The organism is uncultured Shewanella sp. (genome assembly GCF_947501225.1).
Taxonomy (GTDB): domain Bacteria; phylum Pseudomonadota; class Gammaproteobacteria; order Enterobacterales; family Shewanellaceae; genus Shewanella.
In genome coordinates, this window is record NZ_CANMUW010000013.1 from 57,672 (window position 1) to 115,342 (window position 57,671).

The following is a 57,671-nucleotide window of genomic DNA, read 5'->3' on the forward strand; positions in this document are numbered from 1 at the left end:
TCAAGCTCAAACGCCACATCTTCAATGATAACCGAGGTTCCTTTAGGACGTTCACCCGCAACGATAGGGAACAGCCCCTTACGCATAGCCCAGTACTCACCATATACCTCAGCGTCGCTGGTAAAGCTGATCGGACGCAGGAAATCAAACCCTTCAAGCTTAGTCGTCACATCCCGGGTATATAGATCCAAAACATCGGCATCGTCGGCACGGGACTCGATCAACAAGATAGCAGAGTGAGGTGGCAACTCAGATAGCCAGTCAGGCATGCCGGGTTTACCGGTAACAGCCTTGATGGATGGCCAGTCGAGTAGTTCGGCCGCCGCGACGCTCTCGCCATTGATCAATGGAATGGCGCGAGCCGCGTCCTCCATGTTGTGGAAAACGGCCAGGGCCGAAGCCTTAAACTTAGCTTCGTTGACCGTGTGGTAGGTCACCTCGTCGATGAAGGCCAGGGTACCTTCCATACCGACCATAAGGTGATTGATGATATCAAAAGGATCGCTGAAATCGACTAAGGCATTGATGCCGTAACCTGTGGTGTTTTTGATGGAGTACTTCTTACGAATTCTGTCTGCAAGCTTGAGGTTATGACGGGTCTTATGAGCCAGTTGATACACCTCCTCAAGCAGGTTTGCATGGGACTTGGCGAATGCAACCTTAGACTTTTTACACCCCGTATCAAGCTCGGTACCATCGGCGAACAGCAACTTGGCCGACGCTATGGTCTGATAACTGTTTTGCGCGGTACCACAACACATGCCCGAGGCGTTGTTAGCCACCATTCCACCCACCATGGCCGACCCAATCGTCGCCGGATCCGGACCGATTTTTCGGTTGAGCGGCGCTAATGCGGCGTTGGCGTCGGCACCTATGACGGCAGAACCGAGGGTGATCTTTCTGGCATCCTCGCTGACTTCAATCTTTCTGAAACCATCATGGCCCAAAATAAGCAAAATACCTTCACCGATAGCCTGACCGGCCAGGCTGGTACCTGCTGCGCGAAATGTCACAGGTGCATTATGTTCACGGGCAACGGCTAGCGTGTGTTTAACTTCGTCCATGTTCTCGGCATGAACAACGACTTCCGGAACAATTCTGAAATAGCTGGCGTCGGTTGACCAGGCGAAGCGGCGAACATATTCATCCGTTACAGGCTTTTCACCCAACTTCTTACGTAAATCACTTACTACAGCTTTATAATTTATCGACATTGGAGATATCTCTCTACTCGCTATGATTAAGCTCAATCAGAGCCGGGATGTGCGGCTCTGACTGTTCGGGTATCACTTTCTAGAAACCACCCCAAAGGAAGGCTATGGTGCCCGCAATCATGGCGTAGGCTAGTGCTACCGGCATCGTCTTACGGATAATTTCTGACTCTCTTCCCGCCATCCCCACTACGGTTGCGGCGGCAACGACGTTCATTACACACATCATGTTTCCGGCGTTAGCACCAATCCCCTGCAAACCCAGTACCATGGCGTGGTTCATGCCTATGTTGTCGGCAACGCTATACTGCAGACCGGAGAACATCATGTTGGAGAAGGTGGCCGAGCCCGACAGGAAGGCTCCGAAGATCCCTACAATCGGCGATACCCAGGCCCAGACGGCTCCCATAGAGGCGGCCATAGTATCGGCCAGAGCCACAGGCATAGATGTCAGGCCCGCAGCGTTTTCCCCTGAGTTAAGGAAGATCTTCACCATAGGCACAGATGCACCCAGTGAGATGATAGTCGGCACCATAGAGCGGCATGATACCGTCACAGATTCTTTGATTGCCGCAGGCTTCATCTTGAACAGAAAGAAGCCCAGGATACAGACGGCAACGAAGAATGCGCCGGGAGCATAGAAAGTGGCAAATCCCGCCTTAAGCTCAGTTCCAAGCAGCCCGGTCCAACTAATGTTAAAGCTAACCAACCAGGCTTTGAGAGGAGCTACTACACGTGACAATACCAGCAGTGCAGCCATGACCAGATATGGGGTCCATGCCGCAACCTGAGAAAACTGTGTTTTCCCCTCGACCTTACCGGCCCTGTGGGATGGAGCATCTGCAAAGTCATTCCAGGGCTGCTCAGGCAGCAGGTAACCCTTCTTAGCAACCGGAATAACCATTGCCATACCGACCAGTGCGCCGATAACCGATGGGAACTCAGGACCGGCAAAGTAGTTGATCATCCAGGCCGGAACGGTAAATGCGAGACCCGCGAACAGGGCAAATTTCCAGATGGCAAAGCCTTCGGCGAATGATTTGTTACGACCGAAGAAGCCGGTCAGCAAGGAGACGATAACCAAGGGGATCAGGGTACCGGTGACCATATCTATGGTGATCATATGCATGGCAATAAACTGAGCATAGTCTGCGAAACTACCGCCGTGCTCGGCAATCTGTGCAGCGGCCATATTAACGCCGCCAGAGGTCAGTCCCTGCTCCATACCAAACAGTACAGGCAGACCGATGGCACCGAATGATACAGAGGCAGAATCCGCAATAAGGGCAACAACCGCGGCAGCAATAGGTGGAATTCCCAATAACACCAACAGTGGCGCGCCGATGGCAGCCGGTGTACCGAAGCCGGCACTACCTTCGATGAATGAGCCGAATAACCAACAGATGATGATGACCTGCACACGGGCATCGGCACTGATGTTGGTGAAACCTGCACGAATGGTATCCATCGCACCGGAGTATTTTAGTGTATTAAGCAGGAATACGGCACCGAAGATGATGCTCAATGGTGTCAAGGCCGCAAGCAGGCCTTCGACGACAGACGCCGCCAAGAAAGTGCTATCCATCTGCCAGATAAACACGGCGGCCAGGCCGGTTAAGATAGCAGAGATGGGCATGGCCCGTGATGCAGGCATCTTCAGTAATACTAGAAATAGCATTACGCTGATCACCGGCGTTAAACTTGCGAGTAGTTGAATAAAGGTCATGCTTGCCTCTTATTATCCTGTTTTGTTACTTAGCGTTATTTTCAGATACTAGTGGAACTGTTGACTCGTTGGTCTCATGTTCGCCTGAAGCAAGAGCCCGCGAGGGCTGGTACCCGACAAACATATTTTTAACCTGCGGCTAATGATATGGTTTCATGAGGGCGTTTTTTATCCGTGTTTGCACCTAACACCACTAAGGGTTTACACGTAGTTCCCCCCTTATCCCTGTATTCCGGCTTGCTGATTTTTGGCAGGCGACTCGGACAACAGGCACTTTTACCCCATTAATACAGTTACTTATAGACACACCATTTTAGAGCGAGGCAAGGTGTTTCTTGCTCTAATTGTAGACAGCCGGCAATATGATGCAGATCAATTTTGGAGCGATTAACTGTGAAATCTGTTACCGACAGGTAACAAGAGAAGGCGAGAGCCCTGCAAACAGCCGCAAAATAATCCATCCGGATAGCCGTTATCAGGGTTATACAGCTTCCATTTTTGTATTATTTGATAAAAAGGGCTACATATTCTAAATGTTGATCATCGTGAGTGCGTGGTTGCTGCGCCGTTACTAACGGCGCAGTTATTTAGCCTAACTTTGATTTACTCCCCCTAAACAAGGGGGATTTGTTGCGACTTGGTGGTTGATTAACTGTTAATATAACCGCCGCTTTGCGGGTGCAGCGTTTGCGGCTGTGGTGTTCCCGGATATTGAGGAGTAGTTAACAGCGATGAATATTAACCATAAGTTACAGCTAATCACTGTGCTTCCACTCATTCTATCTCTGATACTGGTGGTGTTTGTCACTCAAATGCAGTATCGGGAACTCTCCCAACAGGTGGTCGACGTTTATCGGCAGAGTATTATCGATCACCGCAAAGAGGAGTTGAAAAACTACCTGGCGATCGCCAACGTAGCCATCAAACATTTCAAGCAGAGTCAGGGAAACCAACAAACCCAGCAAACCCAGCAAACCCAGCAAACCCAGCAGGAAGTTAAATCTATGCTGGCCGATATGCGCTTCGGTAAGAACGGATACTTCTTCGCCTACGATCTCGACGGCAATAGCCTGGTCTTACCCGAGCAGGAGTGGCGGGTCGGCAAAAACTGGCTGAATCTGACCGACGATAACGGCGTCCATTTTATCCAGGAGTTGATCTCAGGAGCGAGAAAAGGCGGCGGTTACCTCACCTATCTGTTTCACCAGCCCTCCAATGAGGGGCAGCCGGGACAAAAACTCGCCTACGCCGAGGTGTTGGGACAGTGGGAATGGATGTTTGGAACCGGCGTCTATATCGATGATATCGATGAGGAGGCGGCGCTGTTGAGTGCCTCTATGAGTCATCATATCCGCAACACCTCCTTCATGACTCTGGTGATCGGTACCCTGGCGGTCAGTGCCGTATTTATCGGCGGCATCTTTATGCGTGTGGGTGAGAAACGACTCGCGAATGCCAAGCTCAGGACCCTCAACGAACGGATCTACCAAACTCAGGAGGAGGAGTGCAAACGGGTTTCCAGAGAGCTGCACGACGGAGTCAGTCAGACGATTGCCGCGGCCCTGTTTGCCATGGAAACCGCCCAGCTGAAAAAGGAGTACGGCGAAGATTCCGGCCCGGAGCTGGAGAAGGCGATAACTATGACGCGACAGATCATGCTCGACATACGTAATATCTCACATCAACTACACCCTAGCATACTCGCTGACTATGGCCTCGGGGCGGCGCTGAAGGAGTTGGGGAGTGAGTTTTCTTTACGTACCGGTATCAAAGTAAAGGTCAAACTACTATCGGTACGCAAGCTACTCTCGACCGAGCTCAGTTGCGCGCTTTATCGCATAGTGCAGGAATCCTTAACCAATATTGAACGTCATTCGGGCGCAAAGAATGTGCTGATTTCGCAAACCCTCACCCCGGGATGGCTGACCCTGGAAGTTCATGATGATGGGCAGGGGTTTAACTATGAATGCTACGAGAAAAAATCGACCCCGTTTGAGGGAATAGGCCTGAGAAATATGAAGGAAAGACTGAGTTTTTATAATGGTGAGCTAAAAGTGGAGTCAGCGATTGGCAAGGGGGTAACCCTGATAGCGCGTATTCCCCAGAGCGAGTTGCGTTATCAGGCTGATAGCACCACAGAGGGGGCATTATGATTCGGGTACTTTTGGTAGACGATCATCCCCTGTTTCGTGAAGGGTTGCGGCATCGTTTGAACCTTGACGGTGATATCGAGGTGCAAGCCGAAGCCGATAATGGCCTTCAGGCTCTGGAGATCCTCAAGGATACTGAGTTCGATCTTGTACTGATGGATATTAATATGCCGCAGATGGATGGCATGTATCTGCTGGAGCTGATTAAGGAACAGGAGATCGCGTGCAAGGTGGTGATGCTGAGCATGCATGACAACAAGGAGTATATTGTGGCGGCAATGCGCCATGGTGCAGATGGCTATATTCTCAAGGATGTCCCCGGTAAGGAGCTGATCGAAGCGATAAAAAAGGTGGCTGCCGGTAAGCGCTATTTCAGTGCCGAGGTGATAGACACCCTGTCACAGGAGCTGGCCAGTGGCAAACAGGCTCTTGTAACCCAACGGGAGCAGTTGGTATTACGCTTGATTTCGCTGGGCATGAACAATAAGCGCATCGCACAGGAGATGAATGTCAGCGTGCGCACGGTCGAAACCCACAAGCGTAATATCAAACAGAAACTCGATATTGACTGTACAGCCGGGCTGGTCCGTTATGCCATTGATCATGGCTTAGATCGATAGCACCATTCACGATGCGTTATCTGGGCGTTAAAAAAATACCCGAAGCAGGGGTCATGCTCCGGGTATAATCATGGCTGAATTGCCATGTTGTGGGAATGAGTTTTGGGTGTATCCCCCCGTATTTATGGTCAGAGGGGCAAGGCCAACCATCCCACAGGATGACCCTGAAACTGACTCTCCTCAGCAGAGAGGATGACAGTCAATTGGAACGTTTTTCTCCCGGTCTCAAACCAGGAAGAGCGAGAAGATCGGGGCGCCAAGCACCATAGCGATACCGGTAAAGATCATCGTCAGGCTGGCAACCACTCCCTCCTCCTGACCGAACTCACTGGCTTTTGCCGCTCCCGCGCCGTGAGCCGCCGCGCCCAATGCTGCACCTATGGCTAAAGGGGAGTTAATTTTCGCCAGCTTAAACAGAGGTTCACACAGCAGCATACCGATGATTCCGGTAAGCAGTACCAACATGGCGGTCAACTCAGGGATCCCGCCGAATGCAGATGTGGCTTCCATAGCAAATGGCGTCGATACCGAGCGCACTAAGGTACTTTGAGACAGCTCTGGCGGCAGCGAGAATATCCGGGTCAGCGCCCATGAGGACAACAGCCCCAGCAGCAGCCCGGTCACCACACCAAAGCCAATCGTTATGGGATATTTTAAAATTAACTGCCGCTCTCTATATATAGGCACAGAGAATGCGATGGTTGCCGGGGCCAACAGGGCCACCAGCCAATGGGTATATTCGAAATAGGCCGGCAGAGGGATATTCAGGATTATCACAAACAGAACAATGACCAGTGGCACCATAAAGATAGGCGCCAACCACCACACCCGCTTTTTCAGATACAGTTGTTTAATCAAGAAGTAACAACAGAGGGTAAAGCCTAAGCTGAGCACAGCTAACATCGACTGAGACATCTATGCCTCCCCCATCGCTTTTTCAGCGTCTAACCGCCTGATATTCATCTGAGTCTCAAACCTGAACACCCTATCGACCACAAAGCCGGTACCGAGTAACACACAGACACTGCCGAGAACCAATGTGAGTATCAAGGGGGCCGAGTATTGCTCAAACAGGCTCTCATACTTAATGATTGAGATAACCGGCGGAATAAAAAACAGCAGCAGCTCGCCGGTTAACCATCCGGCACCTAATTTTACCGCCTTCTCAGGCACCAGCTTCAGCCCCATCAACAACAGCAGAATAGCGAGCCCCAGCACACTCCCCGGTATTGGCAAGCCTAGATAAGCAGATAGCAGGTCCATCGCCCAGGCCAGTAAGCAAAATAGCCCGATCTGGAGCATCAGCTGAAGCCCGCCACTACACTTTTTAATACTGTCTGCTGTCAACAAAGTAAAACCTAAACCTGAAATTCATTCTGTAGACTCAGTTTACTCTTGCCAAAAAGATAAAAAAAATGAATATTAAGAATAGAAAAGATAACCAAAGGTAATACAAATGGATCTCAGAGTGATCAGCTACTTCATCGACATCGTCGATAGTGGTGGCTTTGCCAGGGCTTCGGAAAAGATCCATATCACTCAGCCCGCACTCTCAAAGGCGATAATCGGGCTCGAACATGAATTAGACTTAGTCCTTATTGAACGGGGTAAACGTGGCACCCAGCTTAAGCTGACATCTGCAGGAGAGGTGGTATATCGTCACGGCATAGAGCTTCTTGACGCCAGGCATAGAATGCTGAACGAGCTCGCCTCTCAGCGGGACCTGACCTCCGGAGAGCTCAGGCTTGGGCTGGCTCCGCTGGGCAGCTCCGAGCTTTTTGCCCCCGTGATAGCTAAGTTTAAGGACAGTTACCCCAAGATTGAGATGAGCCTGTTCGTGCGCGGGGGTGTAGAGCAAACCCTGGCACTCCAAAAGGGAGAGATTGAACTTGCAACCGGTATCGTCTCGTTCGATAAGGAGTTCGACGGCATCAGAATCCATGAAGATCCTATGGTCGTGGTTCTGCCTAAGAATCACACTCTTGCAGATGAGGCCTCCCTGCAGCTATGCCAGATATCAGACATAGCCCAGATCATGTTCGAGCATGACTTTGCCCTCTATGGCCAGGTATTCGATGCCTGTGAAAAGGCGGGGTTCACCCCGAAAAACATCACCCGTGTGAGTCACCCCGATTTCGGTATCGCCCTGGTGGCCGCCGGGGCCGGCACCATGGTGCTGCCTAAGCTGATCGCCGAACGCCACAGCGTGAGCGGCGTTGTTCATGTGCCTTTGAAAAGCTCCGAGCTCTATTGGGAGCTGTCTCTCTATTGGCAAAAAGGCAAGCAGCTCTCATTCGCGGCTCAGGCCATGCTTAACATGGTTAAAGAGCGGTTCACTAACCATAAACACAACGCTGAAACCTGATACAACAGTCTGCGGTGAATGAAGTTCACCGACATCAGGTGTACGACCTTAACCGGTTGGCTATCGACTCCTGAATTTCTGGATACCGGACACCATTATCAGCGCCAGTGCGCCTGCAATGACACCAAACACCGTATTTAGCAGGCTAGGTGTGATAACGGCCAGTGCCGGACCGACAGCGTTAATCCCCTCAATCCAATGGGCAGCAGACTCGATCTGTACGCTCACGGCATGCAACCCGTGGGTGAGAATGCCGCCTCCGACCATAAACATGGCGATGGTGCCGACAATGGTGAGTCCTCTCATCAGGTGAGGGGCAGCATTGACCAGTCCGCCGCCGAACCAGCGACCGAAACGGGTCACTGCACCGTGACCTTGCCTCTGGCTGAGATAGAGCCCGGCATCATCCAGCTTCACGATACCTGCCACTAGCCCATATACGCCTACGGTCATCAACAGGGCGATAGCCACGAGGGTAAACAGCTGCGTCGTAAAGCTACTCCCGGCAACGACCCCTAAGGTGATGGCGATGATCTCGGCCGACAGCACAAAGTCGGTTCGAATCGCCCCCTTTATCTTCTGCTGCTCATAGGCCTTAAGATCATCGATCTGCGGGGGCTCTGCATCCGGTTGCTCGCCGGACTGCTTAGCCCTCCTGTGTGTATAGCTGTGATGCAGCTTCTCGAACCCTTCGAAACAGAGAAACAGTCCACCAAACATCAACAGAGGCACGATGGCCCAGGGGACAAAGGCACTGATAAGCAGAGCCGCAGGCACTAAGATACACTTGTTGCGCAGTGAGCCCATGGCCACGGCCCAAACAACGGGCAGCTCTCTGTCGGCGTTGACACCGGACACCTGCTGGGCATTGAGTGCCAGATCATCACCCAGGACGCCCGCCGTCTTTCGCGCAGCAACTTTACTCATTATCGCGACATCATCCAGAATAGATGCGATATCGTCCAATAATGACAACAGGCTAGCTCCAGCCATAAATATTCTCCAAATTTCCTTTTTCGCGAGCCGGCCATCACAGATAACGCACTGACCAACAACAAACACTCAATAATATGATGGAGTCTAAATCTACTCCTGCAATCCTTTTATTGCCACCACCATCTTTAGCCTATAGTTAAATTTATCCAGAGTGTGACATTTTCCTCCCGCTTTCACGGTCTATTAGTAGAATGCAAATTAGTATTACCCGCTGATTTAAAAAATGGACAGTTAATCATAAGGATAATATATGAAATCTCTCGACTTACTCCGCTCTTTATACTCCATGGCTGCCGTAGTTGAAGCCAGAGATCCCTACACAGGTGGCCACTGCTGGCGCGTCGCACAACTCAGTGAACTGGTGGCAATAGAGATGAACCTGGATGAAAGAACCCGCCTGCGTATAGGTTTATCCGGCTTTCTGCATGACCTGGGGAAAGTAGGTGTTCCCGATGCGATCCTGAATAAGAGAGATAAACTCACCGATGATGAATATGAGGTGATAAAAACCCATCCGAGTATCGCGGCCGAAGTGCTCAAGCACCACCCCCTGGGCGAACTGGCGATTAACGGCGCCCTCGCCCACCATGAAAGACCCGATGGTAAAGGTTATCCCAATGGCCTGAGTGAGGCGCAAATTAATCTCGATGCCAGCATTATTTCGGTTACCGACGCCTTCGACGCCATGACATCCCACCGTCCCTACCGCAATGGGATGGGGGTCGACAGGGCGCTGGAGATACTGCGCCAGAACAGAGGCTCTCAGTTTAACAGCAGTGTTGTCGATCATTTCTGCTCCATCGACAGACACGACATCGATGCCATAGTGTTACATAGCGACCACCATACACCACTACAGGTCTGCCCCAATTGCGGTCCTGTTGTGGTTGTATACAAAGAGATGGAGCAGGGAGATAAAACCTGTTGCCGTAACTGTGGCGGAGTATTCAGCTTGCTTATCGAAGAGGGGGTCAGAAGCCTGAAACCTACCGGAGGCGTCGCCACTGCCGAGCAGTTACAACCCAGCGCCGATCATGAACTGATAAGCCGTCTGGCACATCGCGCCCTGCCGCTGCTTAAAACAGATTTGACCTGGTGGCAGAAGCTGGTCGGAACCACGGCAAGTCGTTCATGAGTTGATGATCCGCCCCGCTCATCACGCCCGGCCTCAGCTCAAAAAGCCCTGACCTGGTGGCTACAAATATGGGGGAACCGCTAATAGCGGCAGATAAGTTGAAAATGGGCTCAAGTTCGCTTGAAAGTGAAGTATTTGCACTGCAGTTTCAACCAAGTGAGAGTATAATAACGTCAGAATTTTTGAAAATACTCCTTACAGGAATCAAGTATGACACAAGATGAGATGAAAAAAGCCGCAGGCTGGGCTGCACTACAATACGTTGAGAAAGACAGTATCGTAGGCGTGGGAACCGGTTCAACCGTTAACCACTTTATCGATGCCTTAGCAACGATGAAAGCCGATATCGACGGTGCGGTATCGAGCTCTGAAGCCTCAACCGAGAAGATGAAGGCGTTGGGTATCCCGGTCTACGATCTTAACTCAGTCGATCAACTGTCTGTCTATGTCGATGGTGCCGATGAGATCAACGACCATATGGATATGATCAAAGGTGGCGGCGCCGCACTGACACGTGAAAAGATCGTGGCAGCTGTCGCTGATAAGTTTATCTGTATCGTAGATAACACAAAGCAGGTCGATGTTCTGGGTGAATTTCCGCTACCGGTAGAGGTTATCCCGATGGCACGCTCTTATGTCGCTCGCGAACTGGTTAAGCTGGGTGGCGATCCTGTCTACCGTGAAGGCGTGGTCACCGACAACGGCAACGTTATCTTAGATGTGTACAACATGAAGATAGTGAACCCTAAGGAGCTTGAAGAGCAGATCAACGGCATCGTCGGTGTTGTTACCAACGGCCTCTTCGCCATGCGCGGCGCAGACGTGCTGTTAGTGGGTACCCCAGAGGGTGTTAAAACGGTTAAGTAGACCGTTTTATTGCTACTTTTTCTCGTAGCTCGTAGCTCGTAGCTCAATAGCATCATATAGCCACCCTTTTCGGGTGGCTTTTTTTATACATAGAGAGCTGTTTACTTGTCGGATAACAAGTTTCAAATATCTTTTCAGGTTGGGTTCATTGGGCTAAATGCCTATTGGGTTAGCTTTCTGAAGCCTTTAACTTCAAATTAATCTATAGCCTGCGGCTCGTGCCGTGTATGGATACACAAATGTCGTGATCACATGAATGTGAAAGCTCGACCTTATGTGCAGATACTTCTGAGGCACGGTGAATAGCAACCTTTGGTTTCTGTGCTTATGAACGAGAGGGTGAATATGGTGAAACCATGTGCTATGAACATGAGACAAGGATGTTGAACTGGCTTTTATGCAGGAAGCAATTGGATACCGAGCTGCCTTTAGGTATGGATACCGTTGCAAGCAGATCTGACCTACAAGGATATAGGGAGTGCCATAAAATGTAGGGACCATTTTCGGCCTGTGGGCTCTGCCGTGACAAACAACCTCCATGTTTAAATGTCGGTTCGACAAAATATATCCGTATACAAATGCCAATTCAGCTTCCCTACTTCTCGTTCATAAGCACATGGCCATACCATATTCACCCTATCTCTCGCTCTGAGAGTTTCACCTTGTGAAACCTCGCCCTGATGTCGAAGAGGCCTGATTTAGCTTCTTGCCGCCTCCATCTGTGACCTTCGTACCTACCTCCTATGTAAAATTGCATAACACCTTATAAATCTATGCGTCTTTGCATGGCGTCCAGATGGACCTGTGAAGCGGATTAGATTTCTGCACCCTAGCCAAGGGGTTTGGTTGAGTGCCTGTAACTAAAGGTAGAACATCACCATGTTGATAACAGTGAGGAGATGTGATGAGAATGCTAAAAAGAAGTATTTACCTGGCTACGTTGCTTGGCACAGCGGGGTTTGCCGCTAATACTATGGCTGCGGATACGCTTGCCGATTTCCATGGTGAAAACCAAGAGTGTGAAAGCTGCCATACCCCGGATGGCGAGCTATCTAACGATAGCCTTACCCATGAAAATGAGCAGTGCGTCTCTTGCCACGGTACAATGGAAGAGGTTGCTGAAGAGACTAAACATGAGCATTACAACGCTCACGACTCTCACTTCCCTGGTGACGTTGCTTGTACCTCTTGTCACAGCGCTCACGAAAAATCTATGGTCTATTGTGATTCCTGCCATAGCTTCGACTTCGATATGCCATATGCAGGCAAGTGGGAGCGCCACGAGCCAAGCATCGCCGAGCTTGCTAAGGATAAGTCTGAACGTGAAGCGGCACTGGCCAGTGCACCTAAAGACACTGTCGATGTTGTTGTCGTAGGTTCTGGCGGAGCTGGTTTCTCTGCATCTGTTGCTGCCCATGATAAGGGCGCGAAAGTAATTCTTATCGAGAAAGAGCCAGTCATCGGTGGTAATGCGAAACTTGCAGCCGGCGGTATGAATGCTGCCTGGACCGATCAGCAAAAAGCTAAAGGCATCGAAGATAGCCTTGAGTTGATGACAAAAGACACCATGAAAGGTGGACGTAACATCAACGACCCTGCACTGGTAGATGTGCTGGTTTCTCACTCAAAAGGTTCTGTTGACTGGATGACAGCCATGGGTGCTGACCTGAGCGATGTAGGCCGTATGGGTGGCGCATCGGTTAACCGTACTCACCGTCCAACCGGTGGTGCAGGTGTCGGCGCGCACGTCATTCAGGTGCTTTATGATAATGCGGTTAAGCGCGAAATCGATATGCGTATGAACACCCGTGGTATCGAGATCCTTAAAGATGACTCCGGTAACGTTAAAGGCCTGCTGGTTAAGGGTATGTACAAAGGCTACTACTGGATTAAAGCCGACGCAGTGATTCTGGCAACCGGAGGATTTGGTAAGAATAATGAGCGTGTTGCTAAGCTGGATCCTAAGCTGAAAGGCTTCGTATCGACTAACCAGCCTGGTGCAACCGGTGATGGTCTAGATGTCGCGGGTAACGCCGGTGCAGCAATGAAAGACCTCGAGTATATTCAGGCTCACCCAACGCTTTCTGTGAAAGGTGGCGTGATGGTCACCGAAGCCGTACGTGGTAACGGTGCAATCCTGGTTAACCGTGAAGGTAAGCGTTTCGTCAACGAGATCACCACTCGTGATAAGGCCGCTGCTGCGATTCTGCAACAAACAGGTAAATCTGCTTTCTTGATCTTCGATGACTCTGTACGTAAGTCTCTGAAGAAGATCGATAAGTACATCGGCCTGGGCGTCGCACCTACAGCCGATACGCTTGTTAAGCTAGGTAAGATGGAAAACATCGACGGTAAGGCACTGACTGAAACCGTCTCTCGTTACAACAGTTTCGTGACCAGTGGTAAGGACACTGATTTCGAGCGTCCAAATTTACCTCGCGCACTGGATGAAGGTAACTACTATGCCATCGAAGTGACTCCGGGCGTTCACCACACTATGGGCGGCGTTAAGATAGATACTAAGGCTGAGATCTTAGATGCCAAGAAGCAGGTTATTCCCGGGCTATATGGTGCCGGTGAAGTCACTGGGGGGGTCCATGGCGCCAATCGCTTAGGTGGTAACGCTATCTCAGATATCATCACCTTCGGCAGACTCGCTGGTGAAGAGGCTGCTAGCTACTCCAAGAAGCGTTAGTTCTAAATAAAACCGTAAATTCGACCTTATGTTTGCTACGAGGATGTTTGCTTGTAGCAAACGTAATAAACCATAAATAACACTTATAAATTAAGAAGAACCTAGGTTCTTGGGAGCACTTAAAACATGAAAAAAACACTAATCTCAGCAACAGTTGCATCAGTACTGACAATGGCTTCATTTGGCGCGCTAGCCGATGGCCCTAACTTCTACGGTCGTCTGGATCTGTCTGTGACTAACTCTGACACAGGCCTGACTTCACGTGAAGGTAAAGAAGGCACAGTTCTGGAGAACAACTTCTCTCACGTAGGCGTTAAGGGTAGCGAAACTATCGCTAACAACATCGACGTTATCTACCAGATGGAATTCCAGGTTGAAAACACCTCTTCTAACAGCGATGTTTTCAAGGCTCGTAACACTTTCCTAGGCCTTAAGACTACTGCCGGTACCGTACTTGTTGGTCGTAACGACACAGTATTCAAGCAAGCTGAAGGTGGCATCGACCTATTCGGTAACACTAACGCCGATATCGATCGTCTTGTAGGCGCTCAGACTCGTTCTGCCGATGGTATCTGGTACTACTCGCCAAAGATTGCCGATCTGGTAACACTTAACGCAACTTACCTGATGGAAGACAACCAGGCTTCTGATGACAGCCAATATGCATTTAGCGCGACTATCGGTGATAAGAAACTTAAGGCACAAAACTTCTACGTTGCTGGTGCCTACAACAAAGGTATCTCTAGCATCGATGCATACCGTGGTGTTGCTCAAGTTAAACTGGGGGATTTCAAGCTAGGCGGCCTGTTCCAGAACTCTGAGCACGTCAGCAAGACTAACCTTGAAGGTAACTCATACTTCGTCAACGTTGCTTACAACCTGAACGGCGTAAACCTTAAAGCTGAGTACGGTAAAGATGAAGCAGGTCTTGGTCTATACGCTAAGCGTTCTGGTATCCAAACTGAAAATACTACTGATGTAAACATCACAGCTATCACTGTTGGTGCTGACTACAAGATCGCTAAGTCAACTATGGTATATGGCCACTACGCTATGTACGAAGGTGACTACAAGGTTTCAGGCGTTAAGATGGACCTAGCAGATGACAACGTATTCACCGTTGGTGTACGTTACAACTTCTAATCGGCGATCCCTGTCTCTTAAACGATTTAAAATTTACCATTAATAGAGAAACGCTCTAATGGTTAGTGCCGTTCACTTAACGTGAACGGCATTTTTTATGGGATATCTATTCTTCGTACATTTCAATGTTGGACTAAGCCTTCCATCCATTTTTCGATTAGTTTGTATATGGAAAAGGCTATTAATCCGGAGTTGACGAAATTATCTGCCAACTCACTTGGGGGATTTCCTTGTTAGCAACTTAACTAAGATAACCTCAATCGAAGAAATAACTTTCTTTTGAATCATCAAGTGTGGATGCGGCTGTGACCGTCCGTGACAGGAATGTCACGGCCGAGACTATAGGGATATACTCGTGTCGTGTCACAGAAGTATCCACACATTCAGCTCACCGCAGGTGATAGATAACCATGAAGGTACGACCTTCAGCACACCACCCAACATCAACCACCAAAACAAAAATGTAATCTGTCTTCATTCGAAGGCCAAAGTTCATCCTTCTCCCAGTCGAACGAACGCCTCTGCTGCGGGGGTCAATGGCAGGTTCTTACGCCATATCAGCGCCAGATCCCAGGTCAGCTTGGGTGACATGGGTTTATATACCAGTTTATCCGAGCCAATCTTGTCACAGATGGGCTGGGGCAGTATGGCAACGCCGACGTTGGACTCGACCATGGCGCCGATGAAGTCCCATTGGCCGCTCTGGGAGGCGATATTGAGCTCGACACCAGCCTCGCGGCTCAGACGGGTGAGTAACTTTGCCAAGGAAAAGTCATCGTTATAGAGCACGAAAGGCAGGTCCCTTAGATCTGACCAGGTGATAAACGCCTTGTCTGTAAGCGGGTGCCCGGCCGGCAGGCATACCTGCAGCGGGTACTCCTCTAATGGCTGACAATGAAACTCCTCGGCATGGGTGGTCGGCAGGGCCGTAAAGGCGAGATCTAAGCTGTCGTTGAGCAGGGCCTCCTCCGCGCCGAACCCGCCCAACTCCTGGATCTGAAGCTCAATTCCCGGGTAGCGGCTGCGAAACTCCGATAGCAAGGAGATGATGATCCCGCCCATCATGGGACATACGCCGAGTCTCAACTGGCCCGTTTTAAGCCCCTTCAGACTGTTGAGGTCTTCCTGAAATCTATGCCACTGACCCACGATCTTCCGCGAGCTGTTGGCAAGCAGTTCTCCGGCCTCGGTCAATATCACCTTCTGGTTATTTCGGATCAGTAACGCTTGATCCAGACTCTCCTCGAGACGCTTTATCATCTTACTCAGTGTCGGTTGAGTCAGGTGCAGCTGTTCTGCGGCGCGGGTATAACTGCGGGTTTCCACTAATGTCAGGAAACACTGTAGATTCTTAATCGGTATATTCATGCCACTTTGGAATGCACTTGATGGAATTAATTCATTTTACTTATAAACCGTGCTCACGTACTTTGACTTCGATCTTAAATACCGGAGTCATTATGAAAAAATTTGAAGGTTTATGGGTAAATGCTTTAGTGAGTGCAGCCGCTCCTTTGAGTGAAGAGAGCTGTTTTCATCAATCACATGAGCAAAGCGCCGAAAAAACTCAATCCTGCGACGAAGCGGAAGTGACAGCAGCCTAGGCTCAGCCTGTCGAACTCAAGCCCGAGGCCTTCGAATGAAGGCCGGGAAGATGTCTGAGTGCGGTTGTGATAAGCGGCACTGAAGGCATGCGAGTTCCCCCCAATCTCCCGAGCCAGCATGAGTATTTTCAGCTAAATAAAAATGACTGAAGAGGTAACGCCACGACTTCAGCTACCTGTGTGACTACATAGCCTCAATCTGCTCCACCATAAGTTGCAGTGTCTGATTGCCCCTGAACTCGTTCACATCCAACTTATACACCACGCGAGCATGCTTGATTGTCGCATCCGGCCAGGTGGTCAGGTCAACATTGAAGGCGATAGCGTCGAGCATCAGCTGACCACACTCGGTCTCTAACACCAGCTTAAGGTGTTTCTCACCCACGATGCGCTGCTGGATCACCCTGAAGTAACCATCAAACAGCGGCTCGGGAAACTCTTGCCCCCAGGGGCCGGCGTTTCTCAGCTCCCAGGCAACCTCAAGCCTCATATCATCGGGAGTCAGCTCACCATCTGTGACCAGTTCGCCTGTCAGCTGCTCGGGTTTTAACAACTCCCTGACACCCTGATCATAGGCCTGTTCGAACGCGGCGAAATCTTTCGCCCTGAGGGATAGCCCGGCCGCCATGGCATGGCCGCCAAATTTCAGTATCATGCCGGGATGGCGGCTGTTGATCAGCTCTAACAGATCCCGCATATGCAGGCCTTTGATCGAGCGGGCAGAACCTTTGATCTCCCCCTCTCCCGCGTCGGCAAACGCTATCACCGGCCTGTGATACCTGTCTTTTATTCGCGAGGCCAGAATGCCTATCACGCCTTGGTGCCAATCCTCCTGAAAGAGCGCAATCCCCCAGGGAAGCTCGGCCTCATCGAGCTCTACCGACGCCAGGCTCTTTAGCGCCTCCTGCTGCATATCGGCTTCAAGATCCCGCCTCTCGGCGTTGAGTCCATCGAGCTCTGCCGCCATTCTTCTCGCACTCATCATGTCATCACAGAGCAAGGTTTCGACACCGAGCGCCATCTCATCCAGCCTGCCCGCCGCATTGAGTCTGGGCCCGACGGCGAAACCAAAATCCGAGGCGACGATACGCGCCGGATTACGTTTAGCAACCTCAAGCAGGGCCGTGATGCCCGCCCGGCAGCGTCCCGCTCTGACTCTCTGCAGGCCGGCTTCCACTAAGATCCTGTTATTGCAATCCAGAGCCACCACATCGGCAACCGTTCCCAGGGCAACGATATCCAGTAGCTGTCCCAAATTGGGAACCGCCAGACCTTGCTCCTGATACCAGTTACGCTTAGCCAGCTCGGCCCTGAGGGCTGACATAAGATAAAATGCCACTCCCACACCCGCAATCGATTTACTGGCGAAGCCACAATCGACCTGATTGGGGTTCACTATGGCATCGGCATCGGGCAGTACATCACCGGGCAGATGGTGATCGGTGATCACAACCTGCATCCCCCTGGCCTTTGCCGCGGCGACTCCCTCTATCGATGAGATCCCGTTATCCACGGTGATCAACAGCTCTGCTCCCTTGCTATGAGCGACGGCCACGATCTCCGGGCTCAGCCCGTAACCATAATCGAATCGGTTGGGAATGAGGTAATCGACCTTAGCGGCCCCCATCATGCTGAGGGCAAGCATGCAGACACTGGTCGAGGTCGCACCGTCGGCATCGAAATCTCCCATGATAAGAATAGAGCGCTGCGCCTGTATGGCATCGGCGATGATGACAGCGCCCTCACCGAGCCCTTTCATGGTATCGGGTCTTAACAACCGGGCAAGCGTCAGCTCACACTCTTCTGCCGAGCTGCCACGACTGGCGTAGATCTGCTTTAACAGGGGTGATAGGTTAGCGGGTAGGTGACTATCATCAACCTTTGGACGACGAACAATCTTGTGGATCACTGATTTACTGCCTTATACCGGTTCATATCTATGGCTTATGTTCACCGAGGGTGACGAAGAGCTTAAGGGGCACAGCATATCAAACTGCATTGACGATGACACACCAAAAACTCGATTGAGGTGGTTGGATACCAGCACCAAATTTATCTATTCTGGCAAATCTTCATATCTCGCCATTACAAGAATACCTGACACAAAAAAGGCGAGCTAAGCTCGCCTTTTTACTTTCTATACGGAATGGAATTGATATTAGTTGGTCGATTCCAATACACGCAGCAGATCTCCTGGTGGCTGATAACCCGGGATCATGCTGCCATCTTCTAAGATAATTGCCGGTGTACCGTTAATCCCCAGGCTCTGACCCAGGTGATACTGCTCAGCAATCTTAGCATCACATCTTGCCTTCTGAACGCTCTTACCGGCCTTAGCTTCGGTCATCGCAGTCAGAGGATCGGCTGCACACCATACCGCTTCCATCTCATCGGCATTCGCCGAAGGAACCCCACGACGAGGGAAAGCAAGATAACGCACGGTAATGCCCAGATCGTTATACTCATCCATCTGATTGTGTAACTTTCGGCAATATCCGCAGCTGATGTCAGTAAATACGGTGACTACATGCTTCTCGTCCTTAGCCTTATAAACCAGCATCTTATTCTCGAGTGGCTTGATCATCTCCATACGGGGACCGGCCATGGCCGCCTCGGTCAGATTTTTCATCCCTTTGTCGAGATCGTATAGACTGCCATGAAACAGCTTAGAGCCATCCTGAGAGATATAAAGCACGCCACGGTTGGTTAATGCTTCATATAAACCAGGGATAGGCGACAACTGAAGCGAGTGAACCTCAACGCTTAGGGTATCGGTCAACTTCTGTTTTAATTCTGCGCTGTTAGCAATAGCATTAGCTTGAGTATTGGGTGCGGCAACAGCAAAAGGGGCTAATACCACGGCTAAAATCAAAGAAAGTACTCGGGTAAACTTCATTAGATATCCTGTTCTTTGTAGGGTTTACTTATACCCAATCTACTCAGTCATTACTGCTCGGGTATGTTCATAAAAGATTAGACCTTATTAAGGCCTGAAAAGTTACAATTTCAATATAAATAAAGCAAATAATAACTGTAAGCAGATTAGTGCGCGCTTACTATACACCATGTATTAGCAAAATATGAAAGCTATCTCTGCGATAAAATTTCATTAATTGTAGTGAGGTCACATTCCGGTACGGAACCAGACCTAATATCTAACCCAACAATAGCTTAGCCCCGTGGGTGGTGCTCGGCGTGTAACTGGTTCAATCTTGCTTTTGCAACATGGGTGTAGATCTGGGTCGTCGACAGATCGCTATGGCCAAGCAGTAGCTGTACCACACGCAAGTCAGCCCCATGATTGAGCAGGTGAGTCGCAAACGCGTGCCTCAGGGTATGGGGCGACAAATCAACAGAGATACCCGCACGAAGGGCATAATGTTTAATTCGATGCCAGAAAGTCTGCCTCGTCATCATCACTCCACGCTTAGAGGGAAACAGCACATCGCTCTGTTTCTGCTTTAACAGTTCCGCCCTCGCCCCACTGAGATAATGCTCAATATTATCCACCGCGAGCTCCCCCATAGGCACCAAGCGCTCCTTTCCCCCCTTACCAACCACCCGCACCAACCCCTGACGCAGACTAATTTGCTCCATGGTCAGACTCACCAGCTCGGTAACCCGGAGTCCAGTGGCATATAGCAGCTCTAACATCGCCTTATCCCGGCACTCTATCGAGTCCTCAACATCCGGCTCACCGAGCAGCCTGTCCACATCGGACTCACTGAGTGAACCCGGAAGCTTTCGGGCTATCTTCGGAGGTTTAATCTGTTCGGCAGGATTAACTTCGATCCGCTTCTGAATAAGCAGGAATCCGTAGAAGCGCCTGAGGCTGCTCACCAACCTGGCGCTGCTTGTACGGGCAAATCCCTGCTCGAAACGGATATCCAGATAACTGCGGATCCCCTCTTGAGAAACCTCGATTAACAGCTGGCCAGCGCGTTGAATATGACGATCGAAATGGGTCAGGTCGGTCCGGTAGGAAGACAATGTGTTATCACTCAAGCCTCGACTCGACCACAAGTCATCGAGAAAGAGCTCGATCAGCGGATCGGGGCAATAGGTTTCTTCTGTGGACTCTGCCAATCTGTTTCCTTAATTGTTTTGCATTTTTAACAGAAATTTTTATAAAAAAGGCGTAGCTGAAAACAGCTACGCCTCATTCTAAGCCAGGTTAGTAACGAAAGGAAATCAGTTCAACAATGGCTCGGACTTTGGCTTTTTAACGAACAGACAAGCCAGAATGGTCAAAGCCGTCGGCAACAACCAGGCCATGCCTTCGTTATGCAGCGGCATAAAATCAACCAGAGTAACGTTGATGCCCGCGGCCTTCAAACCGTCGATAGCACCGAACAGCAAGGCAACGCTCAACACGACACGGTGGGAGAACTCAGGCATAGCAAACTTCTCGGTCAGGAAGGTCACCGCAACTAAGGCGATAGCCACCGGGTAGATGGTGTAAAGCACCGGCACACTGATGCTGATCAGTTGTGACAGACCTACGTTGGCAACCGTTGCACATATCAGGCTGATGATGATGACAAACTTACGGTATGAGATGCCGGTAAACAACTCATTAAAAAACTCGGCGCAGGCGGTAACCAGACCAATAACCGTTGTCAGGCAGGCAAGCGTCACAACGGCAGCCAACAGTACCTGGCCTAAGCTGCCAAACTCATGGTTTACATAGTTGGTTAAGATCACACCACCATTATCTGCGCCTACGGCAATATCACCGGCCGTCGCGCCAAGATAGAAGAGTGAAATATAGACGAAGGCAAGCCCGGCGGCGGCAATTAAGGCGGCTCTGATCAGATACTTAGTCTGCTGCTTGCTGTCATTGATCCCTTTTCTGCGAAGAATATCGATGATCAACATACCGAAGATCAGAGACGCCAGGGTATCCATGGTGTTATACCCTTCCAGGATCCCTTTGGTTAACGGGCTGGACTGGTAATCACCAACGGCCTGACCGACTTCGGCACCCGGCAACATGAAAACAGAGGCAGCCAGCCCCACCAAAAGTATCAACATGATAGGGGTCAATACTTTTCCAACGCTATCGAGCAGCTTGCCCGGGTAAAGCGCGAGTAACATGGCGCCACCGAAGAAGATAACTGAGTAGATGAGTTGAGATACGTTAAGGGCTAGCCCCGCAACCATAAAGGTCGCACTGCTATCTTCCAGAAAAGGTTTAAAGCCCATCTCATAGGCGACAAGCCCGGCACGGGGAGCGGCAAAGGCAGGACCTATAACGATATAGATGGCCACGGCAAAAGCGGTTGCAGCGAATGCAGGCAAGAGTCCCATCACCTTACCGTTGGCCTTAGCCACGGCTATCAGAGTGATCAGAGGCAAGGTCACCGCTGTAATTAAGAAACCAATCATGGCCAGCGTCATGTTTTCACCCGCCAGAAAGCCGGCCAGTGGTGGGAATATCAGGTTACCCGCTCCCAAAAAGAAGGCGAAGGTCATAAACCCTAACCCTAAGGTATCACCTATACTCATCTGTTTATTTTGCACTTTTTGCCCCATCATCTTGTGTTTTTAACGATCTCAAATTATTACGCCCGTTTCAGGCACCACTAACATAGAGATATAAAAATAAAGTGTAAAGTTTGAATTACACAGGTCCGTGGTAAATTTGGCCGATACTTGGCGAGTTTATGAACAGAAGCGGGAAAAACTGACGCTAAAATTGCTTAAAAACTGGTTTACCTACCCGAAACCGGGCGCCAAGCCCCATTCCGGAAGCATACTATTACCAAAACCAGCCAAACTTTACAAGGAAACAGCTCAAACCGGGAACAAACAACACCACCCCTATAACAACTAAAAAACAAAGCGATAACACAGATCACTTAAAGCTAGCATTTATCAGGCCTCCAGTGAGTCAGACGACAGATTACAACGGCACAAAGCGGCAGTTCATGACTCCTCATCGCTCCCGGGATAGAGTACAATTCCCGCCAATTTTACTAAGTAATAAATAAACCTGATGCCATTTACCTTTAAACAGTTTCATATCGACGACTTCGGCTGCGGCATGCCCGTCAGTACCGATGGCGTGATCCTGGGAGCCTGGGCTCCCCTGTCTGATGCACAAAACATTCTGGATATCGGTGCCGGCAGCGGTTTACTCAGTCTGATGGCGACTCAGCGCAGCAAGGCCGAGGTGACTTCGGTAGAGCTTGACGATACCGCGGCGAACGCCTGCCAAAAGAACTTTGCCGCTTCCCCCTGGGCCTCCAGATTAACTTTGATGCACACGAGCGTGCAGGATTTCTGTAAACATCATCTGCAATCTGACTCCTCCCTGTTCGATCACATCATCTGCAATCCCCCCTACTTCAAGGGAGGAACTCAATCGAAAAACCGACTCAGGGCGCAGGCTCGTCATACAGACACACTTGATTTTGGCGCACTACTCGAATCGATCGCCACGCTACTCTCCCCCGAGGGGACGGCAAGCCTGATCCTCCCCAGCCAGAGTATGGGAGACTTTGAACTTGAACTGGCTGAGTCGCCCCTTGAGTTTACCCGGATAACGGACATTTCAGACTCGCAGCGTAAAGCCCCACATCGTCACCTGTTCACCCTGCGCCATAGAACGACAGACACAGAAGAGCGGCGTGACAGGCCCAATACCGACCACTTTTATATCAAAGAGCTCGATGGCCGCTATACCGAGCAGATGAGGCAGCTGATCACGGGCTTCTATCTGAAATATTAGAAACCGGCTCTCAGCCATGACCTCCAGGGATGAGCACACGGAGACCCGGCCTGCTCCCTCACGGCCCCTTTCCCTCGCTCTGACTCAACAAAAGATTTAAGTTGGCGCAATTAACCTTTATAATGTGCGGCTGTTATTTATTGAGACGCCGCACATGCTATTTGAAGATCTCCTGCTTGACCCTATCCTGTTAGAGTCATTGAAAGCCATGGGCCATCACAAGCCTACCACCATTCAGCAACAAACGATCCCATTGGCCATGGATCAGCGGGACATTCTTGCGCGTGCACCGACTGGTACAGGTAAGACAGCCAGCTTCCTGTTGCCTGCGCTTCAGCACCTTATCGATTTTCCGAGACGCTTTTCGGGTCAGGCCCGTATCCTTATATTGACGCCGACACGGGAACTGGCAAGTCAGATACACAGATATGCCTCTCATCTGGCTTCAGAGCTGGACTTCAATACCGCCATCATCACAGGTGGAGTGCCATATGGACCGCAGGAGGAAGCGCTGAAAGGCAACATAGATATCCTGGTAGCGACCCCGGGGCGACTGATGGAATATCTGGACAAAGGGAAGTTTAATGCCGAAGAGGTTGAGGTTCTGGTTATCGATGAAGCCGACAGAATGTTGGATATGGGCTTCTCTGCCGTCGTCGAAACCATAGCTATCGAGTCTGTCGGCCGTAAACAGACTATGCTGTTCTCTGCCACTCTGGAAGGCAGTGATGTTGGCCGCTTCTCTCACCAACTGCTGACCGATCCGGTAAAAGTTGAAGCCGAGTCCCCTCGCAGTGAAAAGGCGAAGATCCATCAGTGGATCCATATCGCCGATGATAAAGAGCACAAATTCAAACTCCTGTGTAGCATTCTTCAACAGGAGGATACCAAGCGAGCCATCGTCTTCGTTAAGACCCGCGAAGCGGTCGCCAGCCTGGAAGGCCAGCTGCAGAAAGCCGGCATTCCCTGTAGCTTTATGCGTGGCGACATGGAGCAGAAGCAGCGCTTCCAGGCGTTGGGACGCTTCATAAAGGGTGAGGTCAACGTGTTACTGGCGACCGATGTGGCCGCACGTGGTATCGATGTCGATGACATCTCTCATGTGATCAACTTCGATATGCCCAGATCTGCCGATACCTACGTCCACCGTATCGGTCGTACCGGCCGCGCGGGCGCAAAGGGAACGGCCATCTCTTTAGTCGAAGCCCACGACATTCGCGTCGTAGGCAAGATTGAGCGATACATGGGTCAACCGCTTAAACGTCGATATATCAAAGATCTCAGACCTAAAAATAAAGAAGCTAAGCCACCGGGGAAAAACAAGGTAAAACCGGGTGACAAGAATTACAGTAAGAAAAACAAAAAGAAGAAGAAAAAGTAACGCTTATCTATAAGCACTTAGTGCCGAGTTAAATTCTTGTATAAGAGCCGCTATCTGCGGCTCTTTTTTTTGCCTTACAAACAATCAACCTGAGTCCGACTTAAGTAGAGACAACAGAAAAATTGCTCTCAAGCCTAATCATTCACGGCTAAAGCCGCTCCTACATAGAGAACCTCAAGCACTTACAGTTCGTAACAACTCCCCCCCGTAAGCTCTGGAATTAAAAAAGATAGTGCTTTTAACGGGTTCCGGCTGATAATTTTCGACTGTTCTCCTCCTGGCCCGAGTAATTTGATACATTTTATTTACAAAAACAGATGTATCCCTCCCCGCTACTCTGGTAATTTAGGAGCTAGAAAAATTTCAGCATGGAAAAGCGGGATAACAATGATAAAAACAATACTCAGGAGATCTTCTCCCCTCCTTATTCTTTTCGTCTTTATCGGAGGGGCGGCCCTCCTTATCAGTACCAAAGAAGCACCTGAGCAGAAAGAGGAGCAGGTTCCCCTGCCAATTATTGATGTGCTGAGTGTAAAGCAGCAAACTGTCTCGCTAAACCTGCCCTCCTATGGCGTCGTCACCCCAAAAAATAAGACTCAGCTGGTTACCGAGGTTCAGGGCAGGCTGTTAACCATCTCGCCTAACTTCGTCGCAGGTGGCGTGGTCAAAAAAGGCGAACAGCTTGCCGTTATCGAGCCATCAGATTATGAAGCCGATCTGATGCAGGCCCAGGCGTCTCTGGCACAGGCAAAAGCGGCGCTGGAAGAGGAGATCGCCCGAGGCGAGGTCGCGAAGAAGGACTGGGCTGGTTACGACGGCGGGCTACCACCGGAGCTGGGCTTACGCTTACCTCAACTGAAAAAAGAGCAGGCAAATGTAAAGTTTGCCCAGGCGGCTCTGGCACGCGCCCAGCGTAATCTCGAGAGAACTATCATTCGCGCTCCCTTCGAAGGCATTATCAAGTCCCGTAACGTCGATCTGGGCCAGTATGTCACCTTAGGCACCAACTTAGGCGAACTCTACGATACCCGAATAGCTGAGATACGCCTCCCCTTAGCCAATAACGACCTGGCCTACCTTGAGTCGGTGGACAATCCGGATACCCAGGTAACATTGAGTGCTTCCTTAGCGGGTAAGAGTGTGACCTGGACCGGCAACATCATACGCAGCGAAGGGGTTATCGATGCCGAAAATCGTATGGTTTATCTCGTGGCCGAAATAAAAGACCCCTACCTCAGGGAGGGGCGTATCGAGGGACAACTGCCACTGAAATATGGCACCTTCGTCACGGCCGTCATTAAGGGCCGCACCGTAGAGGGAATAGTCAAGCTTCCCCGACATATCGTTCGTAACGGCCAGGTGATTGTGGTATCTGAAGACAATGTTATCGAACTACGTGAAGTGAATGTCGTTCGTACCGATATCGACAGTGTCTATATCAAAGGCAGCCTGAATGATGGCGAACGGATCTCGCTCACTAAACTCAATAACATCACCGATGGCCAGTTAGTGAAGATCCTGGGGGAAGCCGATAACAGCGGCACAGATACTCTCGATGCCGATGCGCCTAAGGAACAGCATCTCGCCGTAGCAGGTGATCAATAATGGATACCAAAAAAGGAGTGATAGCCTGGTTTGCCCGTAACAGCGTGGCAGCAAACCTGTTGATGTGGGTCCTGATCATCGGCGGCTTATTCAGTGCGGTACTGATAAATAAAGAGGTCTTCCCCTCATTTGAGTTGAACTACCTGCGGATCTCCGTGGCTTACCCCGGCGCCGCCCCTCAAGAGATTGAAGAGGGGATCAACATTAAAATTGAGGAGTCGATTCAAGATATAAACGGCATCAAGAAGGTGACCTCGGTTGCCAGTGAAGGGATGGGCTCGGTGACCATTGAGGTGGAGGATAGCTACGATCCTCAGGATATCCTCGATGAAGCAAAACTGAGAATCGATGCCATCTCCACCTTCCCGGATAATATCGAAAAGCCCAACATCTACCGGATTAAACCTGAAAACAACGTCATCTGGGTCTCTGTTTATGGTGATATGGACCTGCATGAGATGAAAGAGCTGGCTAAGAGCATCAGAGAGGATATTACCGCCCTTCCCTCTGTCACCCGCGCCGAGGTCACAGGTGTCAGAGAGTATGAGATAGGCATTGAGCTGTCTGAAGATAAACTCAGGGAGTATGGGTTAAGTTTTGCGCAGGTGGCTCAGGCCGTACGCAACTCATCGATCGATCTTCCCGGAGGCTCAATTCGCGCCCAGGATGGCGATATATTACTTCGTACTAAGGGGCAGGCTTATACCGGCGATGACTTCTCGAACATAGTCGTTTCAACCCGTCCCGATGGCAGCCGTATCATGCTGCCTCAGGTCGCAACCATTAAGGACGGATTTGAGGAGCGGCTGGAGTACACCCGCTTTAACGGTTTACCCGCCGCCATCATAGAAGTCACCAGCGTCGATGACCAAAATGCTCTGGATATCTCCCAGGAGGTAAAAGCCTATATAGAGCAGAAACGTGAAACTCTGCCGGCTTCGGCCAAACTTGATACCTGGGGAGACCTGACCCACTATCTCAAGGGGCGTTTGAACATGATGTTATCCAACATGTTCTATGGCGCCATGCTGGTCTTCATTATTCTCGCCCTGTTCCTTGAGATAAGACTCGCCTTCTGGGTCATGATGGGGCTCCCTGTCTGCTTCCTGGGAGCCATGTTGCTGATGCCGATGGAGCCCTTCTCGCTCTCTATCAACATGCTGACACTGTTTGCCTTTATTCTGGTACTGGGTATTGTGGTCGATGACGCCATCGTTATCGGAGAGAGTGCCTATACCGAGATTGAGCGGCATGGTCACTCACTCGACAATGTGGTCAAAGGTGCCAAGAAGGTAGCCATGCCGGCAACCTTCGGGGTGTTAACCACGATTGCGGCCTTTATGCCAATGTTAATGGTCTCAGGACCACAGGGAATCATCTGGAAATCGATCGGCATGATCGTTATCCTGTGCCTGCTCTTCTCACTGGTCGAGTCCAAGCTTATCCTGCCCGCTCACTTAGCCCATATGAAACCGTTGAAGCCAAGGTCTCAACTCGGGCGCTTCGGGCGTTTCAAGGCAAAATTAAACGATAAGGTGCAGTACTTTATCCATCATCAATATCGTGTGTTCCTCGAGCGCTGCATCAGGCAGAGATATAACGTGGTCGCCACCTTTATCGGTGTACTCATCCTATCTATCGCCCTCGTCGTCAGTGGTAAGGTGCGCTGGGTCTTCTTCCCCGATATCCCCTCCGACTTTATTCAGGTACAGCTGGAGATGGATGAGGGCAGCTCCGAATCCAACACCCTCAAGGTGGTCAAGGAGATAGAGGAGGCCCTCTATACGATGAACAGCCGGATGGAGGCCGACAACGGTTACCCGGTTGTTAAACATAGCTTCATCAACATGAGCTCACGAACTTCGGCATTTATCTTTGCCGAGCTGACCAAAGGCGAAGATCGTGACGTGGATGGCGTCACCATTGCGACAGCCTGGCGTGAGCAGCTGCCGGAGCTTATTGCGGTCAAGAAGCTTAACATCAACGCCAGTACCAATGAGTCAGGTGGCGACATCTCCTTCAGGCTGACATCGAGCAATCTGGAGCAGCTGTCTCAGGCCTCAACCGAGCTCAAGCAGAAGCTTAAGAGTTACGAGGGAGTCTATGATATTGCCGATAACTTCTCATCGGGCAGCCATGAGATCCGCCTGCAGATAAAACCGGAAGCGGAAGCTCAGGGTCTGACACTGTCTGATCTGGCCAGCCAGGTTCGTTACGGTTTTTATGGCTTTGAGGCACAGAGGATCCTGCGCAATAAGGAGGAGGTGAAGGTGATGGTGCGCTACCCGCTGGAGCAGCGCCGCACCGTGGGTCACCTGGAAAACATGATGATCCGAACGCCATCGGGCATTTCGGTTCCCTTCTCAACCGTGGCTGAGATTGAGCTGGGTGATTCCTACTCATCGATAACCCGGGTCGATGGCCGTCGGGCGATAACCATTACCGCCAACGCAGATAAGAATAAGGTCGAACCCTCAAAAATTGTCGCTGAGATTCAGAAGGAGTTCATGCCATATCTTGAGGGACAATATCCACAGATATCGACCTCTCTCGATGGGGGAAGCGCCGATGAGCAGAGCGCCCTGGTGAGTCTGATGCAGGGATTCTTCTTTGCACTCTTTACCATCTATGCCTTGATGGCGATTCCGCTCAAGTCATACAGCCAACCTCTGATCATCATGTCGGTGATCCCTTTCGGTATGATTGGCGCACTGTTTGGTCACTTCATTCTCGGGCTCTCGATGAGCATCCTGAGCCTGTGTGGCATCGTCGCACTCGCGGGTGTGGTGGTAAATGACTCCCTGATCCTGGTCGACTTTGTCAACAAGGCACGTAGCCAGGGTCAATCTATCACCCAAGCCGCGATAGAGTCGGGCTGCTACCGATTCAGGGCTATCATACTGACATCGTTGACGACCTTCGTCGGCCTGGTGCCTATCATTATGGAGAAGAGCCTGCAGGCCAAGATTGTGATCCCGATGGCCACCTCTCTCGCCTTCGGTATCCTGTTCTCTACGGTAGTGACCCTGGTTCTTGTGCCGCTGCTGTATATCATCCTGGATGATATCAGACGGGGTATTCGACGCTTCTACCTGTGGTGGTGGCAACCTAAGCCAGAACCGGATCGCAGTGAAGCCTGAGCACGGCATTTAAAGCTAATTTAATAGTCTGAGATAAAAAGGGAGGCCTGGCCTCCCTTTTTCGATCTGACCAACAGTTTCCTAACGGGCATTAGGTTAGACTCGACCCTATTGTTTTATCTATATCTCCCTCTATGACTCTCTCAAGCCAAACCGACTCATCTAAGGTCGAGTTAACCAGCGAAGCTGTAACACATTCATCCTCCGAAGAGCTCAGTGCCACTCTGGTTTACGATATCCGTAACAGCCGTTATCTCAATATCACAGGTCGCTGCACCTTAAGATGCCAGTTCTGCCCCAAGCATAATGGCAGCAAGCAGGTCCATGAGTATCAGTTAGATCTGATTCATCAGCCCAAAGCCGAAGAGATCATCCCTCTTCTGGGCGATGTAGAGCGTTTCGATGAATATGTATTCTGTGGTTATGGCGAGCCGACCCTCAACCTGGATACCCTGTTGACTCTGGCCAAAGAGATAAAGCGCAGGGGAGGCTCTGTAAGGGTTAATACCGATGGGTTGGGAAACCTGTTTCACAGACGCAATATCCTGCCTGAGCTGGCAGAGTCGGTCGACGCACTCTCCATCTCCCTGAATGCAGACACAGAGCAGGCCTACCTCAACCACTGCCGGCCTAAACTAAAGAACTCATATCAGGCAGTTTGTGACTTTATTCGCCTCGCTCCGGACTATATCGAAACGGTTCAGGTGTCAGCCATCGACGGGCTTGAAGGTGTGGATATTGAAGCTTGCCGTAAATTTGTGCTGGAAAGCGGAGCCGAATTTAAACATAGGGTCCTGGGGATCGTCGGCTAACGCTAAGCCTCAGCTGGCATGAAGCATACTGCTCATACAACCAAGATAAATCACATTAATTATCACCAAGTTAGAAGGGTGTAACTGACGGTGTCCGAAATGTGGATTTATGCTAACATGAGCAGCAATTAAGTAAACAAGTATAAGACTCTGAATGCTGACGCAAAAACAACCTCTACTTATCGCCGCTCAAGGGATCCACTGGTCTAATCAACGATTAATATCTGTTGGCGCCCAGTTGTGTCTGCTGCTACTCAGTGTTGTTTTACTCAGCAATGTGATCATCACCCTTGGCGAACGCAGGCTACAGGAGGACTGGGCGACACAGAGATACAGTGAACTTCAGGCTGTAGGCACCCTGATCGCCGACAAGGTCTCATTTCAACAGTTTCGTACCCAGATGTTTGCTAAATCTGAACTGCTCAACCGCTACCTGAATATTCCCAACAAGGAGAGGCAGGAGAAACTAGAGGACAACTGGGCGGTGATCACCAAGAATATTCCGGAGCTACTCGATATCGCCCTGTTTGATCCCCAGGGTAATTTTAAGTTCGCCACCAGCGATGACTTTGGGCACGAGCCCCTTCCCCCCTCTCTGCTCGGTGGTTCACGAAACATGGGAGGAAATGAGATCTATACCTCTCCTCTGGAGTTCAGCCCGATAAACGGCAAGCTTGAACCCTATCTGTATCAGCTCGCCTGGCTGGAGAATCCGGATCAGAGCATCAGAGGCTACCTGGTCACCTATAACTCTATGTCAAAAATGCTCAAGAGCATCAAGCCGGCCTACTCCAGCTCAGAATCTCCTCTGCTGATGCTCGATACCCAAGGACTGGTTTATGCCGGAGCGGACTCACGTCCATCCTTGAAGCGGGTGCCCGACACCATGGGCGGCAGCCTGAAACAGAGCTACCCGGCGCTTTGGCGCAAGATGGCCATGAGCAACTTCGGTCAGTTCCACGGCGATAATGCCACCTTCGTTTACCTTAAGGTCGAACTCACGACCCAATATGAGACCCGAAGAGAGTATTTTCTCGTCTCATATGTTCGTAACGACGATATCGCGGCTAACTTTTCCCAATGGAGAAGCATCCTCATAGGTGGCGCGACAGTTCTTACCTTTCTCGCTTCTATGCTGATAATACTCAGCCACTCTTACCGTCTGGAACAGCGTTCGAGAGAGTACAGCATCGAACTGGCAAACCGCCTGTTTCACCGTGATCTGGGCTGTATCATAGTCAATGATAACAAGCGGGTTATTTCGGCCAACCAGATGGCGGCTGAACTGTTAGCCCTCCCCAACGACGAACTGCTTGATCGAAGCTTACAGCGCATCCTGCACCTAGAGGATGAAGATTATGCTCAAATTATGGAGCAGCTGCAGCAGGAAAGTGAGTGGAGGGGTGAGTTCGATGCAGGCTCGGATAGTCAGGCTAAACTGATAGCACATATCAAGACGCAGCAAAGATCCGGTAAACATGATCCATACCTGTTGATCACGTTTGAAGATGTGACCGAGCTGAAAAAAGCTCAACATGATGCCCATGTCAATCAGATCCTCAATGATACGGCCGTCCCTACGGCATTGATTAAGGCCGACGGTACCCTGCTCAGAACCAACACGGCATTTGCCGAACAGATACAACTCAATGAGTGTGCCAGCAAGAAGCTGACAGAGATATTAGATCCCAACCTTGGCAATAAATGGTCGCAAATTTTACAACAGATCATCCTTCAGGGAAGCTGGAAGGGGCAGGTGCTCTGCTCCCCCGGCAGTGCAGAGAGCGCCTGCTTGAAAGCCACACTCAAGGGCAACCTGGACTCCTCCGGCGATATCGAATATATCGTCTGCACCTTCGAGCAGGCGACGCCCAAAAACAGCATACACGACAGCGGCGACTTCGTTCCCCACCGCACCACGATTCTGGTCAACCTGAGAGATCTTGACAGCTACTTCAAGTCTCTCAGCCAATACAGCAGAGAGAACTCCAGCCTGCTGCTGATAGATATCACGGCCGAGAGTATGCTCAGCCATATGAGTGATATCGGTCAACTGGAAAACAGACAGAAAGAGGTAGAGATCCAGCTGCTTCGGGAACTCCCCGCAGGATATCAGATGTCTCATTGGCAGCTGGGCAAGCTCATTATTATATTGCCGGATACCGACGCCGATAATGCCCATCACTTCGCCATAAAATCTATGGCCAGCCTCAACGACATGGGGTTAGGCGAAGGCATCTGCATGGGTATCGCAGCCTATCAGGATAACCAGAGCCTGGAGCAGTACCTGAGTAATGCCGAGGTTGCACTCAAGCGCGCCAAACAGACCGGCGAGCAGAAGATCTGCCAGGCATTTACCCGGTTGAGTTGATTCCTGGCTCCTGGCTCCTGGCTCCTAGCTTTTAGTTACCAGGAGCTCTTTAATCTATCTCCTCTATCCCGTCGGGAAGATCACTTTGACTCACATCGACTATGGTCGAGCGGTTCATGGTGATCTTGTAACGGGCATATTGAACCTCATCCTTGTCATCCCTCAGGGCCAGAATCATATTTATCTGATACCTTCGCTCCACGGAATCATTGCTGATCTTGCCATCCTGCTCCTTATATATCTTGGCTTTGCCCCGCTCCAGATATCGCGCAAACGGTGCCAGGCTGAAGTTAACCTGTTCCTGAATGGTGGTGTAACCTGCTAAGAAATCTTTCTGAGTCACTCTGGTATGTATACCGTAATGTAACACTTCGGCATCAAGCTTATTCTGGCTATGACGCCGCTTCAGGATCTCAGAAACCTTAGCTGGCAACTCAGCAGATTTCATAAAATCCATCCAGACAAGTTGCTTGGCTATCGGAGCCTGACTGGTGGTATCCCTGAGAATGCGGCTCCATTTAGGCCGCCCCTTCTGAATCACCCGCCATAGGGCATTACGTATATCTTCCTTAAAAATTTCCCTGAATCCATAGATAACCGCCAGCGTCAGAACCAGTGCAATAGTAAGACCGCTGAACACCCCCTGCGCCTTGATAATCAGGGCGGAAACCACCAGCATCACCATGGCGGTGGCGAAGCCTGTCGTCACCTTCTTCAACCCCGTGCCTAACACCTTGAACTCATCTTTTAATACTACCCCCTGCTGAATTAAGCGTCTGAGAAGCAACATCTTATTTGAGATACGATTGGGATCTTCTACGGTATGCTGAGAGTTATATCGCTTCGACTCTCTGTGCTTGCTCTCTGCGCGACACAGGCCAATGACATTATCTACAATTTCGCTATATTCACTGCTTCTTGGCGCCCGCGATAACAGCTTCAGCAGCCGCTGCTCACAGAACCAGGAGAGGTAGTTATCGGCATTTTCAAAGTAAGACTTCCACTTAGGATCGCTGGGCTCATTACGCCTGAACTTCTTCAACAGTTGAATAACCAGCTTATTGAGATCATTGAGCGCTGAATAGAACTCCTCAACATCCTCTATCTGCCCCAGCTCTTTACTGTCGGTTTCGATGGCGACCGCAAACTGATATGCAAATAGATTCAGATAGAGACGAAACTCCTCGACCGTACGTTTCTTCTGACTCGCGAAGCGGCTCTGTACCAGAGGCAGATGTATGGCCGTTGAGTAATATGAACGACGACCGGTGATCGCTGAGTGATAATACTCCTCCTCATTGAGGCTGTGTGGTCCGATCCCCATCTCTTTAGGGAGAAAGAAGTAGAGATCCAGACGTCGGTTAGCCCCCACCTTCATCTGATGGATAAACTTTATTGAGAGGGATTCTTCCTGTTTGACTCGAATTTTAGCCACTGAACTCCTGAAATATTTAGAATATTAAATCAATATACCCAAACTCCCACTAGGCGTTCATTTCAGCTTTACCGTGGGGCAAGGCGAGAAGCAACATCTCTGCGCTCAATATTTATAAGAAGAAATATCGAATTAGAATATCTAGTCCAAATATTTCATGCAGGCCACTCCGGAAGGTGGAAAGCTGGTTTATGCTGGAGCAATTTACCGCCGTGAATTCTGTCACTTCCCGGCATGCTGGATCCCGTATCTTAAAATTGGTTGGGTATTGTTATCTATGACTTTTATTATAGCCTATAAGGACCTGTTGATCTTGTAGGTTTGTAAGTGTCGACAGCTTAAAACAACAGGAACAGCTGAGCCTTTCGTGGGCCATTCAAGCAGACCTCAGACAGGCTCAACTCGCAACAGTCTTGTATCGGGCTCACTAATGCACGAGCCGACAACCACAGACCGTATTGCTCGGCTGAAACAGTACAATAGCGTAATCTTTCTGCTCATCCAGATCTAAGGTTTCGATACTGAGGTTGTGCATCCCCTTATTATCCAGGTTAAAGGAGCTGACATAAGAGAGGTACTGCATATGCTCAGGCTGTTTCTGATCATCATCTACCTCAGACTCCTCCTTTGTCTTAACGGAGAAAGAGTACTTCTGCGCCTCGCTGTCGTAATTCAGTAATTTGCCCTTCATGCGGATATTGCCCGCCGGGCTGCCATCTAAGTTGAAGTAACGATAGTTAAATTGCGCCTGCTTGCCCTTAGCTATGACATCGACCAGCAGGTAATGACGCCCCTTACCACTATCTCCCTTATGTCTGTCGAACAGTTCGGAGCTACAATTGAGCATCAGGGTCTCGCCGGGGTTGAGATAGCGATAGCTAATAGAGAAACTGATCAATAGTAAGACCAGTATGACTGAGTTGACTCCCCAGAGTAATTTCCTATTCACAAAGCGCCACCTCATCTAACCAAGCTTCAGAGATAAATTGTTTCTGTTGGCGGAAATCAGATAATTTAAGATTTCTGACCACAGACTGACCTAACTTCTCCCCCTTCATGGTGATATTAAATACCTGCTCATCATGAGACAGGGAGAGATAGATATCTTGCCAAGGCGCAGAGTAGCAGCCCTTGAACCCGGCAGAGAATTGCGTGATCACATTCATCAGCGATTCATTATTTGTCTTGGACTTTGAGTAACTGATCAACTTAATCTGTTGGCCTGACAGCAAGGTCAGCGGCGTGACACTGTATGGCTCAGTACTCGAACCACACTTGGAAAACTGGGTAAGCAGCCCTATAGTCAGAGCAATACAAACCAGCATCAAGCCAACAATAAGCCAGCGCTTAATCTTAGCTACCTCGGCCCATTGGGTAGGCTTAGCTTCGCCCCGTAATCGATAACCCTTGCTCTTCACAGTTTCTATCAACTGCTCATGTTCCGGTCCCAGAAAAGAGCGCAACATAAACACGGCACGAGTCACCGAGGAGTCACTCAAAGGGGGGTGCTCTTCGTCGGCAGCACCTAACTTCTGCTTCGCAACAATCCTGTTACGATTGGCGATAAGTAACGTAAGTACTTGTAACTCGGCCCTGGGGAGCTGCCACACTTCGCCATTTTCCAGATTTTTTAGTTGCGCTCGCTCAATATCAAACTGACAACTGCCCAATTGCATATATCTCGATCCCTTAACAGATAACAACTAAATCATATTCAATAAAACTAATAATTTCTGTGATCGCCCCTGTCTCCTATAAAAGTGCGCTAAAAAATATACACTTAGCGGCATGATGATGATAATTTTGCGAACGAAATCACACTGTTGAAGAGATGAATAAGATTCTCAGTCTATCTTCATAACCCGCAAATTAACATGAATTTAACAAATAAGGTGACCCACGTCTGTTTCAATACTGTAAAACCGATGTTAACAAGCAGCCTTAATCTGTAAATTGCATTATCTCCTCTCTCATTCGATTCAAAAGATTTTTCTAATCAATCCCAATATTCATCTGCCGAAGATCACACTATTTATAAACCAGACGGCCCAAACTGAACTCAAGTCAAACGGCGGCGAAGTCAACCCAGGCCAAGCCACTTTTAGTTAGTAATACAAAAATAACGCTTATTCAGTAAGGAATGATTATGACTATTAACAGACGACAAGCATTAACCCAAATCATCGGTATCAGCACAGCGGCCGCAGGTGCGACCCTTGTAGGTACTTCAGCTTTCGCGGCAACAGATGAAGCCGGAAACTATAAGTTAGAGCTGGGCGAGAAACTCAAGTATGTGCCACTCGATGCTATGGCAACGGCTAAACTGGCCTATGAAACTCCTGGCGGCTGTATGCATCAGGTTTTCCACTCTCTTATCACCATGTTGGCTCAATCTGATAGTGCCGATGCAGCCAAGTTCGCTTCTATTCCAACTGCACTGGCCGGATATGGCTGGGCAGGTATCATCGGCCAGGGTACGGTCTGTGGTAACATCAACGCAACCGGCATGCTGGTAAACATTCTCGATGACCTTAATGGCCAAAACGCTGCAGTTATCGGTTCTACCTTCAGATACTATGAAAATACAGAACTTCCGCTATCATCTGCTGAGTTCGTCGCAGGTATCGGCTCTACTCCTGAAAAGACAACAGATGAAGTTGTCACCTCATCTGTAGCAAACAGCATCCTCTGTCACTCATCAATCAGTAACTGGTCTAAGGCATCAGGCAAGACATTCGCCCAGAAGGGTGAGCGCTGTAAGCGTCTGTCGGCTTCTATCGCCTATCACCTTGTTGAGCTATTGAACCGCGCCTATGCCGGTGAAGACCTGAGCGTCCTTCCTGAAGCTAAGCCTTCTGCTGAAGCACAAGCTTGTCAGAGCTGTCATACCAACGGCAAAGTTAATCCACCTATGGGCACAGCAGCCAGCGTTCAAGCTGATATGGAATGTACAACTTGTCACACTGGCCACTTCAACTAAAGGAGCGCGTCATGAAATATAAATTACTAAGCGTACTCTTAACCGGAGCGCTGCTGACCACAGGTTGTGGCAGTGACGATAATGATAACGATACAAAACCTGTAGAGCCGCCGGTAGAGCCGCCAGTAACAACGATTGACGTTAATGAGGCTGCAACTATTGGACTTAAATTAGCGACTTTCGATGGTGTCAGCGGCGCCTTAACCTTTAGCCTCAGCGATGCCGACGAGATGGCTATCACTAACGCTAAAGACTACCGAATCGTCTACTTTGGTTTCCCTGACCGTGATGAAAAGTCATCTAAGCCTAAGGCATGGAAACGTTGGCACCTGAGTAAGTCTTATCAGTGTGACAGCGAAGCCAATGAGTGCGAAGGCTTGCTGACTGAAACAGAGACTAAGGGTACTTATACCTTCGAGGCTCCGGGACTGGACTGGGATAGCGGTGCAACGCCTGGCGCGGTCAAGAAATATAAGGTCGCCATCGAGATAAAAGGCGCATTGAGCAGTAGTGAGTTGGAGCTTCTTCCACCACCAGCTGTATAACAAAAATGTTTTAACATGTTCCACCGATGATAGCTGCTTTACACAACTTGTGTGTTTGTCGCCACTGCGAGCCTGGGTCCATCACCTTGTTCAGTGTAAAGCAGCGACCCATCGCTAAGCGTTAGCCGCCCTTCATCTTCATCGAATCGGCGAAATATTAATTAAATTGCTATCGTCCCCACTTCGGAGAGGTTACTCCTCTCCTTTTTTTGTCTCCCCTATACCCTGTCTAATCGCTTTCACACATATCCCTCAATAGTTCTTCAGACTCCACCTCGATGCCGTATTGGTAAAAAGAAGATGCAGAGTCATCTCTGGTAACTCACTACAGGCGGTCAATAACTAAAAGAACTAACACCGAGCTTCGAGCTTCGAGCTTCGAGCTTCGAGCTTCGAGCTTCGAGCTTCGAGCTTCGAGCTTCGAGAAACATCATGAGCCCATAGGCCTCCTATGGCAAGCTGCTGATGACTAATGGGTGAAAAATGCATATTAAACAGGATGGTATCGACACATTCTTTAATCCCGGACCACCTCAAGTCCTCCTGAGACTATCAAGATAACGATACAATGAGGGAGGCTGAGAAAGCTTTAAACAAGAAAACGGGTCAGGTATTTAAGAAAGTGTGTTTGACTTAAGATACGGCAGTTCTTAATTAAGCTCGCAGGCCCAGATCCCGTTGCCAGGCTGAAACTGAATGACCGCGTTGCCTTGAACCGCATTCATATCCAGCACATGTATATTCAGTGGAATAGAGGTTGGGGAGGGACCAGGAGCGGCTCTGGTGTATTCGATGAGCCTGCTCATCTGCTCGGGAAACCTGGGAGGCATTATATTTGAGAGCAGCTCACCACTTTGCAGCGCTAACCTATAGGTCATGGTATCGAGATCGAGCTTGAGAAGTGTACCTCTCATTATGATACTGCTCTGCTCTATCTCCTGTTCGAGAAAGCGATACTGAAGCTCAACCTCTTTTCCCTTGGTTGAGATATCAACCACGACATCGGTTAGCCTGTTCTCAATCGCGTCATAGAGATTCGCCCTACATGAGGCTGTGAGGTTCTCCCCGTTCATCACGTAGTAGTTAAGCCCCAGACAGAAGCAGATAATCATCATAAAGGTGACTATGAGTGGCCAGATTTTTACTTCATTTCTGAAACCAGCCGAAAAGCGATTAATCACAGATCCCAACTTTTTTTAACCAGGCCTTATCAATAAAGTGCCACTGTGGGTCTAGCGGCACAATCTTAAGGGTCTTCATTGCCCCCTCCCCTGCATTATCATTTCTTAACACTATGCTGATAATCCCCGTTTGTGGATCATTCGATGACACGGAGAGGAAGATCTGTCTCCAGGGAGTCACAGAGCAGCTCTCTACGACTCCGATAAAATGGCTGCTCTGCTCAGAGTAGATCAACTCCTGTTCCACCGAGTTAAATGAGGGGAAATAGGCGACGCTGCCTGACCTGGTCGTCAGCATCTGGTTATTCTCCGGTTTTATATCTACGGCAGGTTCGAAAAATGAATAGATGAGTACAATCAACAGTAAGATCTGAGCAATCAATATACTGTAGTGCTTCTTAGAGATGCTTTTAAATGGTGTCGCAGAAAACTCACCAGTATTAAGCGAAGGTTTATTGTGCAACACATAGCCCTGATCATCGACCCGCTCGATTAGACAGGCATAGCGCTTCTCAAGGTAGAAACAGATCCGCTCGATGGCTTCGTTTAATATCTCCACCTTACGGTTTTCTACGGGCATCCCCTGCAGTAACTCCTGAATGGAGAGTACCTTTCCCCTATGTTTAACCAACATCTCCAGCACAGAGAATTCAACGGCAGACATCTTCCAACTGGTGTCATTAATCAGATTGGACAAAGTCTGTCGACTCATATCAAACCAACAGCAACCAATTTGCATTTATCTGCCTCAAATCAAGTATATGGCAAAACATTGTAGCTATTCCTAACACAGCAATCTGTGATCGCAATAAGCTATAGATGAACAAAAAACAAATTCGTGACGGGGAACACATTAATAGTTATAAATTAAATAGATAGAAAGAAACGAAGGGTTACAGCGGTTAATTAAAAGTAAACAGGTAACATCAGTTCCAATACATCTGGGACACCTATTTCAACAAAAAAATACAACAAAAAAAGCACCCGAAGGTGCTTAATAGTTCTGACTGAGCGCTCACATATGCCTTAGAAGGAGTAAAGCAAGGTCATATTAGTCTCTGTATCAGTACTCTTCTTCTCATCTAACGGCTCACTGTTATAACGAACAATAACGGCAAACTTCATTGCCAGGGCACCGATAATATTGGCAGTGATAGAGGTCTCCGAACGTCCCTCAAGGCTGTCGCCATAGTCGGCAACAAACATCTGCTTAAACTTAGAGGTGTCGGTTATCTGCTTCTCAAAGTTAGCAACGCCGTGAACAACCCAACTGTCTTCCGAATCATATCCGGCTGCGGCCGCACTCTCATTGTCAAGACGCTTGTACTGGAAACCCGGACCGACTTCGATGCTGAATAGTGTCTTACCCGTGTCGATAAATTTATGACCATAACCGGCAGAGACCGTGGACTTGGAATCGAAACCGGTAAATGGGTCGATCTCATGGTTACCGTTGGCAAACATATATCTTTTATCGTCAAACTTATAATCGGCCTGAACTAAACCATAGTAACGCTTACCCGTTACTTCTCCTGTATCCTCTTTATATAAAGCTTCCAGCAGATACTGGTTTTCCCAGTTACCCAGCTCATGCTTCATATCCAGGCGGCCCTTTACCGACGTCGTTTCGGTGTTACCCGTGGTCATTGTCGCACCTAGTTCAGCATCTCCGCCGAAGATCTTATCGCCCTCGACAAAATCGGCCCCCGCATGAGCAGCAAAAGGTGCAGCCATTAAAATAGCAGATGCTATAAGCAATTTTTTCATGTTTATACTACTCCGAAAGATCCTATCCCTTAAAATCGGCGCAATATTAACACTCACCAAACAGAATTGAAAATACTTGGTACAGTTCATCTGTAACTGCTACCTATCACACTGATAGTGAAGAACAAACTAAAAATGACAGAAAAATGCCCGCGCTGGGCGGGCATTTATGGCTACTGCTTATTCAAACAGGGAGATTTACTTAATCTGCGGATCAAGTTCACCGGATTGGTAAGCCTTATACATAGCCTGTAGCGACTTAGGCTTGATCTTGGAGCCCATGCCGGCACAGCCAAACGCTTCGTATCGTGTAGTACAGATATCAGCCATCGCTTCCATAGAGGCCTTAAGGAATTTACGCGGATCAAATTCACTTGGATTTTCAGCCAGGAACTTACGTACAGCGCCTGTAGAGGCTAAACGAAGGTCGGTATCGATATTGACCTTGCGAACACCATGCTTGATCCCCTCAACTATCTCCTCAAGAGGTACACCATAAGTTTCAGGCATGTTACCACCATACTCGTTAATCACCTTCAGCCACTCTTGTGGTACAGATGAAGAGCCATGCATAACTAAGTGAGTGTTTGGAATACGTGCGTGGATCTCTTTAATACGATCGATACGCAGTACGTCACCGGTAGGTTTACGGCTGAACTTATACGCACCATGGCTGGTTCCGATAGCGATAGCCAACGCATCTACATGGGTATCGGAAACGAAACGTGCTGCTTCTTCAGGTGTGGTTAACATCTGATCCATGCTCAAAGTACCTTCGGCACCGATACCATCCTCTTCACCCGCCTGTCCTGTTTCCAGGCTACCCAGACAACCGATTTCCCCCTCAACAGAGACACCACAAGCGTGAGCAAATGCCACCGTCTTACGTGTCACATCGACGTTATATTCATATGAAGCAGGAGTCTTACCATCGGCCATCAATGAACCATCCATCATCACCGATGACATACCCAGCTGAATCGAACGCTGACAAATATCCGGATCTGTACCATGATCCTGATGAATACAGACAGGAATATCAGGATACTGCTCGAGTGCGGCCGTCATCAGGTACTTAAGAAACTGAGGACGGGCATACTTACGGGCACCGGCAGAAGCCTGAACGATAACAGGGCTATCGGTCGCTTCAGCCGCTTGCATAATTGCACGCATCTGTTCGAGGTTATTCACGTTAAAAGCAGGGACACCATAACCATGTTCTGCAGCATGATCTAGCATTTGACGTAGGGAAATTAAAGCCATTTTTTACTCCAATAATAGGGTGATTGGCATCACCGAGGTCACTATCGTTTGGATTGATTTTTATATGCTTTAGCTCATGTCGATGAATGAGCAATCGATCTGAGATCCTTTACTCTCACTAGAAAGTGGTTCATCGACACGAGTCAAAGCCCGGTTTTTTATTTTTAATTGATAACAAGCTGATTTTTATTGTTTTTTCAGCTTTTTACTTGATCTTTATTTGTTATTTGCCACGAGACTCAAGCATAGCAACCGCTGGCAACTCTTTACCTTCGAGGAACTCGAGGAATGCACCACCACCGGTTGAGATATATGAAACTTTATCGGCAATATCATACTTATCTACCGCGGCCAACGTATCGCCACCACCGGCAATCGAGAAAGCATCAGATTCTGCAATTGCCTGAGCGATACGCTTAGTACCTTCACCGAACTGATCAAACTCGAATACACCAACAGGGCCGTTCCAGACTATGGTTCCGGCATTCTTAAGGATTTCAGCTAACGCCTCTGCACTGTCGGGACCGATATCGAAAATCATATCTTCATCGGTCACAGCGCTGACATCTTTCAGAGTCGCACTTGCGCTAGGGCTAAATTCACCGGCAACCACAACATCTGTCGGTACTGGGATGTCACCACCACGGCTTTGTGCATTAGCCACAAGGCGCCTAGCTTCTTCAATCAGATCGGCTTCATAGAGTGATTTACCCACTTCGTGCCCGGCGGCAGCAATAAAGGTATTCGCAATTCCGCCACCGACAACAAGCTGGTCAACGATGCCGGAAAGGCTCTCAAGCACGGTAAGCTTAGTCGATACCTTTGAGCCACCTACGATGGCAACCAAAGGACGAGCAGGGTTATCCATCGCCTTGCCCAGAGCTTCCAGCTCACCGGCAAGCAGGGGACCTGCACAAGCTACTGGAGCATGCAGACCGACACCATGGGTCGATGCCTGCGCACGGTGAGCCGTTCCGAAAGCATCCATCACATAAACATCACAAAGTGCGGCTAGTTTCTTAGCTAACACTTCGTCATTCTTCTTCTCGCCTACATTGAAGCGGACGTTTTCAAATACAACAAGCTCGCCCACATTGGCTTCGACACCATCGAGGTAATCTGTCGCCAGACGCACAGGGCAATCCAGAGCTTTTGTCAGGTAGTCAACAACAGGTTGCATTGAGAACTCGGCATTGTATTCACCTTCGGTCGGGCGACCCAGGTGAGACATAACCATAACGGCAGCTCCCTTCTCGAGTGCAAGCTTGATAGTGGGCAGTGCGGCACGTAGACGCGCATCACTGGTCACCACGCCGTCACTGACAGGTACGTTAAGATCCTCACGAATAAGCACTCGCTTACCCTGGAGATCTAAATCTGACATATTGATAATAGCCATTTTATATTTCCTTAAATGTTTAAAGTTAAAAGTGATAAATCAAAAGTTAAAAATATATAAACTGGTTTACTGACTATCGGGACACAACACCGACCATCAGTAGAAATTGGGTTCCAGATTCCAGGCTCCAGGTGCTAGGTTCTGCACAATACCAAAGCTATAGTGCTTTCCTCGTATCTGTATTTCCTGGCACCGTTATTTTAAATACCTTCTTAGGCTCTTCTGGCCTTAATCATCTCTAAACTGGTATCTAACATGCGGTTGGCAAAACCCCATTCGTTGTCGCACCAAAGCAGCAACTTCACCAGGTGGCCATCACTGACTCGGGTCTGAGTGCCATCGACTATGCTGGATCTTGGGTCGTGGTTAAAATCACACGATACTAATGGCTCATTAGTATAGCCTAAAACGCCCTTATAAAGCCCTGTAGAAGAATCAGAAAGCACCCTATTTACGTGAGCAATGTCAACTCTTGATTCAAGAGTCACAGAAAGATCGATCGCTGTGACATTGATCGTGGGTACCCGCACCGAGATGGCTTCGAATTTATCTTTCATCTGCGGCAAAATACGCTCGATCCCTCTGGCTAATTTGGTATCTACCGGAATAATTGACTGACCTGCGGCACGGGTCCTTCGCAAATCGTCATGGTAGGCATCGATAACTTGTTGATCGTTCATCGCAGAGTGAATCGTGGTGATAGCCCCGCTCTTAACACTAAAGTGCTCATCCAGTACTTCAATGACCGGCACTATACAGTTAGTTGTACATGAGGCATTGGAGACAACTGTATGGTTAGCCTCAAGGAGTTGATGATTGACGCCATAAACTATGGTTGCATCGACATCCCCCGAACTTGGATGGCTGATCAACACCTGCTTCGCGCCGGCATGAACATGGGCTTCACAGCTTTCTCTATCGGAAAGTGCCCCCGTGGCCTCATAAACAATATCAATATCCATCTGCCGCCAGGGAAGCTTATTGGGGTCACTTTCATGCAAAAGCGTAATGGCATCATCTCCGATAACCATCTTCTGGCCTGCGGCATCGAGAGAAGCCCGGGATTGAAAGCGCCCGTGGGTCGTATCGTATTGAGTAAGGTGGAGCATGGCTTCGGGTGTGGCCAGTTCGTTGATGGCCACTATCTGAATTTGATCGCGTTTTCCCGACTCATAGAGAGCACGAAGAATTGAACGACCGATACGGCCATATCCATTGATTGCGACTCTGATCATTAAACTAACTCTATCCTTTCATACCAATTTCATTAAATATCTATTCATTCAGCGGGAGGTGAACACTCTGAATGCAGGGCCGATGCTCGAAAAAATAGTTATTCTATATCAAAAACATCCAACATAGCACACCGGGCTTTACCCTTGGCTTTTAATATCTGCCATCCAGGGTAAGAGGCTGAGTAGTTGCACTTCTTCGTTACATTGACTGACCAGAGAATAAGCCTTCTCTCATCAGTGCGCTCTGAATTGCGAAGGCTGAGTGGCTCCGAACTGACAACATACTTAATGAAATTGGTATCATTACAACAACGGCCTACCATCCCGGTAAGCCGTTATAACATGAGCGCTTCATATAGAGACTTAAAGTCTGAAGTACTCACTACTTTCCTGTCTTTATCTGCAATGTGGGATGCACTTACTTATCAAGCCTGACAGGTAAAGTGCATCACAACTTTGCTTGAGTTAAAACTGATTAAACAACTATTTTAAATTTAAAGCGCTTTAACCGTTTTAACGACATTTTCAACGGTGAAGCCGAAGTGCTTCATCAGCTCTCCGCCCGGAGCAGATTCACCGAATGTTGTCATACCGACAACCGCGCCGCCGAAGCCAACATACTTGTGCCAGAAATCGACGTGAGCCGCTTCGATTGCAACACGCTTAGTCACAGTGCTTGGTAGTACAGACTCTTTGTATGCAGCATCTTGCTTGTCAAACTCATTAGTCGATGGCATAGACACTACGCGTACCTTCTGACCCTCTTCGGTAAGTACCGCTGCAGAGTCCAGGGCTAACTGTACTTCAGAACCTGTAGCGATAAGGATCAGATCCGCTGTTCCTTCACAATCGGATAGTACATAACCCCCCTTAGCCACATCCGCAAGCTGCTGAGCGCTGCGTGATTGAGGCTTAAGCCCCTGACGACTGAATACCAATGAAGTTGGCGCTTCACGTCGCTCGATCGCATTCTTCCATGATACCGCCGTTTCAGCAGCATCACATGGACGCCACACGGTCATGTTAGGAGTCATGCGCAGGTTAGCCAACTGCTCTACCGGTTGGTGAGTTGGACCATCTTCACCCTGACCAATTGAATCATGGGTATACACAAAGATGTTTTGGAGTCCCATAAGTGCAGACATACGAACCGCGTTGCGGGCATATTCCATAAACATCATGAAAGTCGCACCGAAGTTGATGAAACCACCATGCAGAGACACACCATTCATGATGCCACTCATACCGAACTCACGTACACCGTAGTAGATGTAGTTGCCCGCAGCATCGTCCTGAATACCTTTAGAACCAGACCAAAGAGTCAGGTTAGAGCCCGCTAAATCGGCGCTGCCACCTAACATTTCAGGTAAGATAGCACCAAAAGCGGCGATAGCATTTTGTGATGCTTTACGGCTGGCAATGCCTTCCGCTTTATCCTGACACTCTTGAATGAAAGCCTGCGCCTTCTCTTCGAAGTCGGCAGGCAGCTCGCCGGTGATTACACGGCGCTCATATTCACTTGCCAGCTCTGGGTATTCAGCCTTATATGCGGCTAGCTTGTCGTTCCAGGCAGACTCTCTGCTCGCGCCGATATCTTTTGCATCCCATCCCTTATAAACGTTCTCCGGGATTTCAAACGCACCATGCTCCCAGCCCAGGAACTCACGTGCTGCAGCGATTTCAGCATCGCCCAGTGGCGCGCCGTGACAATCGTGGCTACCGGACTTGTTTGGTGAGCCAAAACCAATCGTTGTCTTACAGCAGATCATCGATGGCTTATCGGTAACAGACTTAGCTTCTTCGATGGCCGCACGGATAGCATCGCTATCGTGACCATCGACGTCAGCAATAACATGCCAGCCGTAAGATTCGAAACGCTTAGGCGTATCATCGGTAAACCAGCCTTCTACATGACCGTCGATAGAGATACCGTTGTCATCCCAGAAAGCAACCAGCTTACCCAGACCCAGTGTACCAGCCAGTGAACAGGCTTCGTGAGAGATCCCCTCCATCAAACAGCCATCACCAAGGAAGCAGTAAGTGAAGTGATCCACTATGTCATGGCCTGGGCGGTTAAACTGAGCCGCCAACGTCTTCTCGGCGATAGCCATACCTACGGCGTTGCTGATACCAGCTCCTAATGGGCCGGTAGTTGTCTCAACACCTGGCGTATAGCCATATTCCGGGTGGCCTGGGGTCTTAGAGTGCAACTGACGGAAGTTCTGTAGCTCTTCCATCGGCAATGCATAACCCGTAAGGTGAAGCAAAGAGTAGATAAGCATAGAACCGTGGCCGTTAGATAAGATGAAGCGGTCGCGGTCAACCCATTGTGGGTTATTTGGGTTGTGCTTAAGGAAATCGTTCCATAGCACTTCAGCAATATCCGCCATCCCCATTGGTGCACCTGGGTGACCAGAATTGGCTTTTTGAACGGCATCCATGGTTAATGCGCGGATAGCGTTTGCGAGTTCTTTACGAGATGACATGCTCTCTCCTGCTTATTATTGGGGGGTTGCGGGCAATTGTGGAGGCATATTTTCCCCTACTAGGCAGTAGGACGCAATTAAAATTCGCTTATATCTAAGACATTCAGCGCATTATTCGCCCACCAGCACAAAAATCTCACTCAACTAAATACTGTAACAACAGTCTGTTACCTATAATTTCGCACCTAACTGAGAAAAATTTATCCCTGTCTGCCACCGGGGAAATTGAATATTGAATATGAAACAAAGCTATTAATGAGCATTATCACAGCTAAAAAGTAAACAATGACAGAAATAACAAGATGATAAGAAAATTAATTATCTATATTTTCCTGAGCTTACGGTAGAAATACTGAGTCTTACTCCACAAAATTCGGTGAAAAGGGTGTCATCCGATCTGTTTTCAACTAAAATAGCCGTCTAGATGTAGATACTTCTACACACTTCATATTGTTTAACGACGAGATTTACCACCATGGCAAAGCACTTGTTTACCTCTGAGTCGGTCTCAGAAGGTCATCCTGATAAAATCGCCGATCAGATTTCTGATGCGGTACTAGACGCAATCCTAGAGCAAGATCCAAAAGCTCGTGTTGCGTGTGAGACATATGTAAAGACCGGCATGGTCATGGTTGGAGGTGAAGTCACTACTTCAGCCTGGGTTGATATCGAAGAGATCACCCGTAAGACGGTTCGTGAAATTGGCTACACTCACTCAGATATGGGCTTCGACGCCGACTCTTGTGCGGTATTAAATGCCATAGGTAAGCAGTCACCTGATATCAACCAAGGGGTTGACCGCGCCGATCCAAAGGCACAGGGTGCCGGTGACCAGGGTCTTATGTTTGGTTACGCCAACAACGAAACGGACGTGCTGATGCCAGCACCTATTACCTATGCTCATGCACTGGTTAAGCGTCAATCTGAGGTTCGTAAACATAAGATACTGCCTTGGTTACGCCCCGATGCAAAGAGCCAGGTAACCTTTGCCTATGATAACAACAAGATTGTTGGCATCGACGCCATTGTACTCTCTACTCAGCACTGTGACAGCATTAGCCAGTCAGATCTTATCGAAGGCGTGATGGAAACTATTATCAAGCCGGTACTTCCTTCACAGTGGTTGAACAAAGAGACCAAGTACTTTATTAACCCAACCGGTCGTTTCGTCATCGGTGGCCCTATGGGTGACTGTGGTCTTACGGGTCGTAAGATCATCGTTGACACCTACGGCGGCATGGCTCGTCACGGCGGCGGCGCTTTCTCCGGTAAAGATCCCTCTAAGGTCGACCGTAGTGCGGCATATGCGGCCCGTTATGTAGCGAAGAACATCGTTGCAGCCGGTCTTGCCGATCGTTGTGAGCTTCAGGTCTCTTACGCCATCGGCGTTGCCGAGCCAACCTCAATCAGTATCGAAACATTCGGTACCGGCAAGGTGTCTGAAGAGGTGTTGATCGCCCTCGTTCGTCAGCATTTCGACCTGCGCCCATACGGCCTGACAGAGATGTTAGATCTGGCTCGCCCTATCTACCAGGCAACGGCTGCATATGGTCACTTCGGTCGTGATGAGTTCCCATGGGAGCGCACCGATAAGGCTGAAATCCTCAGAGCCGACGCTAAGCTGTAACCCGTTTTTCGCAGCCAATAAAAAACCGCCATATGGCGGTTTTTTATTGGCTGAATTTTACCGAAGCCGATAAGCCATAAACCGTGATAACGAAATTCAAACGGATTAGAAAATCCTTCGATGAGCTCGGGGCACATATGAGCCCCGGCGTTTAAGAGAGTGGTATTAAAGCAGAAAAAACAGAAGAGCCAACTCCCCCCGTATACAGTTTCCCGCCACCTGACAGCCCCTTCCCCCGCTCAGCAACTGATAAAGGTGTACAGGCTCAATGACACGCACCATCAGCAGTGATCGAAGTGCGCATTTTCCATACACATAAAGGAGACCTGCTGCATGGTCAACACCGGCACATTGAGTTCTCTCAGTGATGACATATCGAGGCCGCACTCCTGGGGGCTGAAGAGAGCCGGGCTGGCAGCATAGTCATTGGTTCGACCGCAATCGATCCAACTCTCCTGCCACTTCACACAATAAAATGTCTGTAATTCCCCATCTGTTTCGCGCCTTGCTTCATAGGCGACGGGACGGGGCTCCCCTTCATTAGCTGATATTTGCTCGACCTCAGCCGTTATCAGGGATACGACTAACTTAACGCTATCAAATGCAGACAGATTAACGCCGGTATATGGACTAAGCAGACGAGTTAGTTGCTCGGACATGATCGACTCCAATTTATTTCGTTACCAAGGCAAGCAGATAGTAATCCCTTTCATCGAAAGTAAAGAAGTCCAACACCTGCATCGAGGCCTTATTTGTATGCGCCGTAAAGGATGCCAGATTATCTTCGGCGATAAAGGTGAGCATAAACTGAAACCTGGGTTGAACCTGAAGCTTAAGATGATTAACTAGTTTTTCGAAGATCCCCTGACCACGACATGACTGCTTGATCCAGATTGGTCCATATTGACATGAGTTTGATTTAGTTAATTTTGTGCCGTTGACACTAAAATCCCCCATGTTTCTCAAAATATTACGATACACGGGCCATGACTCGAAGAAATGCCAACCACCGGCAATAACGTAACCGACGATCTCTCCTCCTTCGTTATTATCCTGTTCGGCGACGACTATCCAGTGCTCAGCAATAAGCCGCTCAAGCTCTTTAAAACCAAAGCTTTGCCCATCTAATCCCTGTGATTGCGCTGAGCTACTCAGCTCATCGTTAAGGTAGGTTTGTTCAAGCCGCTGGAGTTGTTTGAGATCGTCTGGGCGGGCTAATCTGATATTCATCACGCTACTCTAAATTTGATAATGTAAACTTTTTGAGATTAGACTGATTATATCAGTCCTGACCCATATTTATAACGCTTTCCCCCCCCCTCTTTCTTCTGCAATAGTTTGCATAAATCCGATATGGATACCACACTTAACACAATATACACAGACCTTAGCCAAGGTTCCCATGCTTCCTGAAAACATAGATACCAGTATCAGTTTACTCGAGAGTGATAACACCCAACTAAATCTAGTTCGCTGGATGCACCAATGTGAATTGATGAAACGCTATTATGAGGCCGATGTTGTTTTTGTTATTCAAGAAACCGGCGGCGGTTTTGAAGTCATCGTCAGCTCTATCTGTCAGAATCGGCAGTTAACCACAGGCACACTCTTCGAACCCGACGAACAGATTTTCCAACGTTTAGTCCACTCCCTGCCGGAAGGGATAAACATCGACCTGTCCAACCAGAGAAACTTAGTACTTCCGGATGTGTTTGCCGGAGCAAGTAATATGCTGACTCGTCCGATTCTATGGCCCGATGGCACTCACTTCGGCTGCATATGTGTGTTGAACGCCAGAGTAACCTCCAATGAGACCAACGCCTTTATGCTTGAGCCATTCCAGATTTTATTGCAGCAGGAGTTGACCCTCTACTGCCAGACTCAGCGTATCGAATCCCTGTCGATGAGAGACAGGGAGACAGGCATGTTGAACCGGTACGGCTTTATCATGATGGCACCGAGGCAACTCAGCCTTGGCCGTCGTTTTGGCGCCTCTGCAGGTATCATATTCTTTGAACTCTACTCGGCCTCCCCTCACCAACAGGTAGAGGATAAACATAACCGCTTATTAGGCTCGATTATTCAGGACACGATTCGCACCGCCGACATAGCGGCGCACTACAGCGAGACGCAATTTGTCGTTCTGGTGTTTGTCGACTCGGAGCGCGATCTTATCCATATAGGTAAACGGGTTGAAAAGCTGCTCTATCAGCAAAATGATAAGCTCCAGGTGGACTCGAGCTGCAACTATTTCACTCCGGACTCATCGGTTAAACTCGCCCCTATGCTTGAAGAGTCTAAACAGGGACTGAAATCGGAGAGAGCAAGGCTCGAACAGGAGCAGGCCGAAGCAAACATCCCTCCCGAAACCTCTGCCGACAGTAGTGAAGTCGGTAAGCAGGTTACTCACTGAACAGCAGGCGTACAAAATATACGCAGACTTCAATTTCAGCCACAACTCATCCGACGAGTGGTTGAAATTGAACCGCTTTCAAAAAAATAGCAAGTTTACATTCAGATAACCTTCAAAACCCAGTATGCTAACACTAACCATCACCAGAGTAACAATAGTTCTGAAAGACGGTGGTTCAGAGGTAAGAACTTGATAATAAAACCATCAGCATGATAAACATCATTAAGTGAGAAAGCCTATGTTAGCCCAAAGTAACCATCATCTTCTTTGGCTAAGGGAGCAAGATCATCCGGCTGTTAGCCTGCCAAGGTGGCAACAACAAGTAGAGTTATTAGGCAACTTTTATCAATCCCGGGCTTGTTTGATCCTTCAAGCGGTCAACAACAGCTTTCAAGTCGTCTGTGCCCGCCAAAGCCAGAACCTTCGCCTCCATGGAGGCAAGACCTTTGATGACAGCGGGCTGTTAGCCGTGCTCAATGCCTATGAAGGCTACGGTTTAACAACATCGACAGCAGCTGAATTCCGGTCAGAACTGGATCAATTCAGCCAGATATTATCCCGACCAATTTTCTGGCCCGACGGAGAGCTTTTCGGCTGTATCTTGATCTGTGATCCTGTTCAGGCAAAATATCACGAACGACTCGCCCCGCTCGCCGAAACCGCAAAATCACTGATCCAGGCTGAACTAAAACATGTCTTTCTGATGCAACAGGTTAAGATGCTGTCGGTTCAGGATGAACAGACCTGCATGCTGAACCCCTATGGCTTTAACTTAATGGCCCCCAGACAACTCAGCCTCAGCCGGCGCTTTGGCTCTCATGCCGGGATCATCTTAATTGAAGAGATGATGAGCGATAGTCACGAAATGCAGGATGTGTCTGAAGGACAGAGAGTAAGGATGCTGGCCAGAGTGATTCACGATAACCTCAGAGATGCGGACGTCTCGGCCAGAGTGGGTCATCGTCAGTTTATCATCCTCTGCTTTATCGATAATGAATCTAACCTGGATGCTTTGGTGTCCAGATTGAAAAAGCAGATCGCCAAAGAAGATCCAACCCTAAAACTTGTTTCCGGACAAAGCTACTTCACACCGGATACACAAATCAGCCTGGAACCGATGCAGGAGAAAGCTAAAGAGAACTTGAATATGAATAAACTCGAATATCAAAAAAGTTCCCATTAGCCCTATAGGGCCTCATCTCTCTCCGTCCTGAGCCCTTGCCCATTGTATGAAGATGACAATGGGAAAGGGGGACATGGAAACGGCCCCTAAACCGATCAAACTCGATACCATTACCATTCCGTTAATCGTCTGTGTGACCTCTGTGAACTGATAGGCGAAAACTCCGGCGGTAAACATGATTAAACCTAACCAATGCATCATCTTTAAGATTTTCATTGCGCTTTTTTCCCCAAATAAAAGTTATCGCTTTTTATATTGCACTAATATTGTCACAATATGCTGAATATTAATTTGGATCTCAGCAATGTCTATAAAAACATACGCGATTATCGCAGCGATGCTCGGTTTAACCGCATGCCAAAGTACCGTAGAAACTCAACAACAAGATATTGACCTTCAGGGAAGTTGGCATATCGAAGTCATCAATGAAAAGCCCGTTATCGATTACAGCCCGGCACAGCTCACCTTTGAGCAGGATGGTAAATTGACTGGCAATAACAGCTGTAATAACTTCTTTGGCCAGTACTCTGTCGATGGTGCACAAATTACACTGAATCCGGCGGGCAGCACTATGAAAGCCTGTGTCGACGCCTTAATGGATCAAGAGCAGAGGGTGATGATGGCAATGCCAGAAATCACAAGCGGCGAACTCAAAAAGGGGAAGTTGCTTCTTAAAGACGCTGAAGGGAAGACTCAGCTTGTCTTAACTAAACACTGATAGCGTCGCTAGCTGTTTAACCTATAGCAATAAAAAACCGCCATTCGGCGGTTTTTTATCATCTGACATTGTTAACGGCGACTAGACCCGCTCGGCGCCCCCCAGCTCTCCTCTGTTCACCGCTTCCCCGTCCTGTACAGATAACTGCTCGGCAATCAGCACGCTCTGCTGCATATCGGCATTATAGTGATCGACATTGAGCTCTCCTTCGGATTTGGCGATAACTGTTGTGGCGACTAAGTCGCCGGATACGTTGACAACGGTGCGAGCCATATCAAGAATCCTATCGATACCGGCTATTAACGCCACCCCTTCGAGCGGCAGACCAACTGTTGTCAGCACCAGTGTCAGCATCACCAGTCCCGCCCCCGGTACACCGGCGGTACCAATGGAGGCCAGTGTAGCCGTTAAGATGATAGTGATATAGTCAACCCAGGTCAGATCGATTCCAAAGGCCTGTGCAACAAACAGGGCCGTGACACCCTGGTATAGTGCCGTGCCATCCATGTTGATGGTCGTACCCAAGGGGAGCACAAAACTGGAGATCTTCTTGTTTATCCCCAGAGACTCACTGGCGCACTTCATACTGGCTGGCAGACTCCCCGCCGAACTGGAGGTCGTGTAGGCCACAGCCAAGGCATTACTGATCCCTTTAAAGAACTGCACCGGATTTAATCTGGCGAATACACTCAGCACCAGGCTGTAGAAACCCGCGACATGGATAAAGCAACCGACATAGACGGCAATGATGACCTTGATTAGTGGCATCAACATATCCACGCCATATTCACCGGCGACCCAAGCCATTAAACCAAATACCCCATAGGGGGCCAGTTTCATGATCATGTCGGTCAGCTTATACATGGCTTCGGCCAAACTCTCAAATACCTTAATGGCCGGCTTACCATGCTCACCGATCAAGACCAGAGCGATACCCAGAGCGACAGCAAACACTATGACCTGTAAGATCTGGCCACTCGCTAATGCTGCAATGGGGTTGGTAGGTACGATATTGATTAAGGTCTCCATCACCGAAGGAACCTCTTTAACCGCGCTCAGGTTCGAATCCGCCTCCATGCCTAAACCGGAACCCGGCTGCATAAAGTGCCCAACCGCCAAGCCAAGTGTGATCGCTATAGAAGTGGTACCCAGATAAAACAGAAAAGATTTAAATCCAATCCGTCCCATCTTAGCGGTATCTTGCATAGAGGTGACTCCCACGATAAGAGAGCAGAACACCAACGGAACAATCAGCATCTTAATGGTATTAACAAAAAGCGTACCTATCGGCTTTAGGGCGATTGCTTGCTCCCCCACTCCAACACCGGTCACGATACCTAATAGCATACCAATAAGAATTTGAAGCCAAAGAGGCACAGACATCCAGCGTGACCATGCACGGCCAACGATCGACGATTTTTGTTCAGACATTTTTTTCAACCTTGAGTATAGAGAGCGATAGAGTTTTGAATACATCAATGTGATGAGGCGAGCCATCGAGCTGATTAACGAGAGTAAAAAGCCTGCATATGGACAGAACCAAAACGAAGAATACTTTATCACAGGTCAGGATAAACATGAGTGATCAATATCAAGCCAAAAGGGCTTGCAGCTCAGACCAGGCAAGGAAAACGGAGCAAGGGCTCCTCAAAGATGCGAGTATGCAACAAGCCAGAAACAGCCTGATTCTTAACTGATAATAAATTTAAAACAAAACTGTAAATCTGAAGTGATGCCAGCATCAGGCGTCGAAATATCCCTTACGGGACTCGTCATCAAATTTCATTTTGTGCAGTGCTGCCGGAGGTTGTTCCCTCTCAATTAAATAACTCCAATAGGCATCATCGAATCCGCGAAATAGCTGTTCGGTTTTGCCTTCAGATTTTAATATTAACCACCACCAGACCAACCCCCAGAGACCAAAAGTAAGCAGAGTTAACACAAAGTGAACTACTTTATGCCCCTCAATATCAGAGCTGTGTGCCGGCTTGACGCTGTTGCTCTGTCGCCCATGACGAACACTCACTCCCGACTTTGCGGACAAGTTGCGATGAACGCGATATTTATGGTGAATGGTGGCCATACGCATCTCCAACTGTTACCTGCCTATTAAAAAGTTTAGCAGAGTTAGACTTTAGTCGAATAAAAATGAACCTAAGCCCTCTACAGGGAGACACAGCCTAAGGCTCAACAGCCCGAAACAGATATGATAAGGTTGTTTAAAAAACGGAGTCGATAATGAAAATAAGAAAGGGTCAACTGTCAGACCTTACCCCATTAATTGAATTTAACCAGGCCATGGCCCAGGAAACAGAGGCCCTTGCACTGGACGGCGACCTGCTGAAAAAAGGAGTGAGCACCCTGCTCAACCAGCCAGAAAAAGGTTTCTACCTTGTGGCGGAGATAGCGGGGGAGATTGTTGGGTCACTCATGGTGACATTCGAATGGAGTGACTGGAGAGCCAAAGACTATTACTGGATCCAGAGCGTTTACATTCGTCCTGAAAACCGCCGTCAGGGGATCTATGGAAAACTCTACCAGGCGGTGAAGGATATCGCCGGGGAGAATGGCGGAGCCGCAAGCTTCAGGCTCTATGTCGAACAGGAAAACAGTAAGGCCCAACAGACATATCAGGCTCTGGGCATGGAAAAAAGTTACTACCAGATGTACGAAGAGAAGTAGCGAGGGAAAGGATCCCAGGCTCTAGGAGCTAGAACCTGGGAATTTTTTAAGCACAGATACTGGTGACCTTTATCGCCAAACCACCCTGACTGGTTTCACGATACTTAACATGCATATCCTTGCCTGTCTCATACATGGTTTCTATCACCTTATCCAGACTCACTGTAGGCTCGCTGTTACGGCGCATCGCCATACGAGACGAGTTAATCGCCTTAACAGATGCAATTGCATTTCGCTCGATACAAGGTACCTGCACCTGACCTGCAACCGGATCACAGGTCAGGCCTAAGTTGTGCTCCATGCCGATCTCGGCCGCGATACAGACCTGAGAAGGGTTAGCACCCATGATCTCCGCCAAACCGGCGGCAGCCATAGAGCAGGCAACCCCGACCTCTCCCTGACATCCCACTTCCGCTCCTGAGATGGAGGCGTTACGCTTGTAGAGTGAACCAATTGCTGAAGCCGCAAGATAGAAACGCGTATACTCCTGCTTACCCATGGGCTGAATAAACTTATCGTAATACGCCATTACTGCCGGGATGATACCCGCTGCGCCATTGGTCGGAGAGGTCACAACACGACCACCGGCAGCATTTTCCTCACTGACCGCAAGAGCAAACATATTCACCCAGTCGATGATCACCATAGGATCGGAGGAGAGGCGCTCTCCCGTAACCAGTTGACGGTATAGTGCAGGCGCCCGACGCGGCACCCTTAATGGACCGGCAAGCACCCCTTCAGTCTGACAACCTCTTTCGATGCCGGACTTCATGGTATCCCATACTGCACCAAAAGCTTCGTAGATAGCCGCTTCACTGCGAAGCACCTTCTCATTTTCCATCATCAAAGCACTGATGCTGATCCCTTCACGTTTACATGTCTCCAGTAGTTCGGCGGCATTGGCAAACGGATAGGGAACAATCACTTCATTAGCCGCTGTTAGCCCGAAATGCTCTTCATCGACAATGAAGCCGCCACCGGTGGAGTAGTAGGTTTTACTGAATGTACAGCTGTCGTCTGTCCAGGCATGTAACGACATGCCATTTTCATGCAGCGGCAAGGCATGTTCATGAAAAGTTACAGAGCCTTGTGGAAATGCGACACTCATTGCCTCTTTGCCTAATGGCAAGGTTGAAGTCTGCTCTACCTGACGGATAAATTCAGGAATCAATTCGATATCGACACTCTCAGGAAGGTTGCCACCTAAGCCCATTAAGATAGCGGTATCAGTATGGTGTCCCTTACCTGTTAAGGATAGTGAACCATAGATATCGACGCTCACACGGGTGATCTGCTTCAGCTCACCACGTTGACGTAACTCATCGACAAACTCTTTAGCGGCCTTCATCGGCCCGACAGTGTGTGAGCTCGATGGACCCACACCTATCTTAAAAATATCAAATGCGCTAAACATAATAAACAACCTCTAAAAAAGCAGGAAAGGGTCAGCACTTGAGTAGTACTGACCCGATAACAAGCATGCTTTATGACTTAAGTTAAGACAACATGCCAAATAGAATTGCCGTCATGGCTAACAGGCCAGCAAGGATAACGAAGATGTTACTGATACGGCCACGATAGGCTTTCAGCGCCGGCACCTTATACACAGCGTACATAGGCATCAGGTAAAGGATCGCAGCGATGATTGGGCCACCTAACGCTTCAATCATGCCCAGAATGCTTGGGTTAATGACCGCAACCCCCCAGATGGTGAAGAACATGAAACCAAGAATGAACTTATCGACTTTCTGTTCTGAAACCTCTCTCTTACTGCTGGCAAGTTGTTTAGTCACCAGCCCCTTCAGTCCCTCTGCAGCACCTAAGTAGTGGCCGAAGAATGAGGAGAGAATCGCAATAGTCGCGATGATAGGACCAAAATAGCTCACGAACCCACTATCGTGAACGTTAGCCAGATAGGAGAGAATCGCCAAGTTCTGCTCTTTTGACTCGGCAAGCTGAGCCGGGCTCAGAGAAAGCACGCAAGAGAAAACGAACAGCATCACGAAACCAACCAGCATCATAGTGGTGTTACGTAGAATGACATCGGCCTTCTTGGCCGCATTATTACCATGTTCACGCTTGAGCGAAACAGAAAACTGAGAGATGGCCGGCGAATGGTTAAAGGCAAACACGAGTACCGGAATAGTTAACCAGACAGTGCCTAAGAACTCTCCGGCTGCAGGCACCTGAGTCAGTGCATCCA

Annotated in this window: 48 protein-coding genes (2 of these 48 cut by a window edge); 21 read left to right on the top strand and 27 right to left on the bottom strand. The window is 49.1% G+C overall.

What is annotated here, in order from left to right; translation table 11 throughout:
• Positions 1 to 1,214, bottom strand: partial view of an FAD-binding and (Fe-S)-binding domain-containing protein gene (locus Q1B47_RS16730; RefSeq protein WP_299796014.1) — the start only. It extends 1,606 nt beyond the left edge of the window; 1,214 of the gene's 2,820 nt are visible here — the first part of the coding sequence; its start codon is at positions 1,212 to 1,214; its stop codon lies beyond the left edge, outside the window.
• A 79-nt stretch (positions 1,215 to 1,293) separates the two neighbouring features.
• Positions 1,294 to 2,937, bottom strand: coding sequence for an L-lactate permease (locus Q1B47_RS16735; protein WP_299796016.1), 1,644 nt, complete (start codon positions 2,935 to 2,937; stop codon positions 1,294 to 1,296).
• Between the two features lie 731 nt (positions 2,938 to 3,668).
• On the opposite strand from Q1B47_RS16735, the gene Q1B47_RS16740 reads away from it, so the two are divergent.
• Positions 3,669 to 5,090 (top strand): cache domain-containing protein, encoded by a 1,422-nt coding sequence (locus Q1B47_RS16740; protein ID WP_299796019.1) that lies wholly within the window; start codon positions 3,669 to 3,671, stop codon positions 5,088 to 5,090.
• The gene (locus Q1B47_RS16745; RefSeq protein WP_299796022.1) at positions 5,087 to 5,707 is read left to right on the top strand and encodes a response regulator transcription factor; all 621 of its coding nucleotides are present in this window, start codon (positions 5,087 to 5,089) and stop codon (positions 5,705 to 5,707) included. Before Q1B47_RS16740 ends, Q1B47_RS16745 begins: the two co-directional genes overlap by 4 nt.
• A gap of 225 nt (positions 5,708 to 5,932) precedes the next feature.
• Here Q1B47_RS16745 and Q1B47_RS16750 read toward each other — a convergent pair whose 3' ends face one another.
• The gene (locus Q1B47_RS16750; protein ID WP_299796025.1) at positions 5,933 to 6,622 is read right to left on the bottom strand and encodes an LrgB family protein; all 690 of its coding nucleotides are present in this window, start codon (positions 6,620 to 6,622) and stop codon (positions 5,933 to 5,935) included.
• A complete protein-coding gene (locus Q1B47_RS16755; protein WP_299796027.1) occupies positions 6,623 to 7,009 on the bottom strand; it encodes a CidA/LrgA family protein in 387 nt (128 codons plus the stop codon).
• 154 nt (positions 7,010 to 7,163) lie between these two features.
• On the opposite strand from Q1B47_RS16755, the gene Q1B47_RS16760 reads away from it, so the two are divergent.
• Positions 7,164 to 8,072 carry a LysR family transcriptional regulator gene (locus Q1B47_RS16760; RefSeq protein WP_299796030.1) on the top strand — a complete coding sequence of 303 codons (909 nt, stop codon included), beginning with the start codon at positions 7,164 to 7,166 and terminating at the stop codon, positions 8,070 to 8,072.
• 60 nt (positions 8,073 to 8,132) lie between these two features.
• On the opposite strand, the gene Q1B47_RS16765 is transcribed toward Q1B47_RS16760, so the two are convergent.
• Complete coding sequence (locus Q1B47_RS16765; protein WP_299796033.1) at positions 8,133 to 9,065, bottom strand: DUF808 domain-containing protein; 933 nt, start codon at positions 9,063 to 9,065, stop codon at positions 8,133 to 8,135.
• Positions 9,066 to 9,318: 253 nt separating this feature from the next.
• Here Q1B47_RS16765 and Q1B47_RS16770 point away from each other — a divergent pair, with 253 nt between their 5' ends.
• From Q1B47_RS16770 to Q1B47_RS16785, 4 genes are all read left to right on the top strand, one after another.
• Positions 9,319 to 10,203, top strand: a complete 885-nt coding sequence (locus tag Q1B47_RS16770) for an HD-GYP domain-containing protein (protein ID WP_299796036.1) — start codon at positions 9,319 to 9,321, stop codon at positions 10,201 to 10,203.
• 210 nt (positions 10,204 to 10,413) lie between these two features.
• Positions 10,414 to 11,070 (top strand): ribose-5-phosphate isomerase RpiA, encoded by a 657-nt coding sequence (gene rpiA, locus Q1B47_RS16775; protein ID WP_299796039.1) that lies wholly within the window; start codon positions 10,414 to 10,416, stop codon positions 11,068 to 11,070.
• Positions 11,071 to 11,974: 904 nt separating this feature from the next.
• Entirely contained in the window at positions 11,975 to 13,765 is a 1,791-nt protein-coding gene (locus Q1B47_RS16780) for a flavocytochrome c (protein WP_299796042.1), read from the top strand.
• A gap of 126 nt (positions 13,766 to 13,891) precedes the next feature.
• Positions 13,892 to 14,908, top strand: coding sequence for a porin (locus tag Q1B47_RS16785; protein WP_299796045.1), 1,017 nt, complete (start codon positions 13,892 to 13,894; stop codon positions 14,906 to 14,908).
• A gap of 492 nt (positions 14,909 to 15,400) precedes the next feature.
• On the opposite strand, the gene Q1B47_RS16790 is transcribed toward Q1B47_RS16785, so the two are convergent.
• Positions 15,401 to 16,276, bottom strand: a complete 876-nt coding sequence (locus Q1B47_RS16790) for a LysR family transcriptional regulator (RefSeq protein ID WP_299796048.1) — start codon at positions 16,274 to 16,276, stop codon at positions 15,401 to 15,403.
• Positions 16,277 to 16,368: 92 nt separating this feature from the next.
• Here Q1B47_RS16790 and Q1B47_RS16795 point away from each other — a divergent pair, with 92 nt between their 5' ends.
• Positions 16,369 to 16,512 carry a hypothetical protein gene (locus tag Q1B47_RS16795; RefSeq protein ID WP_299796051.1) on the top strand — a complete coding sequence of 48 codons (144 nt, stop codon included), beginning with the start codon at positions 16,369 to 16,371 and terminating at the stop codon, positions 16,510 to 16,512.
• A gap of 184 nt (positions 16,513 to 16,696) precedes the next feature.
• On the opposite strand, the gene recJ is transcribed toward Q1B47_RS16795, so the two are convergent.
• The 4 genes from recJ to brnQ all read right to left on the bottom strand — a co-directional run bounded on the left by recJ (position 16,697) and on the right by brnQ (position 22,047).
• Positions 16,697 to 18,421, bottom strand: coding sequence for a single-stranded-DNA-specific exonuclease RecJ (gene recJ, locus Q1B47_RS16800; protein WP_299796054.1), 1,725 nt, complete (start codon positions 18,419 to 18,421; stop codon positions 16,697 to 16,699).
• 249 nt (positions 18,422 to 18,670) lie between these two features.
• Entirely contained in the window at positions 18,671 to 19,408 is a 738-nt protein-coding gene (gene dsbC / locus Q1B47_RS16805) for a bifunctional protein-disulfide isomerase/oxidoreductase DsbC (protein WP_299796057.1), read from the bottom strand.
• Positions 19,409 to 19,683: 275 nt separating this feature from the next.
• Positions 19,684 to 20,598, bottom strand: a complete 915-nt coding sequence (gene xerD, locus Q1B47_RS16810; protein ID WP_299796060.1) for a site-specific tyrosine recombinase XerD — start codon at positions 20,596 to 20,598, stop codon at positions 19,684 to 19,686.
• Between the two features lie 105 nt (positions 20,599 to 20,703).
• On the bottom strand, positions 20,704 to 22,047 hold the full coding sequence (gene brnQ, locus Q1B47_RS16815; RefSeq protein WP_299796196.1) for a branched-chain amino acid transport system II carrier protein: 1,344 nt from the start codon (positions 22,045 to 22,047) through the stop codon (positions 20,704 to 20,706).
• 463 nt (positions 22,048 to 22,510) lie between these two features.
• Here brnQ and Q1B47_RS16820 point away from each other — a divergent pair, with 463 nt between their 5' ends.
• From Q1B47_RS16820 to Q1B47_RS16845, 6 genes are all read left to right on the top strand, one after another.
• On the top strand, positions 22,511 to 23,245 hold the full coding sequence (locus tag Q1B47_RS16820; RefSeq protein ID WP_299796062.1) for a methyltransferase: 735 nt from the start codon (positions 22,511 to 22,513) through the stop codon (positions 23,243 to 23,245).
• Positions 23,246 to 23,399: 154 nt separating this feature from the next.
• Entirely contained in the window at positions 23,400 to 24,626 is a 1,227-nt protein-coding gene (gene srmB / locus Q1B47_RS16825) for an ATP-dependent RNA helicase SrmB (protein ID WP_299796065.1), read from the top strand.
• A 387-nt stretch (positions 24,627 to 25,013) separates the two neighbouring features.
• The gene (locus Q1B47_RS16830; protein WP_299796068.1) at positions 25,014 to 26,231 is read left to right on the top strand and encodes an efflux RND transporter periplasmic adaptor subunit; all 1,218 of its coding nucleotides are present in this window, start codon (positions 25,014 to 25,016) and stop codon (positions 26,229 to 26,231) included.
• The gene (locus Q1B47_RS16835; protein ID WP_299796071.1) at positions 26,231 to 29,371 is read left to right on the top strand and encodes an efflux RND transporter permease subunit; all 3,141 of its coding nucleotides are present in this window, start codon (positions 26,231 to 26,233) and stop codon (positions 29,369 to 29,371) included. Before Q1B47_RS16830 ends, Q1B47_RS16835 begins: the two co-directional genes overlap by 1 nt.
• A gap of 134 nt (positions 29,372 to 29,505) precedes the next feature.
• On the top strand, positions 29,506 to 30,183 hold the full coding sequence (locus tag Q1B47_RS16840; protein WP_299796074.1) for a TatD family nuclease-associated radical SAM protein: 678 nt from the start codon (positions 29,506 to 29,508) through the stop codon (positions 30,181 to 30,183).
• A 154-nt stretch (positions 30,184 to 30,337) separates the two neighbouring features.
• Positions 30,338 to 32,554 (top strand): PAS domain-containing protein, encoded by a 2,217-nt coding sequence (locus tag Q1B47_RS16845; protein WP_299796077.1) that lies wholly within the window; start codon positions 30,338 to 30,340, stop codon positions 32,552 to 32,554.
• A gap of 49 nt (positions 32,555 to 32,603) precedes the next feature.
• Here the strand turns inward: Q1B47_RS16845 and Q1B47_RS16850 are convergent, their stop codons facing one another.
• The 3 genes from Q1B47_RS16850 to Q1B47_RS16860 form a co-directional block, all read right to left on the bottom strand.
• Positions 32,604 to 33,989, bottom strand: coding sequence for a hypothetical protein (locus Q1B47_RS16850; protein ID WP_299796080.1), 1,386 nt, complete (start codon positions 33,987 to 33,989; stop codon positions 32,604 to 32,606).
• A gap of 427 nt (positions 33,990 to 34,416) precedes the next feature.
• Entirely contained in the window at positions 34,417 to 34,938 is a 522-nt protein-coding gene (locus tag Q1B47_RS16855; RefSeq protein ID WP_299796082.1) for a hypothetical protein, read from the bottom strand.
• Positions 34,931 to 35,665, bottom strand: a complete 735-nt coding sequence (locus tag Q1B47_RS16860; protein ID WP_299796085.1) for a helix-turn-helix domain-containing protein — start codon at positions 35,663 to 35,665, stop codon at positions 34,931 to 34,933. Before Q1B47_RS16860 ends, Q1B47_RS16855 begins: the two co-directional genes overlap by 8 nt.
• A 470-nt stretch (positions 35,666 to 36,135) precedes the next feature.
• On the opposite strand from Q1B47_RS16860, the gene Q1B47_RS16865 reads away from it, so the two are divergent.
• Together Q1B47_RS16865 and Q1B47_RS16870 are read left to right on the top strand one after the other, a co-directional pair.
• Positions 36,136 to 36,969 carry a cytochrome C gene (locus Q1B47_RS16865; RefSeq protein WP_299796087.1) on the top strand — a complete coding sequence of 278 codons (834 nt, stop codon included), beginning with the start codon at positions 36,136 to 36,138 and terminating at the stop codon, positions 36,967 to 36,969.
• A gap of 11 nt (positions 36,970 to 36,980) precedes the next feature.
• On the top strand, positions 36,981 to 37,514 hold the full coding sequence (locus tag Q1B47_RS16870) for a hypothetical protein (protein ID WP_299796090.1): 534 nt from the start codon (positions 36,981 to 36,983) through the stop codon (positions 37,512 to 37,514).
• A gap of 650 nt (positions 37,515 to 38,164) precedes the next feature.
• Here the strand turns inward: Q1B47_RS16870 and Q1B47_RS16875 are convergent.
• The 7 genes from Q1B47_RS16875 to tkt form a co-directional block, all read right to left on the bottom strand.
• Entirely contained in the window at positions 38,165 to 38,695 is a 531-nt protein-coding gene (locus tag Q1B47_RS16875) for a hypothetical protein (protein ID WP_299796093.1), read from the bottom strand.
• A complete protein-coding gene (locus Q1B47_RS16880; RefSeq protein ID WP_299796096.1) occupies positions 38,688 to 39,407 on the bottom strand; it encodes a helix-turn-helix domain-containing protein in 720 nt (239 codons plus the stop codon). Before Q1B47_RS16880 ends, Q1B47_RS16875 begins: the two co-directional genes overlap by 8 nt.
• Positions 39,408 to 39,721: 314 nt before the next feature.
• Positions 39,722 to 40,462, bottom strand: coding sequence for a YdiY family protein (locus Q1B47_RS16885; RefSeq protein ID WP_299796099.1), 741 nt, complete (start codon positions 40,460 to 40,462; stop codon positions 39,722 to 39,724).
• Between the two features lie 198 nt (positions 40,463 to 40,660).
• The gene (gene fba / locus Q1B47_RS16890) at positions 40,661 to 41,725 is read right to left on the bottom strand and encodes a class II fructose-bisphosphate aldolase (protein ID WP_299796101.1); all 1,065 of its coding nucleotides are present in this window, start codon (positions 41,723 to 41,725) and stop codon (positions 40,661 to 40,663) included.
• A gap of 223 nt (positions 41,726 to 41,948) precedes the next feature.
• Positions 41,949 to 43,124, bottom strand: coding sequence for a phosphoglycerate kinase (locus tag Q1B47_RS16895; RefSeq protein WP_299796105.1), 1,176 nt, complete (start codon positions 43,122 to 43,124; stop codon positions 41,949 to 41,951).
• 212 nt (positions 43,125 to 43,336) lie between these two features.
• Complete coding sequence (gene epd / locus Q1B47_RS16900; RefSeq protein WP_299796108.1) at positions 43,337 to 44,359, bottom strand: erythrose-4-phosphate dehydrogenase; 1,023 nt, start codon at positions 44,357 to 44,359, stop codon at positions 43,337 to 43,339.
• A 494-nt stretch (positions 44,360 to 44,853) separates the two neighbouring features.
• Positions 44,854 to 46,845 (bottom strand): transketolase, encoded by a 1,992-nt coding sequence (gene tkt / locus Q1B47_RS16905; protein ID WP_299796111.1) that lies wholly within the window; start codon positions 46,843 to 46,845, stop codon positions 44,854 to 44,856.
• A gap of 475 nt (positions 46,846 to 47,320) precedes the next feature.
• Here tkt and metK point away from each other — a divergent pair, with 475 nt between their 5' ends.
• Positions 47,321 to 48,472 carry a methionine adenosyltransferase gene (gene metK, locus Q1B47_RS16910; protein WP_299796114.1) on the top strand — a complete coding sequence of 384 codons (1,152 nt, stop codon included), beginning with the start codon at positions 47,321 to 47,323 and terminating at the stop codon, positions 48,470 to 48,472.
• A 281-nt stretch (positions 48,473 to 48,753) separates the two neighbouring features.
• On the opposite strand, the gene Q1B47_RS16915 is transcribed toward metK, so the two are convergent.
• Positions 48,754 to 49,131: a hypothetical protein gene (locus tag Q1B47_RS16915; protein WP_299796117.1), complete on the bottom strand. Its 378-nt coding sequence runs from the start codon at positions 49,129 to 49,131 to the stop codon at positions 48,754 to 48,756.
• 13 nt (positions 49,132 to 49,144) lie between these two features.
• Complete coding sequence (locus Q1B47_RS16920; protein ID WP_299796120.1) at positions 49,145 to 49,702, bottom strand: GNAT family N-acetyltransferase; 558 nt, start codon at positions 49,700 to 49,702, stop codon at positions 49,145 to 49,147.
• Positions 49,703 to 49,874: 172 nt separating this feature from the next.
• On the opposite strand from Q1B47_RS16920, the gene Q1B47_RS16925 reads away from it, so the two are divergent.
• Positions 49,875 to 50,885: a GGDEF domain-containing protein gene (locus tag Q1B47_RS16925; RefSeq protein ID WP_299796122.1), complete on the top strand. Its 1,011-nt coding sequence runs from the start codon at positions 49,875 to 49,877 to the stop codon at positions 50,883 to 50,885.
• A gap of 238 nt (positions 50,886 to 51,123) precedes the next feature.
• A complete protein-coding gene (locus Q1B47_RS16930; RefSeq protein ID WP_299796125.1) occupies positions 51,124 to 52,068 on the top strand; it encodes a GGDEF domain-containing protein in 945 nt (314 codons plus the stop codon).
• A gap of 12 nt (positions 52,069 to 52,080) precedes the next feature.
• On the opposite strand, the gene Q1B47_RS16935 is transcribed toward Q1B47_RS16930, so the two are convergent.
• On the bottom strand, positions 52,081 to 52,284 hold the full coding sequence (locus Q1B47_RS16935) for a hypothetical protein (protein WP_299796127.1): 204 nt from the start codon (positions 52,282 to 52,284) through the stop codon (positions 52,081 to 52,083).
• A gap of 88 nt (positions 52,285 to 52,372) precedes the next feature.
• Between Q1B47_RS16935 and Q1B47_RS16940 the strand changes: the two genes are divergently transcribed.
• Positions 52,373 to 52,786 (top strand): META domain-containing protein, encoded by a 414-nt coding sequence (locus Q1B47_RS16940; RefSeq protein ID WP_299796130.1) that lies wholly within the window; start codon positions 52,373 to 52,375, stop codon positions 52,784 to 52,786.
• A gap of 81 nt (positions 52,787 to 52,867) precedes the next feature.
• Here the strand turns inward: Q1B47_RS16940 and Q1B47_RS16945 are convergent, their stop codons facing one another.
• Together Q1B47_RS16945 and Q1B47_RS16950 are read right to left on the bottom strand one after the other, a co-directional pair.
• On the bottom strand, positions 52,868 to 54,217 hold the full coding sequence (locus Q1B47_RS16945) for a dicarboxylate/amino acid:cation symporter (RefSeq protein ID WP_299796133.1): 1,350 nt from the start codon (positions 54,215 to 54,217) through the stop codon (positions 52,868 to 52,870).
• A 310-nt stretch (positions 54,218 to 54,527) separates the two neighbouring features.
• A complete protein-coding gene (locus Q1B47_RS16950) occupies positions 54,528 to 54,869 on the bottom strand; it encodes a hypothetical protein (RefSeq protein WP_299796136.1) in 342 nt (113 codons plus the stop codon).
• A 155-nt stretch (positions 54,870 to 55,024) separates the two neighbouring features.
• Here Q1B47_RS16950 and Q1B47_RS16955 point away from each other — a divergent pair, with 155 nt between their 5' ends.
• Complete coding sequence (locus Q1B47_RS16955; protein ID WP_299796140.1) at positions 55,025 to 55,468, top strand: N-acetyltransferase; 444 nt, start codon at positions 55,025 to 55,027, stop codon at positions 55,466 to 55,468.
• Positions 55,469 to 55,514: 46 nt separating this feature from the next.
• Here Q1B47_RS16955 and Q1B47_RS16960 read toward each other — a convergent pair whose 3' ends face one another.
• Positions 55,515 to 56,882, bottom strand: coding sequence for an L-serine ammonia-lyase (locus Q1B47_RS16960; RefSeq protein WP_299796143.1), 1,368 nt, complete (start codon positions 56,880 to 56,882; stop codon positions 55,515 to 55,517).
• A gap of 82 nt (positions 56,883 to 56,964) precedes the next feature.
• Positions 56,965 to 57,671, bottom strand: partial view of an aromatic amino acid transport family protein gene (locus Q1B47_RS16965; protein WP_299796146.1) — the 3' portion only. Its footprint extends 565 nt past the window's final position; 707 of the gene's 1,272 nt are visible here — the last part of the coding sequence; the start codon falls outside the window, past its right edge; it ends in the stop codon at positions 56,965 to 56,967.

Excerpts from the sequence above, each read along its gene's own strand:
- Q1B47_RS16835 (WP_299796071.1), top strand. The coding sequence starts at position 26,231 with ATGGATACCAAAAAAGGAGTGATAGCCTGGTTTGCCCGTAACAGCGTG.
- Q1B47_RS16755 (WP_299796027.1), bottom strand. The coding sequence starts at position 7,009 with ATGCTCCAGATCGGGCTATTTTGCTTACTGGCCTGGGCGATGGACCTG.
- rpiA (WP_299796039.1), top strand. The coding sequence starts at position 10,414 with ATGACACAAGATGAGATGAAAAAAGCCGCAGGCTGGGCTGCACTACAA.
- Q1B47_RS16920 (WP_299796120.1), bottom strand. The coding sequence starts at position 49,702 with ATGAATATCAGATTAGCCCGCCCAGACGATCTCAAACAACTCCAGCGG.
- Q1B47_RS16830 (WP_299796068.1), top strand. The coding sequence starts at position 25,014 with ATGATAAAAACAATACTCAGGAGATCTTCTCCCCTCCTTATTCTTTTC.
- Q1B47_RS16735 (WP_299796016.1), bottom strand. The coding sequence starts at position 2,937 with ATGACCTTTATTCAACTACTCGCAAGTTTAACGCCGGTGATCAGCGTA.
- Q1B47_RS16940 (WP_299796130.1), top strand. The coding sequence starts at position 52,373 with ATGTCTATAAAAACATACGCGATTATCGCAGCGATGCTCGGTTTAACC.
- Q1B47_RS16915 (WP_299796117.1), bottom strand. The coding sequence starts at position 49,131 with ATGTCCGAGCAACTAACTCGTCTGCTTAGTCCATATACCGGCGTTAAT.
- Q1B47_RS16870 (WP_299796090.1), top strand. The coding sequence starts at position 36,981 with ATGAAATATAAATTACTAAGCGTACTCTTAACCGGAGCGCTGCTGACC.
- Q1B47_RS16790 (WP_299796048.1), bottom strand. The coding sequence starts at position 16,276 with ATGAATATACCGATTAAGAATCTACAGTGTTTCCTGACATTAGTGGAA.
- Q1B47_RS16780 (WP_299796042.1), top strand. The coding sequence starts at position 11,975 with ATGAGAATGCTAAAAAGAAGTATTTACCTGGCTACGTTGCTTGGCACA.
- Q1B47_RS16925 (WP_299796122.1), top strand. The coding sequence starts at position 49,875 with ATGCTTCCTGAAAACATAGATACCAGTATCAGTTTACTCGAGAGTGAT.
- Q1B47_RS16845 (WP_299796077.1), top strand. The coding sequence starts at position 30,338 with ATGCTGACGCAAAAACAACCTCTACTTATCGCCGCTCAAGGGATCCAC.
- Q1B47_RS16950 (WP_299796136.1), bottom strand. The coding sequence starts at position 54,869 with ATGGCCACCATTCACCATAAATATCGCGTTCATCGCAACTTGTCCGCA.
- Q1B47_RS16955 (WP_299796140.1), top strand. The coding sequence starts at position 55,025 with ATGAAAATAAGAAAGGGTCAACTGTCAGACCTTACCCCATTAATTGAA.
- Q1B47_RS16960 (WP_299796143.1), bottom strand. The coding sequence starts at position 56,882 with ATGTTTAGCGCATTTGATATTTTTAAGATAGGTGTGGGTCCATCGAGC.
- Q1B47_RS16945 (WP_299796133.1), bottom strand. The coding sequence starts at position 54,217 with ATGTCTGAACAAAAATCGTCGATCGTTGGCCGTGCATGGTCACGCTGG.
- srmB (WP_299796065.1), top strand. The coding sequence starts at position 23,400 with ATGCTATTTGAAGATCTCCTGCTTGACCCTATCCTGTTAGAGTCATTG.
- Q1B47_RS16935 (WP_299796127.1), bottom strand. The coding sequence starts at position 52,284 with ATGAAAATCTTAAAGATGATGCATTGGTTAGGTTTAATCATGTTTACC.
- Q1B47_RS16750 (WP_299796025.1), bottom strand. The coding sequence starts at position 6,622 with ATGTCTCAGTCGATGTTAGCTGTGCTCAGCTTAGGCTTTACCCTCTGT.
- Q1B47_RS16820 (WP_299796062.1), top strand. The coding sequence starts at position 22,511 with ATGCCATTTACCTTTAAACAGTTTCATATCGACGACTTCGGCTGCGGC.
- Q1B47_RS16770 (WP_299796036.1), top strand. The coding sequence starts at position 9,319 with ATGAAATCTCTCGACTTACTCCGCTCTTTATACTCCATGGCTGCCGTA.
- dsbC (WP_299796057.1), bottom strand. The coding sequence starts at position 19,408 with ATGAAGTTTACCCGAGTACTTTCTTTGATTTTAGCCGTGGTATTAGCC.
- tkt (WP_299796111.1), bottom strand. The coding sequence starts at position 46,845 with ATGTCATCTCGTAAAGAACTCGCAAACGCTATCCGCGCATTAACCATG.
- epd (WP_299796108.1), bottom strand. The coding sequence starts at position 44,359 with ATGATCAGAGTCGCAATCAATGGATATGGCCGTATCGGTCGTTCAATT.
- fba (WP_299796101.1), bottom strand. The coding sequence starts at position 41,725 with ATGGCTTTAATTTCCCTACGTCAAATGCTAGATCATGCTGCAGAACAT.
- metK (WP_299796114.1), top strand. The coding sequence starts at position 47,321 with ATGGCAAAGCACTTGTTTACCTCTGAGTCGGTCTCAGAAGGTCATCCT.
- Q1B47_RS16865 (WP_299796087.1), top strand. The coding sequence starts at position 36,136 with ATGACTATTAACAGACGACAAGCATTAACCCAAATCATCGGTATCAGC.
- Q1B47_RS16740 (WP_299796019.1), top strand. The coding sequence starts at position 3,669 with ATGAATATTAACCATAAGTTACAGCTAATCACTGTGCTTCCACTCATT.
- Q1B47_RS16885 (WP_299796099.1), bottom strand. The coding sequence starts at position 40,462 with ATGAAAAAATTGCTTATAGCATCTGCTATTTTAATGGCTGCACCTTTT.
- Q1B47_RS16745 (WP_299796022.1), top strand. The coding sequence starts at position 5,087 with ATGATTCGGGTACTTTTGGTAGACGATCATCCCCTGTTTCGTGAAGGG.
- Q1B47_RS16860 (WP_299796085.1), bottom strand. The coding sequence starts at position 35,665 with ATGCAATTGGGCAGTTGTCAGTTTGATATTGAGCGAGCGCAACTAAAA.
- Q1B47_RS16765 (WP_299796033.1), bottom strand. The coding sequence starts at position 9,065 with ATGGCTGGAGCTAGCCTGTTGTCATTATTGGACGATATCGCATCTATT.
- Q1B47_RS16785 (WP_299796045.1), top strand. The coding sequence starts at position 13,892 with ATGAAAAAAACACTAATCTCAGCAACAGTTGCATCAGTACTGACAATG.
- Q1B47_RS16930 (WP_299796125.1), top strand. The coding sequence starts at position 51,124 with ATGTTAGCCCAAAGTAACCATCATCTTCTTTGGCTAAGGGAGCAAGAT.
- Q1B47_RS16895 (WP_299796105.1), bottom strand. The coding sequence starts at position 43,124 with ATGGCTATTATCAATATGTCAGATTTAGATCTCCAGGGTAAGCGAGTG.
- Q1B47_RS16795 (WP_299796051.1), top strand. The coding sequence starts at position 16,369 with ATGAAAAAATTTGAAGGTTTATGGGTAAATGCTTTAGTGAGTGCAGCC.
- brnQ (WP_299796196.1), bottom strand. The coding sequence starts at position 22,047 with ATGGGGCAAAAAGTGCAAAATAAACAGATGAGTATAGGTGATACCTTA.
- Q1B47_RS16760 (WP_299796030.1), top strand. The coding sequence starts at position 7,164 with ATGGATCTCAGAGTGATCAGCTACTTCATCGACATCGTCGATAGTGGT.
- Q1B47_RS16880 (WP_299796096.1), bottom strand. The coding sequence starts at position 39,407 with ATGAGTCGACAGACTTTGTCCAATCTGATTAATGACACCAGTTGGAAG.
- Q1B47_RS16840 (WP_299796074.1), top strand. The coding sequence starts at position 29,506 with ATGACTCTCTCAAGCCAAACCGACTCATCTAAGGTCGAGTTAACCAGC.